Here is a 56,651-nt window from a genome sequence, read left to right as displayed (position 1 = left end):
CCCCGCATATTCCTACAGCACATATGGCATGCAGGTTGTTTCCGATATTGAACTCCCGGAACTGGCCTCTGTCGTGCCCGGCTCGGTTGCAGAACCGCGCAGCTTGCGCATTCGCCGTGCGCCGGTGGAACTGCCCGAAAACGCCAGATCTTTCCCGACCTGGTACGAGTTCGGCACTACGGAAACACGGTTCTACTGGCAAACGGTCGGGGCCTTCTCCGTCAATCTCGACGGTACGGAAATTCTCTGCGAGCCCGCGGAGAGTGTCAGCGACGACCTCATCGCGTTTCCGCTGCTTGGCCCGATCCTGTTCGAGGCGCTCCGGCGTCAGGGGCATTTCGTCCTGCATGCGAGTGCGGTCGCCCTCGGGGGGCAGGCCGTCGTTCTGATGGCGGACAAGGGCACGGGGAAGTCGACCTCCGCGGCGGCATTGCTGAATGCCGGTGGCAAGCTCCTTGCGGATGACCTCGTCGCCTTTACGCCGGACGGGGAGGTTCTGTCGGGCTTCGGACAGGTAAAGCTGTCCGACGCGGCCCTTGAGGCGCACCGGCCGCAGAAGTCCGTCGCCCGGGGCGATGTGCATGCGGCAATCGACAAGAAGCGGGTGCAGCTTCCTCGCGATGCGACGGCAGAATATGCGGCTCCCGCCGTGCGTCTCTATATTCTCGAACGCGGAGAGGACGAGATGGCTTCCACAGCCGACGTGGCCGCCAACCAGTCGCTACCCGCGATCCTGCGGTTCTCCTACGGAGTTCGCTTCGGAGAGAACCTGCTGTCGGGAGAGCCGGCCAATCGCCATTTCCGGGACGCCGTTTCGCTTGCCGGGCGGGTGAAAGTCCGCATCTTGCGCCTTCCCGCAACGCTTGACGCCATGACCACCCTCGCAGATGCCATTCGCGCCGATCTGAATACGGATCGCGCAATGACCGGAGACGAGGATTGAGCGACGTTCTCTCCGCCAGAGCGTCTCTGAGCGAGGCGCGCAACCTCTTTACGACGATGCGTCGTGCGGCGGGCAACAAGCTCTATATTGCCTTGGGCATGCTGATGCTGAGTAGCCTCAGCGAGGGCATTTCCGTCCTTCTGCTTCTGCCGATCCTGAGCCTCGTGTCCCGTTCGGAGGAAGGCGCGCCGATCATTGAGATCACTGAGCGCGAATTCATGGGAGTGACGATTCCCGCCTTCACGCTCCCGCTCGCCGTGCTGCTCTCGATGCTCGTCTGCTTTCTCATTCTGCAGGCTTTGTTCAACCGGATGCGCACAGTCTATGTCACCGACATCCAGCTGAGGTTCTCCGCGATCTTGCGGCATGGTTTGTTTTCCGCCATCGCCGAGAGCCGGTGGGATCATCTGGTTCGCCAGCGCAACGCCGATCTGGAACATGCGCTGGTCGGCGAGGTGGAGCGGGTTCGGATGGCGTCGATGTTGTTGATGTCGCTTATCCAGGGCTCTGCATCGCTTGTGCTCTACGTGGCGCTGGGGCTGATGATTTCGGTGCCGATGACGGTGTTATCCGCCGTATTTGGCGTCGTCGCCTTTCTTGCGCTCAGGCCTTACCGGAAAATGTCTGCGGAATACGGAGTGAAGCTGCAGGGGCTCCGGCGCGATCAGTTTCGTGCGGTCTCGGGTTTCCTGTCGGGGCTAAAGACGGCGAAAGCGATGAACCTCGAAGAGGCGGAGATTGCTGGGTTCGACGCGATCCTTGATATGGAGCGGACGGACACGCGCGAATTCGCGCGGCGCACCGCGACCGGCTCCGGGATTTTCCAGATCGCCCAGGCGATCGGCGCGGTGATCTTCATTTACCTGTCGCTCGTGCAGCTCGGCCTCGCGATTTCCGAGATTGTCGTCTTGCTGCTCGTGATGATGCGGCTGGCCCCGCGGTTCATGACGCTTCAGCAGCAGGCGCAGATGTTCCTGGTGAATTTACCGGGGTGGCAGCACATTCGAAATGTCCAGGGTGAGATGATCCGCCAGCGCGACGTTGCAGCGGGATTGCCGATCGCGACGCGCGCGCCGTGGCACGAGATCCGGCTGGAAAACGTATCCTATCGTCACGGCGAAGGCCTGCCGCGTGCCTTGGAGGATGTCAGCCTTACGGTTCGCGCGGGCGAGGTGACGGCGCTGATTGGGCCGTCGGGCTCTGGAAAATCGACCATCGCGGATCTGATTTGCGGCCTCATCCGGCCCGAGACCGGCAAGATCCTCATCGACGGTCAAGACCTCGATCCGATGGATATCCGGAGCTGGCGGCACCGGATTTCATACGTCACGCAGGACACCTATCTGCCACCGATGACGGTGCGCGAAGCTTTGCAGGTTGGCGCGCCGGATGCGGATCAGAAGGACATGGAGGCGGCCCTCCGCGTCGCGTCCGCGGACTTCGTCTTCTCGCTTCCCGCGCAGCTCGACACTCTGCTGGGGGAGCGTGGCGTGCTGTTGTCAGGGGGAGAACGTCAGCGGATCGCGCTGGCACGCGCTTTGCTGAGAAAGCCCGAGCTGCTGATCCTCGACGAGGCGACGAGCGCGCTCGACTGGCAAAGTCAGAACCGGATCGTGGCGAACCTTGCGAAAATCGAGACCCCGATGGCAATTCTCACGATCGCGCATCGTTATTCGATGGTCGAATTCGCGGATATGGTTTTCGCGTTGGAAGAGGGTCGGATCGTCGAAAGCGGTGCGCCTGCGATCCTGCGCACCAAGCCCGACGCAAGGTTCATGAAAATGCGTGATGCCGAACGCAGCACGAGCCGCGCGGTGTGACATTAAACGGTGCGCTGAAGCTCAGCGATTTTCCTGATTGAGGTAGGCGCCGCGCGAAACTTGCGACGTCGTATTGTCGTCCGAAGCCTCGCGACCGGCTTGCGCGCGCCCCTGATTCTTTCTCCGGGCCGTTTCCTCGCGGGTCATGATGGCGACGAGGCCGACGTACAGGATCTGACCGAGAAAGAAGATCGCAATACACAAAATCGCGACCATTCCCAAAGACATGCCATTCCAGAACCCGACCGCGCCAGCGATGATTGTGACAAGAGTCAGGACGACGAGAAATGGCATCAAGCGCATGGCTTGGCACTCCGAAACTTGGGCTGGGCTCCAGCGGTTACCTTCTCGATAATAACCGGTCAAGCATTTGAAATTCAATTGTTGCGTGTGTTGGTATTTGTGCCGCGCATTTCGGGCTTGTCCCAGCTTTTTCCCGGATCCCCGAAATACCCGTTGTAATCTTCGAAATAGGCCTCGGTGCTGGAGACATCGACGAAGTCACGCAAATCTTCCATATCCACGCGGTTCAGCACCGTTCCCAAGAGGCGCTCGCGCAACGCTGCATTGGCCGAGAGGATGCGGTTCAGCATCAACTTCGGCGTCTTGCCCCAGCTTGCCACGAGGAGCACGGTGTCGAGGTTCGGGATCATGGCACGCGCATCGACGATTGCGCCGAGCGGGGCGAGGTCGATGATCACGAAATCGAACTCGCTGCGCACCTCGGCGATCAACTCGCGCATGCCGCGCGAGGACAACAGCTCGGCGCTGTGGGTGAAGCCGTTCGGCGGAATGCATGGCAGGATATGCACACCGGTGCCTTCCACTTCACGTACCAAGTTGCGCCAAGGCGCGCGGCCGGCGAGCACTTCGACAAGTCCGTCGCCATGGCGGAAGTCGAGGCGCTGGCTGAGGCCCGGGCGCCGGATGTCGCTATCGATCAAGAGCACCCGTGCGTTGGACATGTTGAGCACGGCAGCCAGATTGAGAGACACCGTCGATTTGCCTTCCTCGGGACGTGCGGAGGTGACCCCCAGAACGATTGCCCCGGTCTCGACCGGCGCGCGGATTTCTGCGGCGAGCCGCACGCTGCGCAAGGTTTCCGCGAAGAAAGATCTGGGGTGGCGCACGGCGTAAATGGCGCTTTCACTGGTCGAATGCGACCCGTTTCTCGGTTTCGAGATATTCTCGGCGAGCCCGTCCCGCAGGTTCTGGAACACGGCGGTGCTTGTGATCGATCGGACCGGTTCCGACTGCGCCGAGGTTTCGAACTCCGGCAGATAGCCGAGGAACGGTCCACCGGTTTCGTCCTGAACGTCATCCGAGGTACGCAGGAAACGCTCCCGCCATTCCTGCCAGGCCGTGATCATCATCCCGATGATCAACCCGAGCACGATCGAGATCGCAAGCGCGCGCTTCGTGCTCGGGCCGACCGGGTTGCGCGGCACGTCCGCCTTGGTCAGGATCCGCACGTTCGAGACGGGGAAGGATTTCTGTTGTTCGATCTCCTGAAACTTCGTCAGGAAGGCCTGGTACAGCGTCGAGAGCGTGTCGGCGCGTTGCTGCAGCGCGCTGTATTGGACCTCCACGGTGCCGGAGCTCGTGTCGCTGTCGATCGCGAGGCCGAGGCTGTTCTTGAGCGCATCGACCTTCGCTTCGGCGCTTGAAAGATCGCTCTTCGCCTGTGCGCTTCCTTGCTTGAGAAGGGTGAACAGGCGTTCCGCAGCGGCCTGAACCTGCCGTTGGACGACCTTATACTGCGGGTGATCTTCGCCGAAATTGGTCTTGATCTGATTGAGCATCGCCAGCGAGTCGGTGAGCGTATCGCGGGCTTGCTGCAGGGCCGGGTCGCTCCCGCCGCCGACCCCGGTGGAGCCACCATCGACGAGAGCCTGAACCCCACCGGCAATGATCTGGTTGTAGGTATCGACGCGCGCCCGCGCGCGGGCCACATCGCTGACCGCATTGGCCATCTCGGCATTGAGCTGGACGACGGAATCCTTTGTCATCGAAACGCCGCGCGAGGAGACGAGCCCATGCTCGGCCCGGAAGGTCTCTGCATTGAGCGCGGCTTGTTGAGCCTGATTTTGCAGCTCCGTCAGCCGGTCCTGCATCCAGTTCGTCGTCCGTTCGGTCGCTTCGAAATTCGCGTTGAGGACATCGGCGATGTAGCCCTCGGCGAGCGAATTCACGATCGCGGCGCTCATGGCCGGATCGTAGGACTCGTAGCTGATAGAGATCACGGAGCTTCTGCCGACACGCCCGACATCGATGCGCGCCTGCAAGGCGCGCGCGGCGAGGTCTTGCCGCGCGGCGGTGATCTGTTCGGGCGTCAGAGTGTTTGTGCCGCTCGGTTCGGGCTTCGAGCGCAGCCAGTTGATCGGTGTGCGGATCGTATTGATCGCACCGCCGATCAGCCGGGAAAACAGCGAGCTCGGCGGCGACGTGAAGGAGGGATTGTCGAGAAGGTCGAGCTCCTTCACGACCGATTGCGAGATCCGGTCGGAGCGGATGATCAGCCGGGCATCCTCAAGCGCGGACTCGCTGAGATTGTTGCTCTCCGAAGCCCCGAGCTGTTCGATCGAACGGCTGATATTCGCGTCGAGCAGCAGCAGTGAATTGGCGAGGTAACTGCGCGGCGTGGTCGCCAGATAGATGATCCCGAGGATACCGAGGATCGCGACGGGCACGATGATCGACCACCGCCGACGACGCAGGATACGTGTGAGCTGGCCCAGCGTTACAGTCTCGGGCGGTTTCGAGATCGGCCGCTCGAGATCGTTGCTCGTATCTGCGAATTTGAATTGCGTCTGTCTCAAGAGGTCGTTCCTCGCGCGTTGCGCCTTGAGGCTGTGTTTTGCGTGGCATCGGCAGATGCGCCGCCATAGATTTCCGTTCGGCTTCCGCCGGCAAGTCGCCAGACGACGCCGATATGCAGGGCTGCGCGCATCAGATTTCGGTTGCGCGCCAGGGGGTCGGTGACGTGGCCCAGCGAAAGTCCGAGACAGGCGAGTGCTTTCGCGCCGGCGCGTCCGAGTTCGATCATTCGTGCAGCGAAGCTCTTGCCCTGCGAGACCAGAACGGCATGGGTCTGGCCCATGCGGAAGCGGCGCCGGAAAAGCCACGAAATCCGCGCGCGTTCAGCAGGCACATCCTCTTCCAGCCAAGCCTCCGGGGCGTAGGCAAGTGTCCCACCGCGGCGCTTGATCTGGTCGAAGAAGATCGTGTCTTCGCCGCCGCTGCGACCGAATTCGGGATCGAACCGCAGGCCAGAGACGGCGGGGTGTTTCAGGTCGAGCAACACGTTGCAGGTGTAGCCCGCGCGCACGCGCCCTTCGCTATCAAGCTCGGCGAGGGTGTCGTGGATATGGCCTGCGCGCATCCACTCGGGGGCCGCGTCATTGTGGTAGGCGCGCACGGGGCCGATCACCGCGGCGTTCTCTTCGGATTGGCGCGCCTCCATCAGGGCGGGGAGCCAGCCGGGCAGGGCGCGCTCGTCATCGTCGAGGAAGGCGAGGCAGTCCAAGTCTTGCGCCTCGGCCGCGTCGAGAACCGCATTGCGCGCGATCGAGATGTTATGGGCGGGCGCGTGCAGATAGTGCAGTTCGAAGGGAAGCGGCACCGAACGAGCCCGCTCTTCGGAAGAGGGTTCAAGATCGTTATCCGCGACGATGACGCAGATATCGAGATCCGGCGGGAGCGTTTCGGCAAGCGAGGCGAGGGTGTCGCGCACGATTTCGCGACGATAAGTACACAGGCCAATGCCGATCTTGTCTTTGCGCTTAGGATTGGTCACTCAGGCACCCCGCGACCGATGGTTGGCATGCTATTGCCCAAAATCTGCGCCCAGAACCCCGTGGACCAGGCCAGATGCATGATGCCCGCGATCGGGCCCGCCGTGAGATTGGCCAGTCGCTTCGTCTGGATCGCGATCGCCAGTCCAGCAACCGCACAGCCAAGAAGCCAGACGATCGCAGGTAGGGCGAAGATCGGGTGCAGCGGGGCCAGCACGACAAGAGCGAGTGCCGGTGCCAGAGCCGCGACGATCGCCTGTCGCATCGCCGGGCGTTCGCGATGCAAAGCAAGCGTGCGGGCGCGTCCCTTGCCGAACCGGAAATATTGCGACGCGAGATCACGCAGGGATTTGCGCGGGAAGTAGCGGACGAAGGTGCGCGCGGTCAGCCAGATCTTGAAGCCCGCGCGGATCAGGCGGTGATCGAGTTCCGCATCCTCGTTATGGCTGAATGTGGTGTTGTAGCCCCCGACCGACCGAAAGGCGTTCAGCCGAAACAGGGCATGATGTCCGTGAGTGACCCAACGGCCTTCCCCTGCGCCGCGATGTGCCGACCCACCATTCCCGAAACGAGAATTCTGAGCCCGCGCGATCTGGGTCTGTAGTGGGGACACCCCTTCGGCATGCATACGGACGACGACGCTGTCGGCGCCGGTGTCGATGGCCTCGTTCATCAGCGTTTCGCAGAAATCGCTCGGGTAGGCGCTGTGTGCGTCCACACGGATCAACCATTCCGCCTCGTCGTCGAAGCGCTCCACGGCGAGGTTGACCGCTGCGGCCTGCAGCCTGTCGGGGTTGTGCAGCAGGACGATTTGCGGCGTTTCCTGTGCCATTTTCTCGACTATGGCGCAGGTCCCGTCCGTCGATCCGCCGTCTGCCACTATGACGGTCGCGTCTTGGGCGCGCGCGAAGGGCAAAAGCGCCGAGATGACCGAGGCGATATGGTCGCTCTCATTCAGCGTGGGGATGACGATGAGGATGCGGCTCACGATTGCGCCTCCCGCAGATGCGTGGCGCCCTTTCGAGACGCGCGAGCTGTAGGAAGATCGGCCAACCAGGACACGAGCGCGCGGCATTCTGCGTGACCCGCCTCCCAGGTGGAGCGCGGCTTTGCAGCGACCGCTTGCCGAAACCTCTGGATATCCGCATTGCTCAGACCGCTGAGGACTTGCGCGACCGACGCGCTCGACGGTTCTGCCACCTGAACCCCGATGCCGAGAGTTTCGGTGCGTCGTGCGACCTCGGTTCCCGCCAGAACCACCGGAACCGCGCCATGCAGGCAGCCCTCATAAAGGCGGTTTGGCAGCAGCCAGTCCGAATTCTCTCCGGCCTCGTAACGGTCGATCAGCCAGGCAAGATCGACCGCGTCGTAAATCTCATCGAGATCATCGGGCGCGGAATAGGGACCGCCAAATTCGAGATCGGGATTTGCTGCGACGCGCTCATGGAAATCCGGGAGTTGATCGAGCGCCGGACGTCCGCGCATTTTGACCCGGAAATGTCCCGGTGCGTTGCGAGTGAGCGCGTCGAGCGTGTCCAGCGACCAGCGGCACCGGAGAATTCCATTCCAGCCGATCTGCAGCGGCCCCTCCAGAGGGTGCACGCGTTCGCGAAGCTTTGCCGGATCAAGCGCGAGCGGCTTGTTTTCAATCAGGCACAGATGCGGGGCGAGCCTCTCGAACGGCTGAGGGTGGCCGCGTTTGAACCCCTCTGACGAATACAGAAGCCCCGATGCGGATTTGAGCGCCGCCGCTTCAATGGCGCGGATTGCCTTGGACGCCGGACCGTTCCCCGACAACAGGCGATGCACGTCGAGCAGTTCGTAGACGAGACGTACCGCCGGTGCGCGTCGCTTGAGAACCGCGCCGAGCGCGAGCATTTCGAGATTGCGAGCGATGATGACGTCAGTCTCCTGGAGCGTCGGAAACTGCTTGTCGAGACCGGGGAGGGCCTTGAGCACCGAGAGCGCGCGCTGGGTCATTTTTCCATTGGCGGTATGCCCGAGGACGAGCGCAGGCTCCGGCAGTGGCCGCGCTGAGCGTTGGAACCCCGCAAGCGTCACCTCGGCGCCGCCAGCGCGCAACATCTGAACGCGTCGCCAGATCGCGGCATCATCGAGGTCATGAACGAGGTAGATCAAACGCATCTTGAAAGCCGTCTTCCCTGCGCTCACGCTGCCGCGCGATCAACGGCGTGGCAGTCACCGATCTGCACATGGTCCGCGTGACTGTCAGTCTGCGGGGGCGGGACATTCGCATCGGGCCCACTTCGAGTCATTCAACTTCCTCCAGATCGCCTGAAACGCGGCGCGGAGCGGACGAAAACCAACCACCGCAAAATCAGGCTTCGATCTGGGCAGTTTCCGGTCAAATGCTAAGGAGGGCAGGTTTGCCGAATTACCGCGCGGCATGCGGAAACGTCGCGCGAATATCCAAGGCGCTTAGAAACTGTGCGTAATGTGAACGAATAATCGGCGGCGCTTTCTGCACTGCAGCGAGGCTGCTTGGCGCTTTGGTAGCGATTCTATTTACGCAATGAGAGTCCTTTCGACGCGCGGTCTGAGAAAACCCGGTTGGTTGCCTATTCAGAAATGGGGTTTGCGGGAATTCGTTAGTGGGTTGTCGACAAAATGCCTGCTGAATAGGCGCTTGGCATCTTTTGCACCCTTCACTGCTGAGTGATTGTGCGTCCATGGCTGCACGAGTGGCGGGAATTGCCTGCGGGCTGGCTCGGAGCGGCGCGTCATGGAAACCCTAGGAGGACATCTGAAGTGCATAGGGCGTTGCGTGCGGGGCATGTGATCTCTGAAAAGCCACTTCGGTTTGCGGCGTGATCGCAGCGCGAAGGGGAAGGTGGACGTTGGCTGGGGCAGCTTTCACGGACAAGGTTATTCCCGTCTTCTATGACGGTTATGAGATGCGCGCCTGGGAAATGCCTCTGGGGCGGCAGCTCTCGCAGCTGCGCGGGGTTGCGCGGCGCAGCTACCGCAAGCTGAAGCGCAAGCAGCCCTATACCGGGTTCTTCACGGCGTTCCTGAACCTGACGGAAAGTCTGCGGCGAAACGGGTATGACGTTCGGATCAATGATTTCGCGCTCGCCCGTCGGTCACCGGACAGACCGATCGCCATTGCCGGCCATCAGTCCGTCTGGAGCGATGTCGATCTGCCCAATCCGACCCTGTTCGGGCCCGGCTGGGTTCCCTATCCGGACCGCGCCGAGGCGATGCTGGCTGAGCGGAACTATCAGATCGTGACGCAGCCTTCGGAATGGCCCATTCGGCTGTATACACCTCAGGTCGCCGCGAAAATGGCCCCGATGTTCGTCGGGATCGATACGGACCGCTGGCCGCTTCTGGCCGAGAACCGCAAGCAGATCGACTGTGTCATCTACAACAAGATCCGCTGGAACCACGCCGCGCGCGAGGCGGATACGATGCAGCCGCTGCGGGCCATGCTCGACCGCCGCGGCCTGAGTTCGGTCGAGCTGAAATATGGCGAGCACGAGTTGGCCGAGTATCGCAGCGCCTTGGCCAAGGGGCGTGCATTGATCTTCGTGACCGAGCACGAAACCCAAGGCCTTGCTTATCAGGAGGCGATGTCTTCCGGCGTTCCGGTCTTCGCGTGGGATGAGGGCGAACTCGTCGACCCGCTCGGTGCCAAGTTTGTCCCCGAAGGCTTGGAAGTCTCGGCCGTTCCTTATTTTGACGATCGATGCGGGCTGCGTTGGACGCGTGCGAATATGGAAGACCGGTTCGAGGACTTCTGGGCGCGGCTGCCGGAGTATCAGCCGCGCGAATACATCCTCGACGAGCTTTCCCTCGAGCGCGGCGCGCGACGCTTTCTGAACTTGTTTGAGAGGATCGCGTGATGCCGAACTGTAAACGTCAGGCGTGCCGCGGTCGGTCAGACCTCTTTTCGACGAGGAAGGTGTTCCAATGCCGTTAGCGCTCGTGCGAATGCCGACCTATCGGCGCCCCGACCTGTTGCGGCGTGCCATAGGCACGCTTCAGGCGCAGACCTTCGAGGACTGGGCCTGTGAGGTGCGCGATGACTGCCCCGATGCGAGCGGTCGTGCGATGGTCGAAGAGATTGGCGACCCGCGGGTTCACTATGTGCAGAATCGCCCGCAGAAATTCATGACGCGCAATCTCGATGACTGCTTTCTCAAGGAGAACCCCTACAAGGCCGATTACTTCTGCATGCTGGAAGACGACAACCAAGTCTTCCCGGACTACCTTGCGCGCGGACACGAGATTTGCACCCAGCAGGGGGTGAACCTCTGCATGCTGAGCCAGGTCATCGAGCATGAAAGCCGGACGCCCAACGCCCGTCTCGGCGACAAGGGCATTTTCGATGATGTCTATGACGAGCGCACCTATAGGCCCGAAGAGGTTCATCTGGCGATCTTCGGGTCGATCGGCGTGTCGAACGGTGCGCTGTTTTGGTCGCGAAATATGAAGGGCAGTCTGGCGGTGAAGGTCGATACGATCCCGACGCTGGAGGAATATCTGCGCACGGCTCTGATCTCCGAACCTGTCTATGTCTGTCGCGAACGGCTGGCCGCGTGGGCAGAGAACGAGACATCGACCACTCGCAATCTGGGCCTCGACAAAGGGTGGCTGCGTCGCGAGCTTGATCTCAAGGCGTCAATCACGCGGCTTCAACGGGCGATCTGGGGCCGAACCTCGCCAGAGGCGAAGGACGCATTTCTGGCTGGCGAGGTTCTGCGGATACCGCGTTCGGCACGGATCGAGGCGCTCCAGAAGGCGGGAATTGCGGCGAACGGGGTTCCGGGGAATTTCCAGCCAAAGGCGATCTTGAAGCGGAATGCCGTGCGCTTTGTCGGCCGCGCTCATTCCTCTGTAGATGCCACTTTGCCGAGAGTAAGTAACTGAAATTAACACGCATTAAGTGTGTGAAAGCAGAACGTTCCGCCGCGAATAGCTGACGGTCAGGCGATTCCCTCGTGTCTTGCGCAGTGGGTTTCGGCCAGCCGCCGCCGATCGCAATTCCATTAAAATCAGGAATCCAGCCCGTAAATGCGCGTTTTTTAAGCATTTTCGGGTGACTTTTTAATGCGCGCGCAACCGCGGATTGAATCGCCGCAAAAACCGCTAGCGGTTCATCAGAGCTGTGTAACCCTTTCTATATTCAATCAAACGTGGGGGTATATGTGGTGATTGAAAATTCTCGAAGCAAAAATGACGCCATCCGGTATGAGCGACCCAAATTGAAACATTTGGGGTCTCTCGAAGATCTGACGCATGGCGGCCGCGGTCGCGGACACAAGGATGACGATTATGACGGACACGGCTCGTACTGTCCGCCGGATTTAGCCTTCTCATAACGGCGTTCGGAAAGCTCCGGGTGCTGCCAGTTGCCCGGTAAAGAAGTGGAAGCCTCGCAGCGATGCGAGGCTTTCGTCTTTCCCTTCCGCGCGTGTTGCTCTTTGATGGCGCGGCAAATGACAGGAAGGGAGCGCGCGCATGGCACGTATTTACGAAGACAATTCGCTCAGCATCGGAAACACGCCGCTGGTGCGGCTCAACCGCATGACCGAGGGCGCGGGCGCGACCGTTCTGGCCAAGATCGAGGGGCGCAACCCGGCGTGGTCGGTGAAGTGCCGCGTCGGTGCGAACATGATCTGGGACGCCGAGGAGCGCGGCGTGCTCGGTCCCGGCAAGGAGATCGTCGAGCCGACCTCGGGCAACACGGGGATCGCGCTGGCTTTCGTCGCCGCCTCGCGGGGCATCCCGATCACGCTGACCATGCCCGACACGATGAGCATCGAACGGCGCAAGCTGCTGCTGGCCTATGGCGCGAAGCTCGTGCTGACCGAAGGCGCGCAGGGCATGAAGGGTGCGATCGCCAAGGCCGAGGAGATCGCCGCCTCCGATCCCGACCGCTACGTGTTGCTCCAGCAGTTCAACAACCCCGCGAACCCCGAGATTCACGAGAAGACCACGGGGCCGGAGATTTTCGAGGATACCGATGGCGTGGTCGATATCTTCGTCGCGGGCGTCGGCACGGGCGGCACGATCACCGGCGTTTCGCGCTATCTGAAAAAGGAAAAGGGTCTGCCTGTGATCTCGGTCGCGGTGGAGCCCGAGGCGAGCCCGGTTCTCACGCAGGCCCGTGCGGGCGAGGCGCTGCACCCCGGTCCGCACAAGATTCAGGGCATCGGGGCGGGCTTCGTGCCGAAGGTGCTCGACATGGATCTCGTGGACCGGATCGAGCAGGTCAGCAATGACGAGGCGATTCAGACTGCCCGGCGGCTGGCGCGCGAAGAGGGGATCCTTGCTGGGATCTCCTGCGGCGCGGCTGCGGCTGCAGCCCTGCGCCTCGCGCACGAACCGGAGAATGCGGGCAAGACCATCGTCGTCGTGCTGCCGGATTCGGGCGAGCGTTACCTGTCTTCGGCGCTGTTCGAGGGGATGTTCGACGAGGCCTGAGTGGTGGTCTTTGCCGCCTCCAGCAATGCCCCCACCAGCTTCTGCGGGCGGTAGTTCAGATCCGACGGCGTCAGTCCCATCCGCACCACGACCATATCGGCCGAGGGGATCACGGTGACGGTCTGCCCGTCATGCCCCTCGAGCCAATAGGTGTCGGCGGGCAGCCCGAACCGCGCGTCATCGCCCGCTTTCTGCTGATCGCTCGGGCCAGCCAGCCATGTCATGCCCTGCCCATAGACCCCGTCGGTCGGGGCGGGCGCATGCATCCGCTGCACGAATTCGGCGGGCAGCAATTGCCGCCCATCCCATGTGCCATCCTGTAGCAGGAACTGGCCGAAACGCGCCCAGTCCCGCGCGGTGGCGTAGAGGTAGGAACTGCCCACGAAGGTCCCGGAGGCGTCGGTCTCGAGCGTGGCCGAGCTCATCCCGAGGGGGTCGAACAGCTTGCGGCGCGGCCAGGCGAGCGCGGTGGAGGTGTCGCCCACCGCATTTTGCCAGATGCGCGACAGCAGCACGGCGGTGCCGCTGGAATAGCTGAAATGAGTGCCCGGCGGATGATCGAGCGGCTGGGAGGCTGCGAATTTCGCCATGTCCGGCTCGAGATAGAGCATCCGCGTCACATCCGAGACGTCGCCGTAATCCTCGTTGAAGCGCAGCCCGCTCGACATCGACATCAGCTGCGCGACGGTGATCTTCGCACGGTCGTCGCCCTGCCATTCGGGCAGCAGGTCGCTTTGGTCCATCCGCAGCTTGCCCGCCTCGATCGCGGTGCCGACAAGGGCCGCGGTGACGGTCTTCGTCATCGACCAGCCCAGAAGCGGCGTCGCGGCATCGAAGCCATCGCCGTAGCGCTCCGCCACCAGCTTGCCATCCTTGATGACCACCACCGCGCGCATCCCCGGCCCGGTCAGCGCATCGTCGCGCAAGACGGCTTCGAAGCGGCCTTGCCCGGTCAGGTCGGTCTGCGCACCGGTGGGCCAGAGGGCGGCGCTCGTGCTGGGGCCGGGCGCGGAGGGGGCGCTTTGATCGCGGGCGGCGGCCAGATTGCCATCGGGGAAGGTGGCGCAGCCGAGGCCCACGCGCTCCTCGGCGGTCGTCGGCGCGATGATCCCGGCGAAGGCGGCCCGGACCCGGCCTGCCTGGCGGTCGGTGCTGACCCAGAAGGCGCGCAGCAACGGATTGCCCGGCGCTTGCACATCGGTTTCGAGAACTTCGTCGGGGTCGCGGCCTTGCAGCGCTTCCGCTGAGCAGGTGATCTTCGCGCTATAGCCAGCGCCGACGCGCAGCAGCTCCGGCGGCACGATCACCGCGTAGAGCACCGCCACCACGACAAGCCCGCCGATCCCGGCAAGCACCGCTTTCCATCCCCGCATCTCGTCCTCCCTCGGGTTCCCGCCGCGCCGGACGCGCCAAGTCACCCGCCTGGTTCCGTTCGCGCTGTAGTTTTGGCAAAGCACGCGGCCTTGCCAAGAGGGCGAGGCGCGGGCTGACGGAAGGTCATCTTGGGGTGTGGCGTGTCTTTTGACACGAAATGCGCCCCTCGGTGTGGGAGCCGAGATCATGGACTGAGCGCTGCGAATGGGCTAGCGATAAGGGATGGGCGCCCGTTGCGCCCGGCTTTGAGAGTGTCATGTCGCGCGAGTCCGCACCCGATAGCCAGCACCCCTTGGACCCGACCTTGGCCGGGCTGTTGCGCCACGCGCCGGGCGCGGATGAGGGGGCGGGCGAAGACGTCTGGTTCGATGTGCTCTCGGCGGTCGACCGGACCTATGCCGATCTGGTGGATTATCAGGAGCGGCTGGAGCAGCAGAACCACGAGCTGGAGGATCTGCGCTCTTTCCTCGGGTCGATCCTCGCCTCGGTTTCGGATGCGCTGATCGTGATTTCGCGCTCGGGCGAGGTGCTGGAAACCTCGGCCTCGGTCGCAAGCCTGACTGGCGAGCCGCCCGGCGCTTGGCACGGACGCAAGCTCGCAGGCATGTTCGACGCGCGCTCGGTCGAGGCCTTGGATCGCGGGCTGGCGGAGGCTGCGAATACCCGCAAGCCGGTGACGATCGAAGCGGCGCTGAGCGGGCCGGAAGGGCCCGCGCCGCTGGAATTGTCGATCAGCCCGCGTATGGACGAACGCTCCCGCATCGCGGGCTACGTGCTGACCGGGCGGCCCTTGGGCGAATTGCGCCAGGCCTATTCCGAGCTGGAGCAGAGCCACGAAGAACTGAAATCGACGCAGGCGCAGCTGGTGCGCAACGAGAAGCTGGCCTCGCTGGGCCGTCTTCTCGCTGGCGTCGCGCATGAGCTGAACAACCCGATTTCCTTCGTCTACGCGAATACCCATGCGCTGGAACGCTATGCGGGCAAGTTCGAGGCCTATTTCGAGAAAGTGCAGGCCGGAGCGGATCGAGAGGCACTGATCGCCCTGCGCGAGGAGCTGAAGCTCGACCGTGAAATCCGCAACCTGCGCTCGGCCATCGAGGGCGCGCGCGACGGGGCCGAACGGGTGCGCGACATCGTCGAAGATCTGCGGCGGCTGAGTGCCGAAGGCTCGGGCGAGATGGTCGTCTTCGATCTGGTCGAGACCGCGCGGGTGGCGGCGAACTGGGTGCAGCGCGGCTCCAAGGCCGGGGTCGAGATCGCCTTCTCCGGCGCGGGGACGCTGCAGGTGCGCGGTCGGCAGGGACATATCCAACAGGTCGTGATGAACCTCGTGCAAAATGCGATCGACGCGCTCTCGGGGCTGGAAGAGGGCACCGGCCGGATCGAGGTCGATGCGCGCGTGATGGAGGGACGCGGGACGTTGTCGGTTGGTGACAATGGCCCCGGCGTGACCGAGGAACTGACGCAGGCCATCTTCGATCCGTTCTTCACCACCAAGGCGGTGGGGGCGGGCACGGGGCTAGGCCTCGCGATCAGCCATAAGATCATCGAGGAACATGGTGGGCGTCTGCGCCTTTGCCCGAAAGGGTCGGCGCTGGGCGGGGCCTGTTTCTCCTTCGATCTGGAACTGGGCGAGGGGGCGGAATGAAGGTTCTCTGGCTGCAAGCGGCAGGCTGCGGTGGCTGCACCATGTCGCTCCTTTGCGCGGAATCCCCGAATGTCTTCGACACGCTGGGGGGCGCGGGGATCGAGTTCCTCTGGCACCCGACCGTCAGCCTCGAGACCGGCGCGGAGGTGCGCGCGATTTTCGAGGCGGTCGAGAGCGGCGAGATCGCGCTGGACGTGCTGGCCGTCGAGGGCTCCATCGCCCGCGGGCCGCGTGGGACGGGCAAGTTCCAGATGGTGTCCGGCACCGGGCGTTCGATGCTCGACTGGGTGGTGAGCCTCGCGCCGAAAGCCCGCCATGTCGTCGCGGTGGGAACCTGCGCGACTTATGGCGGCGTGACCTCGGCGGGCGGCAACCCCTCCGATGCGGTCGGCGTGCAATATGACGGGGCGCTGCCGGGCGGGGCGCTGCCGGTGGAGTTTCGCTCGGGCTCGGGCCTGCCGGTGATCAACGTGGCGGGCTGCCCGACCCATCCCGACTGGGTGACCGAGACGCTTTTGCTGCTGAATGAAGGCGCGCTGGGGGCGGAAGATCTCGACGCTTTCGGGCGGCCTTTGTTCTATGCCAAGCATCTCGTCCATCACGGTTGCTCGAAAAACGAGTTCTACGAATACAAGGCCTCGGCGGTGGAGCTATCCGATATCGGCTGCATGATGGAGAACTTGGGCTGCATCGGCACGCAGGCCGTGGGCGATTGCAATATCCGGCCGTGGAACGGTGACGGGTCGTGCACCTCGGGCGGATACCCCTGCATCAACTGCACCGCGCCCGAATTCGAGGAACCGCGCCATTCCTTCACCGAGACGCCGAAAATCGCGGGCATCCCGGTGGGCCTTCCGACCGATATGCCCAAGGCGTGGTTCATGGCGCTCGCCTCGCTGTCAAAGGCGGCCACGCCCGAGCGGATCGCGAAGAATGCGGTTGCCGACCGGGTCGAGGTGACGCCGACGATCCGTAAGCCGAAAGGACGCAGATGACTGAGACGCCGCGCCTCGTCGTGGGCCCGTTCAACCGGGTCGAGGGCGATCTGGAAGTGCATCTCGATCTCGCCGGTGGGGCGGTGGCCGAGGCGCGGGTGAACTCGCCGCTCTATCGCGGGTTCGAGCGGATGCTGGAAGGCAAGGACCCGCGCGATGCGCTGACGATCACGCCGCGGATCTGCGGCATCTGCTCGATCAGCCAGTCGGCGGCGGCGGCACGTGCGCTGGGCGCGGCCATGGGGCTGGAGCCCACGCCGCAGGGCGCCGCCATGGCGGCGCTGATCCATGCGGTCGAGAATGTCTCGGACCATCTGTTCCATTTCAACCTGTTCTTCATGCCCGATTTCATCCGCCCCGTGTATGCGGACAGGCCGTGGTTCGACCCAGCCGTGGCGCGCTTCACCCCCGCCGAGGGCGGCGCGCAGCGCGCTGCGGTCGCGGCGCGTGCCGAGCTGATGCATATCCTCGGGCTGATGGCGGGCAAATGGCCCCATACGCTCGCAATCCAGCCCGGCGGCGTCACGCGCGCGCCGGGACCGCGCGACAAGGTGCGCATCGAGACGACGTTGCGCGCTTTCCGCCGCTATCTGGAGGAGGTTGTTTTCGGCGGGTCGCTGGAAGCCTTCTGTGCGATCGAGACGGTCGATCAGCTGATGGCATGGGAGGCGGGCGATGCGGGTCTCTTCCTGCGCATCGCGGCCGATCTGGATCTGGACCGGCTCGGGCGCGGCTCGGGCCGGTATATGAGCTTCGGAGCCTATCCGCTGGCCGAGGGCTATGGCTTTGGGCGCGGGCTGTGGGACGGAGCCTTGGACGCGGTCGATTTCGGCGCGATCACGGAAGACCTCAGCCATGCGTGGATGCTGGGGGCGCAGGCCCATCCCTGGCAGGGTGAGACACGGCCCGACGAGGCGATGCGCGAGGCGGCCTATAGCTGGTGCAAGGCGCCGCGGCTGAACGGGCAGACGGTGGAGACCGGCGCGCTCGCGCGGCAGGTCGTGGACGGGCATCCGCTGGCGCGTGCGCTGGCGGGCGGCGGCGTGCTGGCGCGCGTCGCGGGGCGGCTGTTGGAACTGGCGCGGACGCAAGCCTTCATGGAGGGGCTGGCGAAAGGCATCGACCCGGCTGCTGCGTTCATGGTGCAGGGCGATTTGCCCGAGGCAGGGCAGGGCGCGGGGCTGGTGGAGGCCGCGCGCGGCGCGCTGGGCCATTGGCTGCGCATCGAGGACGGGCGCATCGCTTCATATCAGATCATCGCGCCCACGACGTGGAATTTCAGCCCGCGCGACGCGGAGGGTGTGCCGGGCCCGCTGGAGGCCGCGCTGGTCGGCGCGCCGGTCGCGGCGGGCGAGACCACCCCGGTCTCGGTGCAGCATATCGTGCGCAGTTTCGATCCCTGCATGGTCTGCACGGTGCATTGAGTAAGTTGGGGGCGCGGTGCCTACCGTCGCCGGAGGGCGAGACACGTTGACGAAAATGGGGGCTCTGCCCCCAAACCCCCGGGATATTTGAGCCAAGAGGAAGATGCAGGGTTTCGAGATCAGGGTGCGCGGGCAGGTGCAGGGGGTGGGGTTCCGCCCCTTCATCTGGCGGCTTGCGCAGGAGCGCGGGCTTTCGGGCCATGTGCTCAACGATCCCGAGGGCGTGCTGATCCGGGTGGCGGGGACGCTGGACGGTTTGGCCGAGGCGATTTCGGATGAGGCACCGCCGCTTGCGCGGGTCGATGCGGTGGAGGTGTCGGAGTTTGTGTTCGACACCGCGCCTGAGGGGTTCGATATCGTGGCCTCGCAAGGGGCGGGGGCCGAGACGCGGGTGACGCCAGATGCGGCGACCTGCCCGGACTGTCTTGCGGAAATCCGGGGTGACGGGCGCAGGCGGCACTACGCCTTCACCAACTGCACCCATTGCGGGCCGCGTTTCACGATCCTGCACGCGCTGCCCTATGACCGGGCGCAAACGACGATGGCGCCCTTCGAGATGTGCTCGGCTTGCCGGGCGGAATATGAGAACCCGGTGGATCGACGTTTTCATGCGCAGCCGATCGCCTGTCCCGATTGCGGGCCGCGGGTGTGGCTGGAGGTGGGCGGGGAGGAGCGTCCTGCCGAAGAGGTCGGAGCGGTTTTGCAAGGCGGGGGCATCGTCGCGGTGAAGGGCTTGGGCGGGTTTCATCTCGCCTGCGATGCGAGCAATGCCGAGGCTGTGGCGCTGTTGCGGGCGCGCAAGCGCAGGCCCGCCAAGCCCTTCGCGCTGATGGGTGAGATCGAGACCATCCGCCGCTATGCCCAAGTTTCGGAAGCGGAGGCGGAATTGCTGCGCGACCCTGCGGCGCCGATTGTGCTGCTGCAAAAGGCGGGGGAGGCTTTGCCGGAGACGGTGGCGCCGGGGCAGGACAGCCTCGGCTGGATGCTGCCCTATACGCCGCTGCATCATCTGCTGCTGCGCGAATGGGCGCGGGGGGAAGAGGGGCGCCCCTTGGTGATGACCTCGGGCAATCTCTCGGGCGAGCCACAGGTGATCGGAAACGGTGAGGCTCGGGAGAAGCTAGCTGGCTTCGTCGATGCCTTCCTGATGCATGACCGCGACATTGCGCGGCGGCTCGATGACAGCGTCGTGCGGGCCGATCCGCCGATGGTGCTGCGCCGCGCGCGGGGGCAGGTGCCGGGCACCTTGCCGCTGCCCGAAGGGTTCGAGGGCGCGCCGCAGGTTGTGGGCTATGGCGGGCAGATGAAGGCCGCGATCTGCCTGATCAAGAACGGGCAGGCGCTGCTGGGCCATCATCTGGGCGAGCTGGACGAGGCGCTGACATGGGAGGCGTTCGAGCAGGCCGATGCGGATTATGCGGCGCTGTTCGATCATCGCCCCGAGGTCGTGGCGGTCGATCTGCATCCCGATTTTCGGGCCTCGCGCCACGGGGTCGAACGGGCCGCGCGCGACGGGTTGCATCTGGTCGAGGTGCAGCATCACCATGCGCATCTCGCGGCCTGCATGGCCGAGAACGGTTGGCCGCTGGAGGGCGGCAAGGTCGCGGGGATCGTGCTCGACGGGCTCGGCTTGGGGCCCGATGGAACGGTCTGGGGCGGCGAGCTGTTGCTGGGCGATTACCTTGGGTTCGCGCGGCGCGGCTGGCTTGAGCCCGCGCCGCTGATCGGCGGTGACCGGGCGCAGGCAGAACCGTGGCGCAACGCGCTGGTGCGGCTCGATGCGGCGGGGCTGGCGGGGCTGGCCGACAGCCTGTTCCCGGAAGCCCCGCGCGATCTGGCGCGTCAGGCGGCGGCGAAGGGGGTCAACGCGCCGCTGTCGTCGTCGGCGGGGCGGCTCTTCGATGCGGTGGCGGCCTGCCTCGGGATCTGCCCGATGCGGCAGAGCTATGAGGGCGAGGCCGCGATGCGGCTCGAGGCGCTGGCTGCGCACGCTTTGGCCCACTGGGAGTCGGCGGAGGCCGGGGCCTATGCGTTCTCGGATGCGGGCGATGTGCTCGAGACCGGACCGTTTTTTCAGGCGCTCGCCGCCGACCTTGCTGCAGGGGTCGCGCCCGAGACCATCGCGCTGCGGTTCCATGCGGCGCTGGCGCAGGGCTTTGCCCGCCGGGCGCGGTCGCTGATCGAAAGCGGAGACGCGAAAGCCGTGGTGCTGACCGGTGGCGTCTATCAGAACGCGCTGTTGCATCGGTTGACCTGCGCGGCGCTGGGCGATCTGCCGGTGCTGAGCCATCGCACGCTGCCGGCGAATGACGGCTCGCTGGCACTGGGGCAGGCGGTGATTGCTGCGGCGCAGTCGGAAAGAGACTGACCGGAATCCCTGAAAGCTGGTCACTGACGTACCAGTTCGGCCCCGCGCCGCACCGGGGTTTTGACCGGCAACATGTCGGAAACAAACAGGAATTCGCGCCTGCGACATCCTGTCATTATTTCGTTCTGTTCGCGGATCCGACCTGCCAATCCTGAGATCACACATGCGTATTCCCCTCGGGAGGAGGGAGAATCCGGTCATCGGGATCACAGAGGGAGGGACACTTTGCCTGCGATCGAAACCTTTTACGACGTGATGCGTCGGCAGGGGATTACCCGCCGCAGCTTCATGAAATATTGCTCGCTGACGGCGGCGGCGCTGGGTCTCGGCCCGGCCTATGTGCCCAAGATCGCCCATGCGATGGAAACCAAGCCGCGCACCCCGGTGATCTGGGTGCACGGGCTCGAATGTACCTGCTGCTCGGAAAGCTTCATCCGCTCGGCCCACCCGCTGGCCAAGGATGTCGTGCTCTCGATGATCTCGCTCGATTATGACGACACGCTGATGGCGGCGGCGGGCGCGCAGGCGGAAGCCGCGCTGCAGGACACGATCGACAAGTACAAAGGGAATTACATCCTCGCCGTGGAGGGCAATCCGCCGCTCAACGAAGACGGGATGTACTGCATCGTGGGCGGCAAGCCCTTCGTGGACCAACTCCGCCACGCTGCCGAGCACGCAAAAGCCATTATCTCCTGGGGCGCCTGCGCCTCCTATGGCTGCGTGCAGGCTGCCGCCCCGAACCCGACGCGCGCCACCCCGGTGCACAAGGTCATCACCGACAAGCCGATCATCAAGGTGCCGGGCTGCCCGCCCATCGCCGAGGTGATGACCGGCGTGATTACCTACATGCTGACCTTCGACCGGATGCCCGAGCTGGACCGTCAGGGCCGGCCGCAGATGTTCTATTCGCAGCGTATCCACGACAAGTGCTACCGCCGTCCGCATTTCGACGCCGGTCAGTTCGTCGAGACATGGGACGACGAGAACGCGCGCAAGGGCTATTGCCTCTACAAGATGGGCTGCAAGGGGCCGACCACCTACAACGCGTGCTCGACCGTGCGCTGGAATGACGGGGTCTCGTTCCCGATCCAGTCGGGTCACGGCTGTATCGGCTGTTCCGAGGACGGGTTCTGGGATCAGGGCTCCTTCTACGACCGGCTCACCAACATCAAGCAATTCGGGATCGAAGCGAATGCCGATGTGGTCGGCGGCACCACGGCGGCCGTCGTCGGCGGTGCGGTGGCAGTTCACGCTGCCGTCTCCGCACTCAAACGCGCCCAGAAGAAGAACGAGGAGGCGTAATCCATGTCGGTTCTCAACACGCCGAACGGCTACACGATGGACAATTCGGGCAAGCGGGTCGTTGTCGACCCGGTGACCCGGATCGAAGGTCACATGCGCTGCGAAGTGAATGTGGACGAAAACAACATGATCACCAACGCGGTCTCGACCGGCACGATGTGGCGCGGGCTCGAGGTGATCCTGAAGGGCCGCGATCCGCGCGACGCCTGGGCCTTCACCGAACGGATCTGCGGCGTCTGCACCGGCACCCACGCGCTGACCTCGGTCCGCGCGGTGGAAGATGCGCTGGGGATTCAGATCCCCGACAATGCGAATTCGATCCGGAACATGATGCAGCTCGCGCTGCAGATCCATGACCACATCGTGCATTTCTATCACCTGCACGCGCTCGATTGGGTCAATCCGGTCAACGCTCTGCGCGCAGACCCGAAGGCGACTTCGGAGCTGCAGCAGAAGGTCAGCCCGAGCCATCCGCTCTCCTCCCCAGGCTATTTCCGGGACGTGCAGAACCGTCTCAAGAAATTCGTCGAAAGCGGGCAGCTCGGGCTGTTCAAAAACGGCTACTGGGACAATCCAGCCTATCTGCTTCCGCCGGAAGCCGACCTGATGGCGACGACGCACTATCTGGAGGCGCTCGATCTTCAGAAGGAAATCGTCAAGGTTCACACCATCTTCGGGGGCAAGAACCCGCACCCGAACTGGCTGGTGGGCGGCGTGCCGTGCCCGATCAATATCGACGGCGTCGGCTCGGTCGGTGCGATCAACATGGAGCGGCTGAACCTCGTCTCCTCGATCATCGACAAGTGTCAGGAGTTCAACGAGAACGTCTATATCCCCGACGTGATCGCGATCGGCGGCTTCTACAAGAACTGGCTCTATGGCGGCGGTCTATCGTCGCAGGCCTGTCTCGCCTATGGCGACATTCCCGAGAACCCGAACGACTTCTCGCCCGAGCAGCTTCACCTGCCGCGTGGCGCGATCATCAACGGCAACCTCAACGAGGTGCATGACGTCGATCCGCGCGACCCCGAGCAGGTGCAGGAATTCGTCGATCACTCCTGGTACACCTATGGCGAGCCCGGCAAGGGCCTGCACCCGTGGGATGGCGTGACCGAGCCGCAATACGAGCTTGGGCCGAACGCCAAAGGCACGCGGACCAATATCATCGAGCTTGACGAGGCTGCGAAATACAGCTGGATCAAGGCCCCGCGCTGGAAGGGGCACGCGATGGAGGTCGGGCCGCTTGCGCGTTACGTCGTGGGCTACGCCAAGGGTCACGAGGACATCAAGAACCAGGTAGACGGTCTGCTGCGCAAGATGGACCTGCCGTTCAACGCGGTCTTCTCGACGCTGGGCCGGACCGCGGCGCGGGCGCTGGAATCCGAGTATTGCTCGCGTCTGCAGCGGCACTTCTTCGACAAGATGATGACCAACATCAAGAATGGCGACGAAAGCACCGCCAATGTCGAGAAGTGGGATCCGTCGAGCTGGCCGAAAGAGGCCAAGGGCGTCGGCATGACCGAGGCTCCGCGCGGCGCGCTGGGGCATTGGGTCAAGATCAAGGACGGGCGCATCGAGAACTACCAATGCGTCGTGCCCACCACCTGGAACGGTTCGCCCCGTGACACGCAGGGCAATATCGGTGCCTTCGAGGCGTCGCTGATGAACACCAAGGTGGAGCGTCCCGAAGAGCCGGTCGAAATCCTGCGCACCCTGCACAGCTTCGATCCGTGCCTTGCCTGTTCGACCCATGTGATGTCGCCCGACGGCGAAGAGCTCACCACCGTCAAGGTGCGCTGAGGGAGGAGGAAATCATGAAGAAACTCGCATTTGCTTTCAGCATGATCGCAGGTCCCGCGCTGGCCCATCCGGGCCACGCGGTGGCCCCCGGCGCGGAAGGGCACACCATCGCCCATGTCGCGATGGCGGCCGGCGCGATCGCCCTGGCCTATGTGGCCGTCGAGATTGCCCGCGCCGTCAAGCGCGTCCGCAAGGAGTAAGGGCGATGGAGGACACGATCCACACGCCAAACCCCAAGGCGACAGGGGCCTTCGAGGCCTCCCGCCTGACCGGCGACGCGACCGAGGAAGATCTCGACTCGATCCGCCGCCGGACCTCCGTCTATGTCTACGAGGCGCCTGTGCGCCTCTGGCACTGGCTCAACGCGCTGATGATCACGGTGCTGATCGTGACCGGTTTCCTGATCGGCGCGCCCCTACCGTCGATGCAGATCGGCGAGGCGACCGAGCAATTCGTCATGGGCTATATCCGCTTCGGCCATTTCGCGGCGGCGCAGGTCCTGACGGTGATCTTCTTCGGGCGCATCTACTGGGCCTTCGTGGGCAATCACCACGCCCGCCAGCTGTTCTACGTGCCGGTCTGGCGCAAGCGCTGGTGGAAAGAGCTGGGGCACGAGCTGCGCTGGTATGCCTTCCTTGAGAAGACGCCGAAGAAATATGTCGGTCACAACCCGCTGGCGCAGCTTGCGATGTTCTTCTTCATGACGCTCGGGATCACCTTCATGCTGATCACCGGTTGGGCGCTCTATGCGGAAGGTGCGGGGCAGGGCTCTTTGCCCGATACGCTGATGGGCTGGGTGCTGGGCCTCGTGCAGAACTCCCAGAGGCTGCACACGCTGCACCATCTGGGCATGTGGGCCATCGTAATCTTCATGATCGTGCACATCTACGCGGCGATCCGCGAGGACATCATGAGCCGTCAGTCGATGGTCTCCACGATGATCTCCGGCCACCGGACGTTTAAGGACGATCGTATCGAGTAACGGTTCGTGCGGTGGTAGGGCGAACGGGCGCGGGTCAATCCGCGCCCGTTCTGCATTCTGGCGTGGATTCGAGTTGTTTCCAGCGTTGCGCTGTCTGTGGAAGGTTTTATTGCGAAAAATCCTCTTAGGTGAAAATATAGTTTCCACATTGGCGAGTTTGACGGCGGCGTATTTCCCAAGAAAATTTCGTAAAAACAATGGCTAGACAGATTGTCGCAGTTCCGCGCGATTTCCGTGAAACCCGCCCCTCTGCAAAGCCTATTGTCGATTCGAGGTGAGGATGGCAACGCGCTTGCCGCCTCGGGGAGAGGGAGGAAATCATGTCGGATTTTGCGCCGGGCCGGGTGCTCGTTCTGGGTATCGGGAACGTTCTTTGGGCGGATGAGGGCTTCGGCGTGCGCTGCGTCGAGGTGATGGCCGAGACCCGCGCCGTGCCGGACAAAGTCAAGCTCTTGGATGGCGGCACGCAGGGCCTGTATCTGCTGCCGTTTCTCGAAGAGGCCGATGCGCTGATCGTCTTCGATGCGATCGATTTCGGGCTGGAGCCGGGCGAGATGCGCGTGCTGCGCGACGGCGATGTTCCCGCCTTCATGGGCGCCAAGAAAATGAGCCTGCACCAGACCGGCTTTCAGGACGTGATCGCCACGGCGCAGCTGATGAACCGCTGCCCGGCGAAGCTGACGCTGATCGGCTGCCAGCCGGTCGAGCTGGAGGATTATGGCGGAGGCCTGCGCCCCGCGGTCGCCGCTCAGATCGAGCCCGCGATCCGCGAATGCGAAGCCGAACTGGCGCGCTGGGGCATTTCGGTCGCGGCAGGCGTGACGCAGGCCGATGATCTCGCCGACGCCTCGATCCGCCGCGGCGCTTACGAAGGCGGCCGCCCGACCGAGGGCGAGGCTTGCCGGATGGGCGATCACCGCTTCTTCCCCGGCGCCGAGAAGGTCCGCGCCTGATGTGCGTCGGTATCCCGGTTCAACTGGTGGCGGTCGATGGCATCCGCGGCGAGGTTCTCGAAGAGGGGCAGCCCGGCATCATCGACCTGTCGCTGACGCCTGACGCCAAGCCCGGCGACTGGCTTCTGGCCTTTCTCGGGGCTTCTCGCGAGGTGATCACCGAGGACGAGGCGACCAAGATCGCGGCCGCGCTCGGCGGGCTGCGGGCCCTGATGCAGGGCGGCGATCTGGGCGATGCCTTCGCCGATCTCGACGCCCGCGAGCCGCAACTGCCGCCCCATCTGCAAGCCGCGCGCGATGCCGGCAAAACGACTGCCTGAGGAGAGACACATGCACGATTTCGCAATGCCCGATACGGCTCCGCCCTCGGGCGCGATGCACCCGCTGGTGACCCGCCTGATCGACGAGATGGGCTATCCGCTTCTGGCGAACATGTCCGATGTGGCCGAGTTCACCGCGCGTCCCGGGGCGCATTGCCTGTTCATTCCGGGCGACGCCAAGCGCAACCTCGAGACCCCCGACGCCGCCGTGGTGCTGCCGGAAATCCGCATGGCCTTCCAGCATGCCTTCGACTGCGCGGTGGTGGGAGATGCGATCGAGACCGAGCTGCGCCAGCAGACCCGCGCGCTGAAAGCCCCCGGTTTCCTGTTCTACCGCGAGGGCGAATATCTCGGCGCGATCGAGAAGATCCGCGACTGGGACGATTACGTCGCCCGCACCTCCCATATCCTGACTGCGAAAGGCTGAGACGATGGTTTCCAATTTCCACCTTCCGCCCATGGGCTTCGGTCCCGGCTCGCAACCCGAAGACGAGGATGCGCAGCTCGAATACATGCAGCTTCCTTCCGGTATGCGCACCTATTCGGCACATATGCCTGACATCGACGACCCGTCCAGCGTGACGCCCGCGCTCAAGACGCTGGCCGATGTGGCGAAGGCCTGCGAGGCGGCGGCGCAAGGCGGCATGGCGAGCTTCGATCTGAGCCATCTCGATGCCGAGAACCGCGCACTCATCGCAGAGACGATGGGGCAGGGCGAGGTCGCGATGAAGATCCGCGGTATCCCGGCGCTGGCGGTGCAGGAGTCGGTATTCGCGGGCGTCTGGATGATCGCAGGTTCGGGCGTCGACAAGATCGAGGTCGGTCCGGTCCCCTCGGCGGCGCTGAGCCGCGCCTTCGAGCCGTTCCGCAAAGCCGAAGGCAAGACCCATCCGCGCGGTCCGGGCGTCGTGAACGCTCCGGCGCTGATGGCCGAACTGGAGGACAAATCGGGCAGCTTCATGGGCGGCGAGCCGCATGTGGTGAACCTGACCCTGCTGCCCCATACCGAGGAAGATCTCGTCTGGCTCGATGCGGCGACGGGCGAAGGCGCGGTGACGATCCTGTCGCGTGGCTACGGCAATTGCCGCGTCACCGCGACCGCGCTGCCCCATGTCTGGCGGGTGCAGTTCTTCAACTCGATGGACACGCTGATCCTCGACACGTTCGAAGTGACCACGATGCCCGAGGTGGCGATCGCCGCGAAAGAGGATCTCGTCGACTCCGCCGAGCGGATCGTCGAAGTGCTGGAGGCGATCCGATGAGCGTCGCGGGGTTCGAGGGAAGCTACATGGGCGCCAATGACCGGATTTCCGATCAGGCGATCATGGAATGCAAGATCTGCTGGACGCCTTACGATCCGGCGGAGGGCGACGATTTCCGTCAGGTCCTGCCCGGCACGCCGTTCTCAATGCTGCCCGAGGACTGGCATTGCCCCAATTGCGACGCACCGAAAGAGCAGTTCATGGTGCAGACCGATCCGGGCGCGCCCGCGATGCTGGAGGCGCGCCGGATCGAGGAACAGGTGGCCAAGCTCACGGCCGATTTCCGTGAGGTCTGGCATTCGAAAATGCGCGACGTGCCCTTGGTGAACAAGGCGCTCTCGGTCGAGCCGGTGGGCTTCGTCTCGCACGAGGGGCGCGGACTCGGCGTGCTTGTCAGCCCGTGGTTCATGAACCTGATCATGTTGCCGCGCGAGGACGAGGACTGGTCGACGCTGGTCCCCGGCGCCAAGGAAAACATCGACTTCCCGTCCGGCACGTACGAATTCATCCATAACGTCCGCGAGATGGGCGGCGGCTACAAGGCGTGCTCGCTCTTCTCTCCGATGGGCGATTTCCAGACGCAGATGCAGGCGACCGATGTCGCCCGCGCGATCATGATGGAGCTGTTCAAGGACGAGAACCGCGCCGAGACGGATCGCAAATCCGAAATCCGCGCCGGTCGCGAGGCCGAACTTGCCGCGGTCGAGGAGGCCGAGGCTGCGCAGGCGGCGGAAGATGCGCGCGTCGAGGAGATGGCGCAACCGACCCGGCGCAAGCTGATCTCGGCCGGTCTGGCCGAGGATGCGCCGCGCGACGAGGCGGATGACGCGGAATGAACCAAACGCTCGGCATAACCATTGCGCGCGACGGCGCTCGGCTGAAGGCGGTGCTTGCGCTGCCCGCGCCGAGCCCGGTCGAGGCGATGATGCTGGGCAAGACCCCCGAAGAGGTCGCGGAACTGATGCCCCGCCTGTTCAACCTGTGCGGCATGGCGCAGGGCCTCGCGGTGCGGCTCGCGACGGGGCTGGAGACCGCCGGATGCGACCCGCGGCGCGAGATTTTGCGCGACCATCTCTCCAAGCTATGCCTGCGCTGGCCCGCGCTGATCGGTCACGACACGATGCCGCTACCCGCGGATTGGTCGAAGGGCGGCGCGGCGCTGCAGCGCTGGATCTGGGGCGGTGCGCGGCCCGCGCAGCTCGAGGACTGGCTGAGTTCCGGTGCTGGGATCAGCCCGCTTCTGGCCGCGATCGCGGAGCGCTTTGCGCCGGGCGAAGCGGTGGCCGATCTGCCCGACCTGTCGCAGCCTTTGTCGCTGGTGCCGCAGGAAAACTCCGCCGCCGGACGGGTGCGCGATGCGAATTTGATGCGGCAGGCCGAAGCTACTCATGGCCGCGGGCCGCTCTGGCGGGCGCTGGGGCGCGTGGTCGATCTGGATCGGCTGTGCGTCGATCAGCCGTCCGCGCGGCGGATCGCGCCGGGCGTGGCTTCGGTCGCGGCGGCGCGGGGCGCCTATACCTTGCAGGTCAGACTGAGCGGCGGTCGTGTGAGCGCGCTCACGCGGATCACGCCGACCGACCATCTGACCGTCCCCGGCGGGATGTTGCAGCGTAGCCTCGAGAGGCTGCCCGCAGAGAAAGCGTCTTTGGCGAGCTTGGTAGTGGACATACTCGATCCCTGCGTGCCAGTTCTGATGCGGGAGGTCGCCGATGCATGAGATGTCGATCGCCGAAGGCATCCGCGGCGTGATCGAGGATGCGGCCAAGGCCAACAGCTTTTCGCGCGTGACCACGCTGCGGCTCGAAATCGGACGCTTCGCTGGCGTCGAAAAGCACGCGCTGGAATTCGCCTTCGACGTTGTGATGCGCGGCTCGCCCGCGGAAGGCGCGGAATTGCAGATTATCGACATTCCCGGCAAGGCGCTCTGCTATGATTGCGCGGAGACTGTGGAAATCGAACATCGACTGGACCCTTGCCCGAACTGCGGCGGTGGCAAATTGCTGGCGCAGGGCGGCGAGGAGATGCGGATCAAGGATATGGAGGTGCTCTGATGTGCACGGTGTGCGGATGCGGCGGACATAGCGTGGAGGATCAGTTCCGCGCCCATCTGGAAAAGAGCGGTCATGCTGCGCCGAAAGCGGCGCCTCTGGCGGTGCTCGCGCAGGCGGCCCCGGCAGCCCCAGCACCCGCGCAGGGCCATCAGTCTCACGATCATGCCCATCACCACCACGACCACGGCGATATCCATATCGGCCTTGGGGCGGCAGGCACCGAAGTGCCGGGCATGAGCCAGGAACGTCTGATCGAGATCGAGACCGATATCCTGTCGAAAAACAACGATTTCGCCGGGAAGAACCGGGCGCGACTGGCGCAGAAGGCTATCTTCGCGACCAACCTCGTCTCCTCTCCCGGCTCGGGCAAGACCACGCTCCTGTGCCGCACGATCGAGATGCTGGGCGCCGCGCCGCTCGCGGTGATCGAGGGCGACCAGCAGACCACCAATGACGCCGACCGCATCCGCGCGACAGGGGCGAAGGCCATTCAGGTGAACACCGGCAAGGGCTGCCACCTCGACGGGCGCATGGTGGAAACCGCGCTCGACCGGCTCGCGCTGCCCGAAGGGTCGCTTCTGTTCATCGAGAATGTCGGCAACCTCGTCTGTCCCGCCGCCTTCGATCTGGGCGAGGATGCGAAGGTCGCGATCCTGTCGGTCACCGAGGGTGAGGACAAGCCTCTGAAATACCCGGACATGTTCGCCGCCGCCGGTCTTGCGATCCTCAACAAGACCGATCTCGCGCCCTATTGCGATGTCGATCTCGATCTCTACGAGGCCAATATCAAGCGCGTGAACCCGGATATCGAGGTGCTGCGCGTCTCGGCCCGCACGGGCGAGGGGATGCAGGCTTGGCTCGATTGGCTGCGCGCCGGTCTCGACCGGAAGGCCGCGTCATGACCGGCTCGACCCCGGCCATCCTCCTCGTCGATGACGAGCCCCATTCGCTTCAGGCGATGAAAATGGCGCTCGAGGACGAGTTCGAGATCCTCACCGCGCCGGGGGCTGAAGAGGCGATGGCGGTGCTCGAAGAGGAATGGGTACAGGTGATCTTCTGCGATCAGCGCATGCCCGGCCGCTCGGGGGTCGATTTCCTCACCGAAGTGCGCGAGCGCTGGCCGGAAACCGTGCGCATCGTCATCACCGGCTATACCGACAGCGCGTCGATGGTGGCCGCGATCAACGATGCGGGCATTCACCAGTTTATCGCCAAGCCCTGGCATCCCGAGCAGCTTCTGGCGGTGGCGCGCAATGCGGCGCGGATGTTCCAGCTGTCGCGCGAGAACGAGCGGCTGACGCTGGAAATGCGGTTCCTCAACTCGACCACCGAGACGCGGGTCGAGAAGCGGCGGCGGTCCTTGCGCGAGGGGATGGGGTTCGAGACGATCCTGCGCTCGCCCAATTCCGCGATGAACGCGGCGGTCACTCTCGCGCGGCAATATGCCAGCTTCGACGTGCCGGTGCTGATGACGGGCGAGCCGGGCACGGGCAAGACGCAGATGGCCCGCGCGATGCATTACGGCTCGCTGCGCTCGGAGAAGCCGTTCTACGAACTGAACATTTCCGGGATGCCGGAAGATCTCGCGATGGTCGAGCTCTTCGGCGCCAAGCGTGGCGTGCTGCCCGGTGGCGTGGCCAAGATCGGGCTTGCGCAGAAGGCCGATCGCGGCACGCTCTATCTGGCGGGGATCGAGGGCGCGAGCCCAGCATTGCAGCTCGCGCTGCATCGGATGCTGCGCGACGGGACCGTGACGCCGGTGGGCGGGCAGGAGGCGGTCTCGACCAATCTACGGCTGATCGCGGGCGCTGCGGGCGACCTGCGCGCAGGCGTCGCCGAGGGGCGGTTCCGCACCGATCTTTACTATGCGCTCAGCCTTGGCGAGATCGCGATCCCGCCGCTGCGCGCGCGGCGCGGCGATGTTGCGATGCTCGCGCAGGCGATCCTTTCGGAGGTCGCGACGAGCCACGGTAAACCGGTCATGGGTTTCGAGGCGGCCGCGCTGGAATTTCTGGAGAATTACGACTGGCCGGGCAATCTGCGGGAACTGACCAACGAGGTCACGCGGATGCTGATCTTCGCGCAGGACAATGTGTTGGGGGCCGAGCTGATCTCGCGTCACATCCTGCAGGCCGCCCCCTCGGATGAGGGCGCCGATCGTGCCGCCGAGGATGTGATGACCGCCGAAGGAACGCTGAAGGACCGGATCGAGCTGATGGAGATGCGCATCCTGCGCGAGACGCTCACCCGCAACCGCTGGAACAAGAGCCGGGCTGCGGCCGAACTGGGCCTGTCGCGCGTGGGCTTGCGGGCGAAACTGGATCGTTACGGCATCGCCGATCCGTCGGTGGCCGCTGAGGAGGAGAGTGACTGATGTGTTTGGGTATTCCGGGCCAGATCGTGGCGATCACCGATGAGACGCGCCAGATGGCGATGGCCGAAGTGTCGGGCGTGCGCCGCGAAGTGAACGTGGCCTGCGTGGCCGAGGGCGCTCTAGAAGGCCTCGTGGGGCAATGGGCCCTGATCCATGTCGGCTTCGCGATGAGCCTGATCGACGAGGACGAGGCCGAAAAGACGCTGATCGCGCTGCGCGATCTTGGCGAGGCGCAGGAGGCGCTGGAACAAATGGCCGCGGGCGACGCCGCGCTGGCAGGGGAGTGAGGCAGATGAAATTCGCATCCGAATTCCGCGATCCGAAAGCCGCCAAGGTGCTGCTGGCCGAGATCGCGAAGGTGGCCGATCAGATCGGCGCGACGAAGGACAAGCCCGTCCACATCATGGAAGTCTGCGGCGGGCATACCCATTCGATCTTCCGCTACGGGCTCGACAAACTGGTCCATGAGGGCATCGAGTTCATCCACGGCCCCGGCTGCCCGGTCTGCGTGCTGCCGCGTGCGCGTGTCGATGAATGCATCGAGATCGCCGAGCGCCCGGGCGTGATCTTCACCACTTTTGGCGATGCGATGCGCGTGCCGGGTACGAAGAAATCGCTTCTGCAGGCGAAGGCCGATGGCGCGGATATCCGCATGGTCTATTCGCCGCTCGACGCGCTGGAACTGGCGCGGCGCAATCCCGAACGCGAGGTGGTGTTCTTCGGGTTGGGGTTCGAGACTACGACCCCCTCCACGGCGCTTGCGATCCAGCAGGCCGCGCGCGAAGGCTTGGGCAATTTCAGCGTGTTCTGCAACCACATCACCGTGCCCGAGCCGATCAAGGCGCTGCTCGACGATCCGCATATGTGCCTCGACGGGTTCATCGGGCCCGGCCATGTCTCGATGGTGATCGGTATCCATCCTTACGATTTCATCGCGCAGGATTACGGCAAGCCGATCGCGGTGGCCGGGTTCGAACCGCTCGATCTGTTGCAATCGGTCCTGATGGTGCTGCGCCAGATCGCCGAAGGTCGCGCCGAGGTCGAGAACCAATATGCCCGCGTCGTGCCCGAGCATGGCAATCCGGTCAGCCTTGCTGCAATCGACGATGTATACGAGACGCGGCCGTCCTTCGAGTGGCGCGGTCTGGGCGAGATCGACAAGTCGGGGCTGCGCATCCGTGCGCAATACGAAGCCTATGACGCCGAGGAGAAGTTCGGCATTGGCTATGCCACCGGTCGGCGCGAGGTCGAAGAGGCCGAGGGTTGCGCCTGCGGGCAGGTGATGACGGGGCGGATGAAGCCGGTGGACTGTCCGCAATTCGGGCGCGGCTGCACGCCGGAAATGCCGCTTGGCGCACTGATGGTCAGCTCCGAAGGGGCCTGTGCGGCCTATTGGCAATATGGCGGCGCGCGCGCTGTCGAGCCGGCGGAGTAAGGGGGCGCTGCCCCCGTCGCCGGAGGGCGAGAAAAGGTTAGGGAAGAAGGGGCTCCGCCCCCGCGGCTTTGCCGCTCCCCCGGGATATTTGGACCAAGGCGAAGGTAGGTAGAATGGCTTTGCGCGACGAGCGGGTGACGCTGGCCCATGGCGGCGGCGGCAAGGCGATGCGGGATCTGATCGAGGAGGTGTTCACTTCGGTCTTCGCGCCGCCCGGCATGGAAGATCAGGCGCGTTTGCAGGCCGAGGCGCTGGCCGAGCCCGGCGCGCGGCTGGCCTTTACGACCGATAGCTATGTCGTCACGCCGATCGAGTTTCCGGGCGGCGATATCGGCAAGATCGCGGTTTGCGGCACGGTGAACGATCTGGCTGTGGGCGGCGCGACACCGCTCTGGCTCTCGGCGGCCTTTATCATCGAGGAAGGCACCGAGATCGCGCTTCTGCGCCGGATCGTGGCGACGATGGCGCGCGAGGCGGAGGCGGCGGGCGTGAAGATCGTCACCGGCGATACCAAGGTGGTCGGGCGCGGGGCCTGTGACGGGGTGTTCGTCACCACGGCGGGCGTCGGCGTGATCCCCGGTGGAGTCGAGATGGCCGCAGGGCGGGTCGCGCCCGGCGATGTGGCGATCGTGAACGGGGTCCTGGGCGATCACGGCGCGACGATCCTTGCCGCGCGCGGCGATCTGGCGCTGTCGAGCGCGATCGAGAGCGATTGCGCCGCTCTGGGGCATCTGATGGCGGATGTGCTGGCGGTGGCGCCGGGTGCGAAGGCCGCGCGCGACTTGACGCGGGGCGGACTGGCCTCGGCGCTCAACGAGATTGCGGAAGCGGCGGGCTGCGGGATCGAGATCGCCGAGGACGCGTTGCCGCTGCGCACTGAGGTCGTCGGGATGTGCGAGATCCTCGGGCTCGATCCACTGTATCTGGCCAATGAGGGGCGGCTCGTGGTCTTCGTGCCCGAGGTCGAGGCCGAGGCGGCGCTGGCCGCGATGCGCGCGCGCCCCGAAGGGACCGGCGCGGTGATCGTGGGCCGTGCGGTCGAGGGGCATAAGCAGGTGCGGATGATGACGGCGTTTGGCGGTCAGCGCATCGTCGATATGCTGGTGGGCGAGCAACTGCCGCGCATCTGCTAGAGTTCCTTTAGCAGGGCGCGCAGCGTGTCTGCGGCGGTGCTTAGCGCCCGTTCGTCGAAGGCGGCATAGCCCATGAGCAGGCCCTGCGGCGGGGCGGGCAGGCGGGCGTGGGACGATAGCGCCCGCAGCGTGAGGCCCACCGCTTTGGCGCGCTCGGATATCGCACGGTCGCCCAGAGGGGCGAGGGCCGGGCCGAGGCCTGCGCAGAGATGCATTCCCGACGGATCGGGCTGAAGCTGAAGATAGTCCTCCAGTCCCGTCAGTTCGTTCAGCAGGTGACGCTGTCGCTTGGCGTAATGGCGCCGCATCCGCCGCAGATGGGTCGCGAATTCGCCGCTCGCCATGAAGCTCGCCAGCGCCGGTTGCGGAACCATCGAGACCCGCGATCCGGTCGTCGCAATCGCGTCGCGCATCGGGGTCACCAGCCGCTCGGGCAACACCAGATAGCCGATCCGCAGCGCCGGGCTGAGCAGTTTCGAGAAGCTGCCCATATATATCACGCGCTGCAACCCATCGAGCCCCGCCAGCGCCGGCAGCGGCTGGCCGCGGTAGCGGAACTCGCTGTCGTAATCGTCCTCGACGATCAACGCATCGCGCTCGCGTGCCCAGTCAAGCAGCGTCAGCCTGCGCGTCAGCGGCATCGCGATCCCGGTCGGGAAATGGCGCGAGGGGGTGATGGTGACCGCGCGGGTCTCGGGCGGCAGATCGGCGGGGTCGAGCCCCTCGGCGTCGATGCGCACCGGGCGCTCGGTGATCCCGCTTGCGGCCAGCACATGGCCCATCGTCGCCCAGCCTGGGTCTTCGGTCGCCATCAGCGCGCCGGGGGGCAGCGCCGCCCGCGCGATCAGGTCGAACCCGTCCCACGCACCGCCGGTGATCACCACCTGTTCGGTCGCGCAGTCGAGGCCGCGCCATGCCGCGAGGTGGTCGCGGATCGCCTGCCGCAAAGGGGGCCAGCCGAACGGGTCGGGCCGGTCCAGAAGCGGGGGATCGGGGTTGCGCCACGCCCGTTCGAGATGGCGCGCCCAAAGCCTGTGCGGGAACAGCGCCTGATCGGGCAGGCCGGGCTGAAAGGGCAGCCACGTCTGTGCCGTGTGCGGCTCCGAATGTGGCGCGTCGCGTGGCGCGGGCGGTGCGAGATGGGGCAGGTCCTCGGCCACATAGGTGCCGCCGCCGGGGCGCGTGCTCAGGTAGCCCTCGGCGATCAGCTGATCATAGGCGGTGGTCACCGTCATGCGCGAGACCGACAGTTCCTCGGCCAGAGCGCGGCTTGGCGGCAGGCGCTCTCCGGCTGCGGCGGGATCGGCGCGCAGCATCTCGCGCAGCGCTTGCGTCAGCTGCGCGTGCAGCGGCACGCCGGAGTGCCGATCAAGCGACAGGCCGAAAAGAGAGGCGTTCAGATTGGACTGGTGCATTTTGGCGAAACTGGACATGTTTTCCTATCCAATAGGGCGGTATCGCTGCCGGAACAAGAGAGACCCGCTTTGAGTGAGATCCCCATGACCGAGCCCCTTCCCGTGACCGACCGTTCCCGTTTGCGCCGTCTACATGAGCGCGGCCATTTCGACCGCGCGACGATCAACGCGATCCTCGATGCGCAGCCGATGTGCCATGTGGGCTATGTCCGCGACGGCAAGCCTTATGTGACGCCGACCATGCAATGGCGCGAGGGCAATCACGTCTATTGGCACGGCTCTTCCGCGAGCCGGGCTTTGCGCAGCGAGACGCAGGCCGAGGTTTGCCTGACGGTGTCGATCCTCGACGGGTTGGTGCTGGCGCGCTCGGGGATGCATCATTCGCTGAATACGCGGTCGGTTATGCTCTACGGGACCGCGTTCAAGGTGGAAGACCCGGCGGAGAAGCTGCAGAAGCTTGGGAATTTCGTGAACCATCTCTATCCGGGGCGCTACGAGATGCTGCGCCCGGATCACGAACAGGATCTGAAAGCGACGACCGTGCTGGGGATGGAGATCGCCGAGGGCGCCGCGAAGATCCGCACGGGCGGGCCGAGCGATGACGAAGAAGATTACGCATTGCCGATCTGGGCCGGGGTGATCCCGATCCGTATGGAGGTGGGCGACCCGATCCCCGATCCGCGCAACCTCGACGGCGTCGAGATGCCCGCGCATGTACGCAATTTCCGCTATGGCGGTTAATTGGCCTGCGCGATCTGGTCCAATTCCCCAAGGCGCATCTCGTAGAAGTAGGTGAGGCAATCGATCAGGCTGCGGAATTGCAGCGGATCGTTCGTGTCGATGCCGCCCGGACGACAGGCGCGGTCGCGAATCTTGAGCCAATGCCGCTGGCTCTGCTTCGTGCCCTCTGCGTCCTTGGCGACGGCTTGCCCGTAGAGCTTGCCCAGCACGCCGTCGAGCTGGCCGAGCGGGCGGATCAGGCAGATCACCTCCGCTGCCGGATCGAGCTTGCCAGTGCAGTCGAAGCTGGGGCCGGTCGTGTCCGGGAATTGGGCGAGGATCGGCGCGACGCCTTCGGAGGGCTCGATGGCAGGGAAATTGTTCCAGACGCCGTCGGGGCCAAGTATGGTGTAATCGTTGATCGGGTAGGGGGTGTCGTAGTCTAGAATTTCGCGCCGCCGGTATTCGGGGAAGTATGGGGAATGAATGGCGGGCGAGAAGCTCTGAACGTACCAACGCCCCTCCGATTTCCTGAAAGCGGTGCAATCCATCCGCCCTATACCGGGCACAGACCCTTCGAAGTAGAATACGTCTTCCCCGGCTGGCGGCAGTAGAAGTTGTGCAAAGCCCACGAGTTCCTTGCTGACGCGCGGGAGTGGCCCTTCAGAGGTCTGTCTGTCTTTTGGCGCGAATGGACCGGTTTCTGGGTAATTCGCGAGTCCGCCGATTGCCGACTTCAGCGGCTGTGCGAACCAATATTTCTCAGTGTTCTCGAACACGACATAGCTGCAGGCTTCAAATGCACCGCTCAGCCCGATCTGCGCCGGGAAGGGTGCGCGATCCGCGATCAGTGTCGTCTTGGTGGCCTTCAATGCCGCGACAGTATTCAGAAGCAGATACTGTTCCGCCAACGGACGCGTATCGTTTTGACGATATTTCTTTCCGATCATCGCGAAAACGAAATCCGGGGCGAGCTCCCAAGTGCTCATCCGCTTGGTGATCTCGTTGATCGCATCTTGGGCCTGAGCGTAAAATTGATTTGCGATGAGCTTGCTGAGTTCTTTCGAGAACGGGGTGCCGTCTGGCACCTGAATTGCGCTCGTAATGCTGGAAAATGGGGCGTGAAAGCCGACGATTGCGTCGGAGTGGATATGCCGTATCGGCATTTCCTTCGCGCCGCGGGCCATGCGGACGGCGCCACCCAGAAACGCGATCGCGCAGGCAGAAAGGCACTGGTCTCCTTTCCCCACATAGGTTTCAAATCCCACGATCTGATCCGAGAGCTTCAGCCCCGCATAGAAATCGCCGCCGCCGCTATTAAGCGACACCACGACATTTTTCTGGTTCGCGCCAAGCGATGTAGTCTGGTCGAAAATCTCGCTCGCGCGCTCCGCTACGATCTCGCCGAACTTTTCGGCATCTCCCGGTTCGATCTCCCCCTCGATCCGAATGTGCAGGTAATCCTTGAAGTCGAACCTGTCGCCCGCGTGAATGGCGTCGCCGAAAGCCTCTTCCCCGAAAGGAAGCACGAATTCGTCGGTAATGGGCGGTGCCCAGTAGATGTCGGCTGCCTGGGCAGTCGGCGCGAAAGCGAGAGTGCCCAGCAGGACGAGGGCGGGGATCAGTCGTCGCATCGGGCCTCCACGAAGTGCTGCAGGCCGGTCCCGAGCCCGGAAGTACCGAAGGTTTCGCGCACTTGGGTGAGCGGGCCTTGGTAGAGGTCGGCGAAATTCGCGGCGTAGCCGCAGAAGTAGTCCGTCGCGATCTGCGCGTCGCAGCGTTTCGTCGCGATGCATAGTTCCACCTGATCGAAGAAATTCGCCATTTCCGATACCGCCGCGAATTGCTCCTGGCGCTTTACGGGGGGGCGTTTCTGGAAGAGCAGGTCAAGAAATTTTTGCCGCTGCGCGGGAGGGATGCCGCCTTTGATCGCTGTGACTTTGGCTAGGGCGTCCGAGTTCTGCCACCAGAACTGCGCAAGTTCGCGGCGGGCGCTTCCTGCATATTCGAGGTCGGAAAACCTAGCCACCATCTCGAGCGAGAGATCGGCCTTCCGGTCCTCGCGCCACTGGAAGATTTGCCAGCCGGTGAAGCCGAGGGCGATGATCGTGGCGATCCAGGAGCCCATCTCGATCTTATCCCGGATGCTCATGGCCGTGTTGGACGCGGCTTCGGGCGGGGCGGTATCCGCTTCAGGCGCGTCTCTGGGCACATTGGGGGCGTCTGCGGTGGCGGGCGGCGTTTGCCCCGCGCTCACTGCGGGCATCCCGAGAAATCAAGCTCGGCCACCGGAATTTCGGTCGTCTCGTCGAGCTTCGCGACCTGCTTGCGCGCGACGCTGTCGAAACTGTCGCGCAGGCATTCGAGCTGCGCACGTGTCAACACGAGCACTGCAGCTTTGGGATTGGCGGGGATGACCGCGCCGGATTGCAACCGCGGCAACCCTTCGGAGTCGATGGCGGAATTGCGGCTCGTTCCCTGTGCGATCTCCGCTGCAGTGGGGTCGAAAACCCCGTCTTTGCAGAAGCCCACGAAGAGGATTGACGGGAATGCCCGTTGCTCGAGGTAGTCGGTTGCATGATCGCGCAGGCACTCGGCCTGATCCCATCGCAGGGCGGGACCTTCACCGGAGCTTTGGGCATAAGCGGCGCCAGTCGATGCGAGGGCGATCCCTGCGACGGCAAGGATCGGAAAGGCAGAAAACTGATACGACGCAACGAACATGACAATGATCCGAACTGAGTTGAACCATTTCAACAGGCTAGCAAATCGGAGGGATTCGGCAAAGCGCCGCCGGGGGCGAGGCGAAACATGCTCGGGCGTTGCGCGGAGCTGTCGGTTTTTGTTCGGTTTTGGTCGAAGCGCGCAAAAATGCGCTTCACAAAATCGTGAGCAATGGATCGGCCTAACTTCGAGGAGCTTCGAAATTCCTATGAAAAATAGGGATTGAGGAGGCGCGGCTCCGCATCGGATCACGCGACCGAGCGTCAAAGCGAAAACGAAATCACTCTCTTGTTTTGTTCCTGTTACATCCGCACACTACGCCGCGTAGCGCGGAGGCTTCGCTTGGGGCCTCAGATCCATCCAACAATGAATCCCGCTACATATGGGAGGAAGACATGAAGAATTTTGCACTCGGTGCGGCGCTTGCGTCGGCCTCGCTCATTGCGCCCTTCACGGCCAATGCAGCGACGGAAATCCAGTTCTGGCACGCCTTTACCGGCCGTCTCGGCGAGCTCGTCGATCAGCAGGTCAAGGACTTCAATGCCAGCCAGGACCAGTATGAGGTCGTGGCGACCAACAAGGGTAACTACTCGGAAACGCTGAACGCCGGGATCGCCGCGTTCCGCGCCGGTGAGCAGCCCGACATCCTGATGGTGTTCGAGGTCGGCACGGCGACGATGATGGCCGCCAAGGGCGCGATCAAGCCGGTCTATCAGGTGATGGAAGACGCGGGCGTCGACTTCAATCCCGACGATTATATCGGCGCGGTGAAGGGCTACTACACCACCACCGACGGCAAGATGCTGTCGCTGCCCTTCAACTCCTCGACGCCAGTTCTCTGGGTCAACCGCGACATGCTCGACGAGGCAGGCGTGGCCAAGGATGCGCCGCTGACCACCTGGGAAGATGTCGGCAAGGTGCTCGACCAGCTGAAGGCTTCGGGCGTCGATTGCCCGATGACCACCGCGTGGCAGAGCTGGATCCAGCTCGAGAACCTCTCGGCCTATCACAACGTGCCGTTCGCCAGCCAAGAGAACGGCTTCGCCGGTCTCGACGCCAAGCTGGAATTCAACGGCCCCGTTCAGGTCAAGCATATCCAGACGCTGGGTGACTGGGCCAAGAAGGGCGAGTTCATCTACAAGGGCCGCCGCAACGAAGGTGGTGCGGACTTCCGCGCCGGCACCTGCGCGCTCTTCACCGAGAGCTCGGCCGGTTACGCGGGCATCAAGTCCGAAGCCAAGTTCAACTTCGAGGTTCACCCGCTGCCCTATTGGGGCGACGTGGACGGTGCGCCGCAGAACACCATCATCGGGGGCGCTTCGCTCTGGGTGATGTCGGGCAAGGATGACAGCCATTACAAGGGTGTCGCCGAGTTCCTGAGCTATCTCTCCTCGCCGGAAGTGCAGGCGAAGTGGCACCAGGATACCGGCTATCTGCCGATCACCAAGGCTGCGGCTGATCTGACCCGCGAGCAGGGCTTCTATGACGCGAACCCCGGCACCGATGTGGCTGTGAAGCAGATGACCGCGAATGCGCCGACCGAGAACTCGAAGGGCATCCGTCTGGGCAACTTCGACCAGATCCGCGGCATCATCGACGAGGAACTGGAAGCTGTCTGGGCCGGTGACAAGACCGCTCAGGACGCGCTCGACAACGCGGTGGAGCGTGGCAACCAGCTGCTGCGCCGCTTCGAGCAAGCCAACCGCTAACCCAAATCCGGCCGCGGGCGGGGGAAACCTGCCCGCGGCTATTTCTATTCGAAGGCCCCGATCCCGATATGGAAAAACGCGTAACCTTCAAGGGCTGGCTCTTGCCGATGCTGCTGCTTGCGCCGCAGTTGATCGTCTCGGGCGTGTTCTTCTTCTACCCGGCGGGCGAGGCGGTGTGGCAATCGCTGTTCATCCCCGATCCGTTCGGCCTGTCGATGCAATATGTGGGCCTCGGAAATTTCGAATATCTCTTCAACGACCCCTATTACCGCGCGTCCTTCGTGACGACGGCGGTGTTCTCGACCCTCGTGACACTGGTCTCGATGATCCCGGCACTGTTCCTCGCGGTGCTGGCGGATCGGCTGGTGAAAGGGGCGGGGACCTATCGCACGCTCTTGATCTGGCCCTATGCGGTCGCACCCGCGGTGGCCGGTGTGCTGTGGCTGTTCATGTTCAACACGCGGATCGGTGTGGTCGCCTTCTATCTCAACCAGATGGGCTACGACTGGAACCATGTGCTCAACGAGCATGAGGCGATGGGGCTCGTCGTCGTGGCGTCGGCCTGGGGCCGGATCAGCTACAACTTCCTGTTCTATTTCGCGGCGCTGCAAGCGGTGCCGAAATCGGTGATCGAGGCGGCGGCGATCGACGGGGCGCGGTTCTGGCGGCGCTTCTTCACGATCGTGCTGCCGCTCCTGTCGCCCACAACCTTCTTCCTGCTGGTCGTCAACATCGTCTACGCCTTCTTCGAGACCTTCGGCGTGATCCACACGATCACCTCCGGCGGGCCGCAACAGGCCACTACGATCCTCGTCTACAAGGTCTATGCCGACGGGTTCGTCGGTCAGGACCTCGGCAGCTCCGCCGCGCAATCCGTGGTGCTGCTCGTGGTCGTGGGCTTCCTGACGGTGCTGCAATTCAAATTCGTCGAAAAGCGGGTGCATTACTGATGGCTGACATGCACAACGAACCGCCCCCGGGCATGGTGGAAAAGCGCGGCTCCGGTCTGTGGCTGACCCATGTGCTGATGATCGCGGGCGTGCTGGTGATCTTCTTCCCGATCTGGCTGGCCTTCGTGGCCTCGACCCATACCCAGCAAGAGATTGCGCAGGCGCCGATGCCGGTGATGCCGGGCTCGCACCTGATCCAGAACTATTCGGATGCGCTGTTCTCCGGGGTGAATGTTCCGGTCGCGACGATGCTGGTGAACTCGCTGGTGATGGCGCTGGGGATCGCGCTCGGCAAGATCGCGATCTCGCTCTTGTCGGCCTTCGCGATCGTCTATTTCCGCTTTCCGGGGCGGCGCTTCTTCTTCTGGATGATCTTCATCACGCTGATGCTGCCGGTCGAGGTGCGGATCGTGCCGACCTATGAGGTGGTCGCGGGCTTCGGGATGCTCAACAGCTATTCCGGCCTGATCCTGCCGCTGATCGCGTCGGCCACGGCGACCTTCCTGTTCCGGCAGTTCTTCCTAACGGTGCCGGACGAGCTGGCCGAGGCCGCCCGCGTCGATGGCGCGCGCCCGATGCGCTTCTTCTTCGATATCCTGCTGCCGATGAGCCGCACGAATATCGCGGCGCTCTTCGTGATCCTCTTCATCTACGGCTGGAACCAGTATCTCTGGCCGCTTCTCATAACCACCAATCCCGAGATGAACACCATCGTCATGGGGCTCAAGCAGATGTTCCCGTCGGGCGACGACATCGCCGATTGGCCGGTCATCATGGCGACCTCGATCCTCGCGATGATCCCGCCGGTGATCGTGGTGATCTCGATGCAGAAACTCTTCATTCGCGGCCTCGTGGACAGCGAGAAATAAGGGCAGACAATGGCGACCGTTGAACTCGAAAATATCAAGAAACGTTTCGGCAAGACCGAGGTTCTGCACGGGGTCTCGATCGACATCCAGGATGGCGAATTCATCGTCATCGTCGGTCCTTCCGGCTGCGGGAAATCGACGCTTCTGCGCATGGTCGCGGGGCTGGAGAGCATCTCCGAGGGCGAAATCCGCATCGGCGAGGCCCGCGTGAACGAGCGCGAGCCCATGGACCGCGACATCGCGATGGTGTTCCAGAACTACGCGCTCTACCCGCATATGTCGGTGCGCCAGAATATGGGCTACGGCCTGAAGATCGCGGGCATGGCGAAATCCGAGATCAAGCGACGCGTCGATGAGGCTGCGAAGCTGTTGCAGCTGTCGGACTATCTCGAGCGCAAGCCGCGCGAATTGTCGGGCGGGCAGCGTCAGCGGGTCGCGATGGGCCGCGCCATCGTGCGCGAGCCCTCGGTCTTCCTGTTCGACGAGCCGCTGTCGAACCTCGACGCCAAGCTGCGGGTGCAGATGCGCGTCGAAATCCGCGAGCTGCAGCGCAAGCTCGGTGTGACCGCGCTCTACGTGACCCACGATCAGGTCGAGGCGATGACCATGGCTGACCGGATGATCGTGATGAACGGCGGCGTGGCCGAGCAGATCGGCACGCCGCTCGAAGTCTATGAGCGCCCCGTGACGATCTTCGCAGCGCAGTTCATCGGCAGCCCGTCGATGAATGTCATCGATGCCGAGGTGCGCGCCGGACAGGTGATGCTGGGCCATGTCACGCTCGGCCCGACCGATCTGCCCGATCGCCCCGTCAGCCTCGGGATCCGGCCCGAACACCTGCATCCCGATGACAACGGGCCGCTTACGCTGAATGTCACCCTGTCCGAGCCGCTGGGCGCGAACACGCTCCTGCACGGCACGCTGGAAGGGCGCGGCGAGGCGATGACCGCGGCACTGCCGGGCGTGCATATGGAGAAGCAAGCGGTGGGGCAGGTGCGGCTCTCGGTGAACGCCGAGGACCTGCATCTCTTCGATCCGAAAACCGGTCAGCGGCTGAATTAAGCCGCGCCGATCCGGTGGCTGATCGCTTGCGCGGCCTGAGTCACCGCTTGCCCGAGCGCGGGCAGGCGGCTATCGGGAATTCGCTGCACGGGGCCGGAGACCGAAATCCCCGCCACCGCGTCGCCATGCGCGTCGAAGATCGGCGCGGCGATGCAGCGCATCCCGAGCGTTCGTTCTTCATCGTCGACCGCGTAGCCCTGCGCTGTGACCCGCGCCAGTTCGGCACGCAAGGCTTCCGCATCGCCGATCGTGCGGTCATTGAACCGCGTGAAGTCATACTCCGCGAGGAGGTGGTCGAGCCGGTCCGGGGCATAGGTGCTCAGAAGCGCCTTGCCGATGCCCGACGCGTGCAGCGGCGAGACCGTGCCCGGCGGGAAGAACGCCCGGATCGGATCATGCGTCTCCACCTGCCCGGTGAACAGAACCTGTCCCGCGCGCTCGACGCCCAGATTTGACGTCTCCCCGGTCGCGCGCATCAGATCCTGCATCAGCGGCCGGGCACGCTCGAAGACATTGGTGCGCCTCAGGAAGGCCGAGCCGATGCGGAAGGCCGCCGGGCCGATATGCCAGTCCTGCGCCTCGGGCTCCACGAAATCGCGGGCATGCAGCGTGGCCAGAACCCGGTGCATCGTCGCCGGAGACTGGTCCAGCTCGCGCGCGATGGCGCTCAGCGACAGCCCGCCATGCCGCGCCAGCAGGTCCAGCACGTCGAGCGCCCGGTCCAGCGCGAGGATCGTGCCCTGCGCGGGGTCCGTGTTGAAGCCTTTCGGGCGGCCCTTCCGGCGGGGCATGGTCATCGGGCGCACCTCTGAGCGGCGAAAGAAATATCTTACGCAGTATAAAGCAAAATCTAATTTCACTGTGTGAAAAAAACAAAGCCCTGAATTTCCTACAAATTCTCGACTGACGCAGTGCAGACGCCCACGATCCGTAAAAATTTCAGGGTTTACTGCGCCATGGTAGAAACGCTTCCGACACATGGAGGAGGCGTCATGATCCATCTCAATCCCGTTTTCATTCCGGGCCCGACCAACATCCCCGAGGCGCTGCGCAAGGCCGTCGATATCCCGACGATGGATCATCGCAGCCCCGGTTTCGCCGATATCATCCACCCGGCGCTGGACGGTGTGAAGAAGGTGCTCAAGACGACCAAGGGCGAGGCCTTCGTCTTCCCCGCGACCGGCACCGGCGGCTGGGAGACCGCGATCACCAACACGCTCTCGCCCGGCGACAAGGTTCTGGCCTGCCGCAACGGGATGTTCAGCCATAAATGGATCGACATGTGCCAGCGTTACGGGCTGGAGGTCGAGGTGGTCAGCGTCGCGTGGGGTGAGGGCATCCCGGTCGAGCGCTTCGCGGACATCCTCGGCGCCGACACGGGCCACCAGATCAAGGCGGTGCTCGCCACCCATAACGAGACCGCGACCGGCGTGACCTCGGATGTCGCGGGGATCCGGCGCGCGATGGATGCGGCGGGGCACCCGGCGCTGTTTTTCGTGGATGGCGTCAGCTCGATCGGGTCGATGGAGTTCCGGATGGATGACTGGGGCGTCGATGTTGCGGTCACTGGCAGTCAGAAGGGCTTCATGCTGCCGCCGGGCCTCGCCATCACCGGCTTTTCGCAAAAGGCGCTGGAGGCGGTCGAGGGCGCGAAGCTGCCGCGCTGCTTCTTCGACATTCGCGACATGCGTACGGGCTATGCGGCCAACGGCTATCCCTACACGCCGCCGGTGGGGATGCTGAACGGGCTGAAAGCGTCCTGCGACATGTTGCTGGAAGAGGGGCTGGGCAATGTCTTCGCCCGTCACGCCCGGATCGCGGAGGGCGTGCGCCGCGCGGTGGCGGCGTGGGGCATGGAGCTTTGCGCGGTCTCGCCCGATCTCTATTCCAACAGCGTCAGCGCGGTGCGTGCGCCGGACGGGTTCGACGCGGGCCGGATCGTGGCGCAGGCGCTGAATACCTATGGCGTGGCCTTCGGGGGCGGGCTGGGCGATGTCGCGGGCAAGGTGTTCCGCATCGGGCATCTGGGCCTGATGACCGATGTGATGGCGCTCTCGGGGCTGGCCACGGCCGAGATGGCGATGGTCGATCTCGGCCTGCCGGTGGAGCTGGGCAGCGGGGTTGCCGCAGCCCAGGCGCATTACCGCGAGACCGCCGCCACCCCTGTGCGACAAGCCGCCGCGTAAGAGCGGTCAGGATCGGGCGCTGGCGAGCCTTCCCAGCATCGTCAGCGCCTGATCCATCTGCTCGAGCGAGACGAATTCGTCGGCCTTGTGGGCCTGCTCGATCGAGCCGGGCCCGCAGATCACGGCATCCATCCCGAGCGACTGGAACAGCCCGGCCTCTGTGTTGAAGGCGACGCAGCCTGCGTGGTTCTGGCCGGTCAGCGCGAAGACCAGATCGCGCGCGGCATTGTCGTCCATCGGCTCGAGCCCCACGACCTCGCCGATGGTCTCGGTAGCGATCCCGGCCTCAGGGGCGATTGCGCGCATCTCGGGCAGCAGCGTGTCTTCGACGTAGCTCGCGATCTCGCCTTTGACGAACTCCATATCGGCGGCGTTGATCGGGCGCATCTCCCAAGCCAGTTCGGCGCGGGGCGCGATCACGTTATGCGAGATGCCGCCTTTCAGCGCGCCCACGTTGAGCGTCGTCTGTGGCGGGTCGAAGCGCGAACCTTCGGGGCAGCGTTTGATCAGTTCGGCGCGCAGCTCGAACAGCCGGTTGATGTAGCGCACCGCATATTCGACCGCGTTCACGCCCTTCTCGGGGGCGGAGCTGTGCCCCGGCAGGCCCTCGAAGCGCACGGTATATTCGCAGCAGCCCTTGTTGCCGTCGAAAACCTGCATCGAGGTCGGCTCGCCGATGATGCAAAGCCCGGGTTTGACCGGGCGTTTCGCGAGCAGCTTCACCAGTTCCTGCGCGCCGAGACAGCCGACCTCCTCGTCATGGGTGAAGGCGAAATGGATCGGGCGGGATTTCGCGGCCTCGGCCAAGAGGTCGAGCGAGCCGAGACAGGCCGCAATGAACCCTTTCATGTCACAAGCACCGCGCCCGTAGAGCTTGCCGTCGCGCTCGGTCATGGTGAAGGGATCGCTGCTCCAATCCTGATCGGTGACCGGCACCACATCCGAATGGCCCGACAGCACGAGCCCGCCGTCGCGCGGCGCGCCCAGTGTCGCGAAGAGGTTCGCCTTGTGGCCGCTTTCGTCGACCATCACTTCCACCGCCGCGCCGACGGTTTCCAGCCGGTCCGCGATGTAATGGATGATCGGCAGGTTGCTGTCGGTCGAAATCGTCGGGTAGGCGATCAGGTCCGAGAGGATCGCGCGGGTGGTGTCGATCCGCATGGGGTCAGTCCTTGATGAACAGTTTGCGCTCGACGTTGCACAGGGGCATGGCGGGGCCGTCCTCGGTGATCACGATGGTCTCCGTCGTCTCCATTCCCCAATGATCCATCCAGAGACCGGGCATGAAGTGGAAGGTCATGCCGGGTTCAAGGATCGTCTCGTCGGTGTCGCGGATCGAGACGGTGTGCTCGCCCCAATCCGGCGGGTAGGAGCAGCCCACCGCGTAGCCCGCGCGGTTGGGGCGTTCGATGCCGACCTTGGCCAGCTCGACATTCAACGCGCGCGCGATGTCGCAGGCGCGGTTGCCGGCGCGGGCGACCTCGATCCCGGCGTTCAGCCCCTCGGTCAGCGCCTCGGACGCGTCGATCATGTGTTGCGGCGGCTTGCCGAGAAACACGGTGCGGCAGAGCGGCGCGTGATAGCGGCGGTAGCAGCCGGATTGTTCGACAAAGGTCGCCTCGCCCGCCTTCAGCGCTTCGCCGTTCCATGTCAGGTGCGGCGCGGAGGCGTCGGGGCCCGAGGGCAGCATAGGCACGATGGCCGGGTAATCGCCCCAGCTGTCTTCCTCGCCCTGCACGGCGGTACGATAGAGCTCGCCCACCAGATCGTGTTTGCGCAGCCCCGGCTCTGCCAGTTCCATCGCGCGTTCGATCACCAGTTCGGAAATCCGCGCGGCGCGGCGCATGAAGCGAAGCTCCTCGTCGGATTTGATCAGGCGCTGCCAGTTCACCAGCACCGAGGCGTCGAGAAGCGTGGCCTCGGGCAGCCCTTCATAAAGGACCGCATGGGCCTTCGCGGTGTAGAAATAGGTCTCCATCTCGACGCCGATCCGGGCCTTGCCGTAGCCCATGATCCGCAGGTGCGAGGCGAGGTCTTCCATCGGGTGCATGATGTCGGATTGCACCATCGCGTCGTTGTAATGGAGGATGTTTTCCTCCTCCATCCAAACGGTGCGGCGCGCACCGTTGGCATCCATGAAGCGGCCCCACCAATAGGGCGCGCCTTCCATCGGCAGGATCACCCCCTGATGGGTGTAGAAAGACCAGCCGTCATAGCCCGTCAGCCAGAACTGGTTCGAGGGGTTGGTGATGAAGAGAATGTCGATCTCGCGTTGCGCCATCGCAGCACGCACGAGCGCGATCCGGCGGGAATATTCGAGTTCGCTGAAGTGCACGTTTTCGATCGGCATTCGGGCTTCTTTCTGCTGGCGATATTTCGGGCAGGTTGGGGCGCGCCCCCGAGCGAGGTCAAGGCCAAAACGAAAACGTGCGCCCCCCGGGAGGGCCGCACGTTCGCGTGACTTGGGGCAGCGGATGTAACCGCTTACGGAATGAGCCGCTCGATGATCAGATCGGCCGCTTCCTCGGGGCTGATCGCGGTGGTGTCGATCCGCATCTCGGCATTCTCGGGCGCCTCGTAGGGCGAGTCGATGCCGGTGAAGTTCTTCAGCTGACCGGCGCGTGCCTTGGCATAAAGCCCTTTCACGTCGCGGGCCTCGGCCACTTCCAGCGGCGTATCCACGAAGACTTCGAGGAATTCGCCCGGCTGCATCATCGCGCGGACCATGTCGCGCTCGGAGCGGAAGGGCGAGATGAAGGCCGTGACCACGATCAGGCCTGCATCGGTCATCAGCTTCGCGACCTCGCCGACGCGGCGGATGTTCTCCACGCGGTCGGCCTCGGTGAAGCCCAGATCCTTGTTGAGGCCGTGGCGGACGTTGTCGCCATCGAGCAGGAAGGTGTGGCGGTTCATCCGCGCCAGCTTCTTCTCGACGATATTGGCGATCGTCGATTTGCCCGAGCCTGAGAGGCCCGTCAGCCAGACCACGGCGGGTTTCTGGTGCTTCATGTTGGCATGATGCTCGCGCCCGATATCGGTCGCCTGCCAGTGGATGTTCTGAGCCCGGCGCAGCGCGAAGTTGATCATCCCCGCAGCCGCCGTCTGGTTGGTCATCTTGTCGATCAGGATGAACCCGCCCAGATCGCGGTTCTCGCCATAGGGCGCGAAGGGGATCTCGCGGTCGGTGGTGATATTGGCCACGCCGATCGCGTTCAGGTCCAGCGTCTTCGTCGCCAGATGCTCCTGCGTGTTGACGTTCACCTCGTATTTCGGCTCGTGGACGGTAGCCGAAACCGTCTGCGTGCCGATTTTCAGCCAATAGGCGCGGCCCGGCACCAGTTCGGTCTCGTCCATCCAGACGAGCGTGGATTCGAACTGATCCGCGACTTCCAGCGGCTCTTTCGCGGCGACGATGACCTGACCGCGCGAACAGTCGATCTCGTCGGCGAGCGTGATCGTCGTGGATTCGCCTGCCACCGCCATGTCGCGGTCGCCCTCCAAGCTGACGATCCGCGCGACTTTCGAGGTCTTGCCCGAGGGCAGCACGCGCACCTCGTCGCCCGGTTTCACGGTGCCCGAGGCCACCAGCCCCGAGAAGCCGCGGAAATCGAGGTTCGGACGGTTCACCCATTGCACGGGCATCCGGAAGGGGCGCTCCTGATCGGAGGTCACGTCCACTTCGACCGCTTCGAGATAGGGCAGCAGCGAGGGGCCTTTGTACCAAGGGGTGTTCTCGCTCGGGCCGGTGATGTTGTCGCCCTTGAAGCCCGAGATCGGGATCGGGGTGAAGCCTTCGATGCCGATGCTGTCGGCGAAGGTTTTGTAATCGGCCACGATCTCGTCGAAGGTCGCCTGATCGTAATCGACGAGGTCCATCTTGTTCACGGCCAGCACAATATGGCGGATGCCCAGCTGGTGGACGAGATAGGAGTGGCGCCGCGTCTGAGTCAGCACACCTTTGCGCGCGTCGATCAGGATCACGGCCAGATCGGCGGTCGAAGCGCCGGTCACCATGTTGCGGGTATACTGCTCGTGGCCGGGCGTGTCCGCGACGATGAACTTACGCTTCTCGGTCGCGAAGAAGCGGTAGGCCACGTCGATGGTGATGCCCTGTTCGCGCTCGGCGGCGAGACCGTCGACCAGCAGCGCGAAGTCGATCTCCTGGCCTTGGGTGCCGACGCGCTTGCTATCGGCCTCGAGGGCTGCCAGCTGATCCTCGAAGATCATCTTACTGTCATAGAGCAGCCGCCCGATCAGCGTCGATTTCCCGTCATCGACCGAGCCGCAGGTGATGAAGCGCAGCATGGTCTTGTGTTGATGCGCCTCGAGATAGGCGTCGATATCCTGCGCAATCAGCGCGTCGGTCTTGTAGATCGGATCGTTGGTCGTCATGTCGGCTCACCTGATAGGGTGGAAATGAAGGCGCGCGTGCGGCTCGGGAGAGGAAGGCTCAGAAGTAGCCTTCCTGTTTTTTCTTCTCCATCGAGGCGCTCTGATCGTGGTCGATCGCGCGGCCCTGACGCTCGGAGGTGGTGGTCAGCAGCATTTCCTGAATGACTTCCGGAAGGGTCTGCGCCTCGCTCTCGACGGCGCCGGTCAGCGGGTAGCAGCCCAGCGTGCGGAAGCGCACCGAGCGCATCTTCGGCTCCTCGCCATCACGCAGCGGGAAGCGGTCGTCATCGACCATCAGGATCAGCCCGTCGCGTTCCACCGTCGGGCGCGGGGCCGAGAAATAGAGCGGCACGATCTCGATCCCTTCGAGGTGGATATATTGCCAGATGTCCAGCTCGGTCCAGTTCGAGATCGGAAAGACGCGGACGCTCTCGCCCTTGGCCTTCTTGGCGTTGTAGAGGCGCCAAAGCTCGGGGCGCTGGTTCTTCGGGTCCCAGCGGTGATTGGCCGAGCGGAACGAGAAGACGCGTTCCTTCGCGCGGGATTTCTCCTCGTCGCGGCGCGCGCCGCCGAAGGCCACGTCGAAGCCGTGCTTGTCCAGCGCCTGTTTCAGACCTTCGGTCTTCCACATGTCGGTATGCAGCGAGCCGTGATCGAACGGGTTGATCCCCTTGGCCTTCGCCTCGGGGTTCTGGTGCACGATCAGCTCCATACCCGCATCCTTCGCGGCCTTGTCGCGCAGGTTGTACATCGCCTGGAATTTCCACGTCGTGTCGACATGCATCAGCGGGAAGGGCGGCGGCGACGGGTAGAAGGCTTTTTTCGCGAGATGCAGCATCACCGCGCTGTCCTTGCCGACGGAATAGAGCATGACCGGATTATCGGCTTCGGCCACGACTTCGCGCAGGATGTGAATGCTCTCGGCTTCGAGCCGCTGCAGGTGAGTCAGGGTCTTGTTCATGAGGGAGGTCTCTGTCTGAACGCGGTTTTCCAAGATATAGGCCTCGGGTTTTGCTGGATAACCCCCCAAATGGGGGGTAAAGACGGCTTATGTTGGGTCAGTCTGAAAACACACTGTTGATCAACGCGCTCTTCGCGGCGGCGAGTGAGGCGGGAAAGGCGGGCTGGGTGCGCTTTCTCGAGCGGCTTTGTGAGGCTGCCCATGCCGAGGGCGCGGCGGTGCAGATTCTCGCGAACGAGGGGGAGGGCGCGGGCTGGCAGGTTGGCAGGATTGCTTTGCCCGATGCTGCGCGCCTGCACCCTATGCGCCTTGACCGGGTTTATTCGCAGATCGACCTGCCGGGCGATATCGAATGGCCCGGACCGCTCCGCGCGCTGAAAGTTGCGGCGGGGGCGGCGGGTCAAACTGTGTTGATGATCGCGCGTCCGCATCGGGATTTCCGCGCGGCCGAGGCGCTGGCGCTCTCGACACTCGCGCCGCATCTGGGGCAGGCAATGATGATCCGCGAGGCGCTCGGTGGCGAGCGAGCCCGTGCTGCGCGTGATACTGAGGCTGCCGAAGCGCTCGGCGCTGGCTGGGTGGTGCTGACGCCTGCGGGCACGGTGCTCGCATTCGATCCGCGCGTGGCGGCGGAGTTCGACGCGCAAGGCTGGTTGCGGCTGCGCATGGGCGCACGCCCGGAATTCGCCGATCCCGACGCTGCGCTGCGCTTTCGTCAGAACCTTGCGGCACTCGGAGAGGGGCGGGAGGTCGTCCGGCCGATTCCACTGGGACCTGAGGGCCGGGGTGTTCTCCGTCTTGCGCCGGGACAATGGCGGGGCAGTCCCGCACTGATCGGTCATCTGCGCGACATGCCAAGGGCTGAGGCTTTGCCGGTCACGCGGATCGCAGGGGCGCTCGATCTCAACCGCTCCGAGGCGCGGCTCGCGGCGCTTCTGTGCGACGGGGCGAGCCTGCGCGACGCGGCCGAGCGGCTGGGCTGGACGCTGGAGACCGCGCGCTCGACCTCGAAGCAGATCTACGCCCGCGCGGGTGTCAGCGGCCAGACGGGGCTGTTGCGCAAGATGTTCGGCTCGTCGCTCTGGCTGGGTTAACCGCGTGCAAAGAAGACTGCGGCCATCACCAGCCCGACCGCGATGATGAAGCCGCGAAGCAGCGCCATATTCGTGATCCGCTTCGACAGATGCGCGCCGAGATAGCCGCCGATTGCGCTCGCGATTCCCAGCACCAGTACCGCCTGCCAGTCGATCAACCCGGCCACCGCATAGGTCACAACCGAGACCAGCGACAGCACCGCCGAGACGAGGTTCTTCAACCCGTTCATAGCGTGCAGATCGGTGAAGCCGATCAGGCCGAGCGCGGCGAGCAGCATGATCCCGAGGCCGCCGTTGAAATAGCCGCCGTAGATCGTCACGGCCATCAGCAGAGCGAAGGCGGACGCGGCGCCCATCGTGCGGCCCGAGCGTTGCAGCGCCTTCAGCAGCAACGGCCCGAAAGCGAAGGCCGCCGTCGCCAGCAGCAACAGCCACGGGACCACGCCTGCGAACAGTTTCTCGGGGGTGACCAACAGCAGCAGCGCACCGAGGAAACCGCCCGCGACGGCCGCGATCAGGATCGTGCGCAGCGCCATCGGGCCCTTGTGGCGCAGCTCATGGCGGAAGGCCCATGCGCTCGACAGGTAGCCGGGCAGGGCCGCCAGCGTCGCGGTCGCATTCGCGGTGATCGGCGGCACGCCGGTCCAGACCAGCGCGGGGAAGGACAGGAACGTCCCGCCGCCCGCGACCGCATTCAAAGCGCCCGCCGCGAGACCGGCGAGCGCGAGGATCAGAAAAGACAGCATTTTTTTCCGTAATCAGCCGAGGTCAGGTGCGACCGGAACGACGATCCGCCCGCGGATCTTTCCTTCGAGGAATTTCGGCGCGGTTGCAATCACGTCTTCTAGTGCGACCTCAGTCTCCATCGCGGCGAGCTTGTCCATGTCGAGATCGGCGGCCAGACGGCGCCATGCCTCGACGCGGTCCTCGAGCGGGCACATCACGCTGTCGACGCCAGCAAGGGTCACGCCGCGCAGGATGAAAGGGGCCACGGATGTCGGCAGGTTCATCGAGCCCGCCAGACCGCAAGCCGCGACGGTGCCGCGATAGGTCATCATCGACAGGACATTGGCGAGGACTTCGCCGCCGACCACGTCGACAGCCCCGGCCCAGCGTTCCTTGTTCAGCGGGCGCGGTTTGCCCGAGACATCCTCGCGCGGAACGATCGAGGAAGCGCCGAGGCCCTTGAGGTAGTCTTCCTCTTCGGGGCGTCCGGTGACGGCGGCCACGGTATAACCGAGCTTGCCCAGAAGCGCGGTCGCCACGCTGCCCACGCCGCCGGTCGCGCCGGTCACGACGACCTCGCCGCTCTCGGGCGTCACGCCATGCGCCTCAAGCGCCATCACGCAAAGCATCGCCGTGTAACCCGCCGTGCCGATCGCCATCGCCTGACGCAAGGAGATTCCGTCGGGCAGTTTCACCAACCAGTCGCCTTTCAAATGGGCGCGCTCTGCCAACCCGCCCCAGTGCTTTTCGCCCACGCCCCATCCGTTGAGCACGACTCGGTCGCCCTTGGCGAAATCGGGATGCTTGCTGTTGGCGACGATGCCCGAGCAGTCGATGCCCGGCACCATCGGGAAGCTGCGCACCACGGGGCCCGCGCCGGTGATCGCCAGCGCGTCCTTGTAGTTCAGCGTCGAGTAGGCGACGTCGACGGCAACCTGGCCCTCGGCCAGATCGGGCAGGTCGATCTCCTTGAGCGCGGCGCTCTGGGTTTCTTCGGGTTTCTCGATCAGAATGGCTTTGACCATGGGGTATCCTTTCAGCTTCGGGCGAGCCGCAGGAAGCCGTCGGTGAAACGGCGCAGCGGCTCGGGGTTGCGTTGAAGTTTGGTGCGCAGGACAGCGCCTTCCCAACCGGCCCAGAACAGCTCTGCGAGGGCGTCGGGGTCATGATCGGGGCCGATCTCGCCCGCCGCTTGCGCAGCGCGAAGGCAAGTCGAGGTGAGGCTTTGCCAGCGCTCGAACACCGCGATTAGGCGGGTGCGGAACTCCTCGGGCAGGCTGCCCATCTCCTGACCGAGATTGCCGATCAGGCAGCCGCGGCGAAACTCGAACCGCGCCATGCCCGCCTCGGCCTCTTCGGTGAAGGCAGTGAGCCGGGCGAGGGGGGTAAGGTCCGCGCGGCTGAAGGCGCGGCGGAGCTTGTCTTCGAAATAGGCGCCATAGGCGTCGATCAGTGCCGCGCCGAAGGCCGCTTTCGTCGGGAAGTAATGGTAGAAGCTGCCCTTGGTGACACCGGCGGCGGCGGTGATCTCGTCGAGGGCGACGCTCGCGTATCCGCGCTCGGTCAACTGTGCGAGCCCCGCCTGGATCAGCGCCTTGCGGGCGTCCTGATCCTCCGGTTTGCGGCGCGGGCGGCCACGGCGCGAGGGGGCTGGCGTAGTGGTCATGCGGAATTAATATACCATGTGGTATGATAAATCAATCGCCGCGATTTCGCCTCGGCGGTTCGGTCTTTGCTGATCTCCGGCAGCGCTCTGAGCAGTAGCGCACGCTCTCCCAATCCCGGGCCCATTTCTTGCGCCACGCGAAGGGGCGGCGACAGTTGGCGCAGAGCTTCATCGGCAGATCGGATTTGCGGCGCATCTTCATGCAGGGCGATACGCGGTCGGGGCGTCGCCGGATGACCCGCGCAAAAGAAACGGGGCCGCCGCCGCGACCCCTTTCTCGTCCCTCTTCCCTGCGATCAGATCGCCGAGCTATGCCCGGCTTTCGACAGATCATAGGCATCGAAATGGCGCGCGATCATCCGGGTCAGGGGGCGGGCCTTGACCGGAATGCGCAGCCCCTCCGCACTCACCTGAACCATGTCGCCGAAATGCTCGGCGCAGGTGGCGAACAGCGCGGACAACTCCTCCGGATCGGCGCCGAAGTCCTGCACCAGTTCCGCTGCGCTCACTTCGAAATCGCACATCAGCGCCTCGATCAGCCGCGCGCGCATCTTGTCATCCGCGGTGAAGCGGTGCCCGCGCGAGGTCGAGAACCGATCCGCCCGGATCGCCGCGGTATGGGCCGAGGTGGCGGGCGCGTTCTGCGCATAGCCTTGCGGGAAGCGCGAGATCGACGAGGCGCCGAGCCCGACCAGCGCTTCGGCTTGATCGTCGGTATATCCCTGGAAATTGCGCCGCAGCTTGCCTGCCCTCTGCGCGATCGAGAGACCGTCGGTCGGCAGGGCGAAATGGTCGATGCCAATCTCGTCATAGCCGTCGGCCACGAACAATTCGCGCGCCACCTCGAAGAGCTTCAGGCGCTCCTGCGGGGTGGGCAGGTGGTCCGACGGGATCATCGTCTGGCGCCGCGCCATCCACGGCACATGCGCGTAGCCGTAAAGCGCCACGCGGTCGGGGCCGAGAGACAGCAGCTTCTGCACCGAATCCGCGATCTTTGTCGGCGTCTGGTGCGGCAGCCCGTAGAGAATATCGGCGTTGAGGCTTGCGACATCGCGTTCGCGAATCATGTCGACCGCGGCCTTGGTGATCTCGTAGCTCTGGTCGCGCCCGATAACGCCTTGGATTTGCGGGTCGAAATCCTGCACCCCGATCGAGGCGCGGTTCATTCCCGATTCCACCAGCGCGTCGATGCGCTCGGCGTCGATCTCATTCGGGTCGATCTCGACCGAGAATTCCGCACCTTCGCCCATCGGCACCGCATCGAATACCGCATCGGCGAGGCGGCGCATCATCTCGGCGGGCATCAGCGTCGGCGTGCCGCCGCCCCAATGCAGCCGCGACAGCGTGACGCCGGGGGCCAAGCGTTCCTTGAAAAGACGCAGTTCGGCCAGCAGCGTCTCGGCATAGGCGCGCACCGGTTCTTCGCTTTGCGTGCCTTGCGTACGGCAGGCGCAGAACCAGCACAGCCGTCGGCAAAACGGCACGTGCATATAAAGGGAGATCGACGCACCTTCGGGGATCGCTTCGATCCAGTGCGCGAATTCCATCGGCCCGACATCGCCCGCGAAATGGGGGGCGGTGGGGTAGCTAGTGTAGCGGGGCACCCGTGCGTCGAAGAGCCCGAGCCGGGTCAGTTGCGATTCCTGTTCCATAGGCGTATCTTTAGATGTAAGACGCGCAACAGAATTTGACCCAGATCAAGCAATATCCACATGGCACATGATGACGTTCAGCCTGCTTCGCTCGCCT

Annotated in this window: 52 protein-coding genes (2 of these 52 cut by a window edge); 33 read left to right on the top strand and 19 right to left on the bottom strand. The window is 64.3% G+C overall.

Features of this window, described 5'->3' with window-relative positions:
- On the top strand, window positions 1-943 hold the 3' portion of the coding sequence (locus BMI85_RS06110) for a hypothetical protein (protein ID WP_078600188.1). The gene continues 44 nt to the left of window position 1, outside the view; only the last 943 of its 987 coding nucleotides appear in the window; the start codon falls outside the window, past its left edge; its stop codon occupies window positions 941-943.
- Window positions 940-2,763, top strand: a complete 1,824-nt coding sequence (locus tag BMI85_RS06105) for an ABC transporter ATP-binding protein (RefSeq protein ID WP_078600186.1) — start codon at window positions 940-942, stop codon at window positions 2,761-2,763. Before BMI85_RS06110 ends, BMI85_RS06105 begins: the two co-directional genes overlap by 4 nt.
- Window positions 2,764-2,784: 21 nt before the next feature.
- Here the strand turns inward: BMI85_RS06105 and BMI85_RS06100 are convergent, their stop codons facing one another.
- The 5 genes from BMI85_RS06100 to BMI85_RS06080 all read right to left on the bottom strand — a co-directional run bounded on the left by BMI85_RS06100 (window position 2,785) and on the right by BMI85_RS06080 (window position 8,537).
- Window positions 2,785-3,066: a hypothetical protein gene (locus BMI85_RS06100; protein ID WP_078520455.1), complete on the bottom strand. Its 282-nt coding sequence runs from the start codon at window positions 3,064-3,066 to the stop codon at window positions 2,785-2,787.
- Between the two features lie 74 nt (window positions 3,067-3,140).
- Entirely contained in the window at window positions 3,141-5,582 is a 2,442-nt protein-coding gene (locus BMI85_RS06095) for a GNVR domain-containing protein (protein WP_168174743.1), read from the bottom strand.
- The gene (locus BMI85_RS06090; RefSeq protein WP_078601082.1) at window positions 5,579-6,559 is read right to left on the bottom strand and encodes a glycosyltransferase; all 981 of its coding nucleotides are present in this window, start codon (window positions 6,557-6,559) and stop codon (window positions 5,579-5,581) included. Before BMI85_RS06090 ends, BMI85_RS06095 begins: the two co-directional genes overlap by 4 nt.
- Window positions 6,556-7,545, bottom strand: a complete 990-nt coding sequence (locus BMI85_RS06085) for a glycosyltransferase family 2 protein (protein ID WP_246832497.1) — start codon at window positions 7,543-7,545, stop codon at window positions 6,556-6,558. The genes BMI85_RS06090 and BMI85_RS06085 overlap by 4 nt, the downstream gene beginning before the upstream one ends.
- The gene (locus tag BMI85_RS06080; RefSeq protein WP_246832496.1) at window positions 7,542-8,537 is read right to left on the bottom strand and encodes a glycosyl transferase; all 996 of its coding nucleotides are present in this window, start codon (window positions 8,535-8,537) and stop codon (window positions 7,542-7,544) included. The genes BMI85_RS06085 and BMI85_RS06080 overlap by 4 nt, the downstream gene beginning before the upstream one ends.
- Before the next feature lie 848 nt (window positions 8,538-9,385).
- Between BMI85_RS06080 and BMI85_RS06075 the strand changes: the two genes are divergently transcribed.
- The 3 genes from BMI85_RS06075 to cysK all read left to right on the top strand — a co-directional run bounded on the left by BMI85_RS06075 (window position 9,386) and on the right by cysK (window position 13,007).
- Window positions 9,386-10,423: a glycosyltransferase gene (locus tag BMI85_RS06075; protein WP_143595008.1), complete on the top strand. Its 1,038-nt coding sequence runs from the start codon at window positions 9,386-9,388 to the stop codon at window positions 10,421-10,423.
- Between the two features lie 67 nt (window positions 10,424-10,490).
- Window positions 10,491-11,450, top strand: a complete 960-nt coding sequence (locus BMI85_RS06070) for a glycosyltransferase family 2 protein (protein WP_078600178.1) — start codon at window positions 10,491-10,493, stop codon at window positions 11,448-11,450.
- A 591-nt stretch (window positions 11,451-12,041) separates the two neighbouring features.
- Window positions 12,042-13,007: a cysteine synthase A gene (cysK, locus tag BMI85_RS06065; RefSeq protein ID WP_078600176.1), complete on the top strand. Its 966-nt coding sequence runs from the start codon at window positions 12,042-12,044 to the stop codon at window positions 13,005-13,007.
- Here cysK and BMI85_RS06060 read toward each other — a convergent pair.
- Window positions 12,962-14,380, bottom strand: a complete 1,419-nt coding sequence (locus tag BMI85_RS06060; RefSeq protein ID WP_078600174.1) for a serine hydrolase — start codon at window positions 14,378-14,380, stop codon at window positions 12,962-12,964. The two genes, cysK and BMI85_RS06060, sit on opposite strands and share 46 nt — an antisense overlap.
- Before the next feature lie 257 nt (window positions 14,381-14,637).
- Here BMI85_RS06060 and BMI85_RS06055 point away from each other — a divergent pair, with 257 nt between their 5' ends.
- The 20 genes from BMI85_RS06055 (at window position 14,638) to hypE (ending at window position 34,428) form a co-directional block, all read left to right on the top strand.
- Window positions 14,638-16,029 (top strand): ATP-binding protein, encoded by a 1,392-nt coding sequence (locus BMI85_RS06055; RefSeq protein WP_078600172.1) that lies wholly within the window; start codon window positions 14,638-14,640, stop codon window positions 16,027-16,029.
- Window positions 16,026-17,024, top strand: coding sequence for a HupU protein (locus BMI85_RS06050; RefSeq protein ID WP_078600169.1), 999 nt, complete (start codon window positions 16,026-16,028; stop codon window positions 17,022-17,024). Before BMI85_RS06055 ends, BMI85_RS06050 begins: the two co-directional genes overlap by 4 nt.
- A complete protein-coding gene (locus BMI85_RS06045) occupies window positions 17,021-18,448 on the top strand; it encodes a nickel-dependent hydrogenase large subunit (RefSeq protein WP_078600167.1) in 1,428 nt (475 codons plus the stop codon). Before BMI85_RS06050 ends, BMI85_RS06045 begins: the two co-directional genes overlap by 4 nt.
- 103 nt (window positions 18,449-18,551) lie before the next feature.
- On the top strand, window positions 18,552-20,816 hold the full coding sequence (gene hypF, locus BMI85_RS06040; RefSeq protein ID WP_078600165.1) for a carbamoyltransferase HypF: 2,265 nt from the start codon (window positions 18,552-18,554) through the stop codon (window positions 20,814-20,816).
- Between the two features lie 225 nt (window positions 20,817-21,041).
- Window positions 21,042-22,118, top strand: coding sequence for a hydrogenase small subunit (locus BMI85_RS06035; protein WP_078600163.1), 1,077 nt, complete (start codon window positions 21,042-21,044; stop codon window positions 22,116-22,118).
- A 3-nt stretch (window positions 22,119-22,121) separates the two neighbouring features.
- Window positions 22,122-23,918, top strand: coding sequence for a nickel-dependent hydrogenase large subunit (locus tag BMI85_RS06030; protein WP_038145393.1), 1,797 nt, complete (start codon window positions 22,122-22,124; stop codon window positions 23,916-23,918).
- Between the two features lie 14 nt (window positions 23,919-23,932).
- On the top strand, window positions 23,933-24,118 hold the full coding sequence (locus BMI85_RS06025; protein WP_038145392.1) for a hypothetical protein: 186 nt from the start codon (window positions 23,933-23,935) through the stop codon (window positions 24,116-24,118).
- A gap of 5 nt (window positions 24,119-24,123) precedes the next feature.
- Complete coding sequence (cybH, locus tag BMI85_RS06020; RefSeq protein WP_078600161.1) at window positions 24,124-24,900, top strand: Ni/Fe-hydrogenase, b-type cytochrome subunit; 777 nt, start codon at window positions 24,124-24,126, stop codon at window positions 24,898-24,900.
- A gap of 320 nt (window positions 24,901-25,220) precedes the next feature.
- The gene (locus BMI85_RS06015; RefSeq protein ID WP_078600159.1) at window positions 25,221-25,853 is read left to right on the top strand and encodes a HyaD/HybD family hydrogenase maturation endopeptidase; all 633 of its coding nucleotides are present in this window, start codon (window positions 25,221-25,223) and stop codon (window positions 25,851-25,853) included.
- The gene (locus tag BMI85_RS06010) at window positions 25,853-26,173 is read left to right on the top strand and encodes a HypC/HybG/HupF family hydrogenase formation chaperone (protein ID WP_038145386.1); all 321 of its coding nucleotides are present in this window, start codon (window positions 25,853-25,855) and stop codon (window positions 26,171-26,173) included. The genes BMI85_RS06015 and BMI85_RS06010 overlap by 1 nt, the downstream gene beginning before the upstream one ends.
- A 10-nt stretch (window positions 26,174-26,183) precedes the next feature.
- Window positions 26,184-26,600: a hydrogenase accessory protein gene (locus tag BMI85_RS06005; RefSeq protein WP_078520438.1), complete on the top strand. Its 417-nt coding sequence runs from the start codon at window positions 26,184-26,186 to the stop codon at window positions 26,598-26,600.
- A gap of 4 nt (window positions 26,601-26,604) precedes the next feature.
- Window positions 26,605-27,435, top strand: coding sequence for a hydrogenase expression/formation protein (locus BMI85_RS06000; protein WP_078542009.1), 831 nt, complete (start codon window positions 26,605-26,607; stop codon window positions 27,433-27,435).
- Window positions 27,432-28,271, top strand: coding sequence for a [NiFe]-hydrogenase assembly chaperone HybE (hybE, locus tag BMI85_RS05995; protein WP_038145384.1), 840 nt, complete (start codon window positions 27,432-27,434; stop codon window positions 28,269-28,271). Before BMI85_RS06000 ends, hybE begins: the two co-directional genes overlap by 4 nt.
- Window positions 28,268-29,152 (top strand): hypothetical protein, encoded by an 885-nt coding sequence (locus BMI85_RS05990; RefSeq protein ID WP_078600157.1) that lies wholly within the window; start codon window positions 28,268-28,270, stop codon window positions 29,150-29,152. Before hybE ends, BMI85_RS05990 begins: the two co-directional genes overlap by 4 nt.
- The gene (hypA, locus tag BMI85_RS05985; protein ID WP_078520435.1) at window positions 29,145-29,486 is read left to right on the top strand and encodes a hydrogenase maturation nickel metallochaperone HypA; all 342 of its coding nucleotides are present in this window, start codon (window positions 29,145-29,147) and stop codon (window positions 29,484-29,486) included. The genes BMI85_RS05990 and hypA overlap by 8 nt, the downstream gene beginning before the upstream one ends.
- Window positions 29,486-30,388, top strand: a complete 903-nt coding sequence (gene hypB / locus BMI85_RS05980) for a hydrogenase nickel incorporation protein HypB (protein ID WP_210402318.1) — start codon at window positions 29,486-29,488, stop codon at window positions 30,386-30,388. Before hypA ends, hypB begins: the two co-directional genes overlap by 1 nt.
- Window positions 30,385-31,860: a sigma-54 dependent transcriptional regulator gene (locus BMI85_RS05975; protein ID WP_078600155.1), complete on the top strand. Its 1,476-nt coding sequence runs from the start codon at window positions 30,385-30,387 to the stop codon at window positions 31,858-31,860. The genes hypB and BMI85_RS05975 overlap by 4 nt, the downstream gene beginning before the upstream one ends.
- Window positions 31,860-32,147: a HypC/HybG/HupF family hydrogenase formation chaperone gene (hypC, locus tag BMI85_RS05970; RefSeq protein WP_078520432.1), complete on the top strand. Its 288-nt coding sequence runs from the start codon at window positions 31,860-31,862 to the stop codon at window positions 32,145-32,147. The genes BMI85_RS05975 and hypC overlap by 1 nt, the downstream gene beginning before the upstream one ends.
- 5 nt (window positions 32,148-32,152) lie before the next feature.
- Entirely contained in the window at window positions 32,153-33,295 is a 1,143-nt protein-coding gene (hypD, locus tag BMI85_RS05965) for a hydrogenase formation protein HypD (RefSeq protein WP_078600153.1), read from the top strand.
- A gap of 113 nt (window positions 33,296-33,408) precedes the next feature.
- Window positions 33,409-34,428: a hydrogenase expression/formation protein HypE gene (gene hypE, locus BMI85_RS05960; protein WP_078600151.1), complete on the top strand. Its 1,020-nt coding sequence runs from the start codon at window positions 33,409-33,411 to the stop codon at window positions 34,426-34,428.
- Here the strand turns inward: hypE and BMI85_RS05955 are convergent.
- Window positions 34,425-35,861, bottom strand: a complete 1,437-nt coding sequence (locus BMI85_RS05955; RefSeq protein ID WP_078600150.1) for a PLP-dependent aminotransferase family protein — start codon at window positions 35,859-35,861, stop codon at window positions 34,425-34,427. The genes hypE and BMI85_RS05955 overlap by 4 nt on opposite strands.
- Window positions 35,862-35,927: 66 nt before the next feature.
- On the opposite strand from BMI85_RS05955, the gene BMI85_RS05950 reads away from it, so the two are divergent.
- The gene (locus BMI85_RS05950; protein WP_078600149.1) at window positions 35,928-36,584 is read left to right on the top strand and encodes a pyridoxamine 5'-phosphate oxidase family protein; all 657 of its coding nucleotides are present in this window, start codon (window positions 35,928-35,930) and stop codon (window positions 36,582-36,584) included.
- Here the strand turns inward: BMI85_RS05950 and BMI85_RS05945 are convergent.
- Both BMI85_RS05945 and BMI85_RS05935 read right to left on the bottom strand, forming a co-directional pair.
- Entirely contained in the window at window positions 36,581-38,359 is a 1,779-nt protein-coding gene (locus BMI85_RS05945) for a hypothetical protein (RefSeq protein WP_210402317.1), read from the bottom strand. The genes BMI85_RS05950 and BMI85_RS05945 overlap by 4 nt on opposite strands.
- 457 nt (window positions 38,360-38,816) lie before the next feature.
- Entirely contained in the window at window positions 38,817-39,320 is a 504-nt protein-coding gene (locus BMI85_RS05935; RefSeq protein ID WP_210402316.1) for a hypothetical protein, read from the bottom strand.
- A gap of 362 nt (window positions 39,321-39,682) precedes the next feature.
- Between BMI85_RS05935 and ugpB the strand changes: the two genes are divergently transcribed.
- From ugpB to ugpC, 4 genes are all read left to right on the top strand, one after another.
- Window positions 39,683-40,996 carry a sn-glycerol-3-phosphate ABC transporter substrate-binding protein UgpB gene (ugpB, locus tag BMI85_RS05930; RefSeq protein ID WP_078569990.1) on the top strand — a complete coding sequence of 438 codons (1,314 nt, stop codon included), beginning with the start codon at window positions 39,683-39,685 and terminating at the stop codon, window positions 40,994-40,996.
- A 68-nt stretch (window positions 40,997-41,064) separates the two neighbouring features.
- Window positions 41,065-41,946, top strand: coding sequence for a sn-glycerol-3-phosphate ABC transporter permease UgpA (gene ugpA, locus BMI85_RS05925; RefSeq protein WP_078520423.1), 882 nt, complete (start codon window positions 41,065-41,067; stop codon window positions 41,944-41,946).
- A gap of 32 nt (window positions 41,947-41,978) precedes the next feature.
- Window positions 41,979-42,815, top strand: a complete 837-nt coding sequence (gene ugpE, locus BMI85_RS05920; RefSeq protein WP_078601076.1) for a sn-glycerol-3-phosphate ABC transporter permease UgpE — start codon at window positions 41,979-41,981, stop codon at window positions 42,813-42,815.
- Between the two features lie 9 nt (window positions 42,816-42,824).
- On the top strand, window positions 42,825-43,877 hold the full coding sequence (gene ugpC, locus BMI85_RS05915; RefSeq protein WP_078600141.1) for a sn-glycerol-3-phosphate ABC transporter ATP-binding protein UgpC: 1,053 nt from the start codon (window positions 42,825-42,827) through the stop codon (window positions 43,875-43,877).
- Here the strand turns inward: ugpC and bhcR are convergent.
- Window positions 43,874-44,674, bottom strand: coding sequence for an HTH-type transcriptional regulator BhcR (gene bhcR / locus BMI85_RS05910; protein ID WP_078600139.1), 801 nt, complete (start codon window positions 44,672-44,674; stop codon window positions 43,874-43,876). The genes ugpC and bhcR overlap by 4 nt on opposite strands.
- A gap of 195 nt (window positions 44,675-44,869) precedes the next feature.
- Here bhcR and bhcA point away from each other — a divergent pair, with 195 nt between their 5' ends.
- Window positions 44,870-46,063: an L-aspartate--glyoxylate aminotransferase BhcA gene (bhcA, locus tag BMI85_RS05905; protein WP_078600137.1), complete on the top strand. Its 1,194-nt coding sequence runs from the start codon at window positions 44,870-44,872 to the stop codon at window positions 46,061-46,063.
- Between the two features lie 6 nt (window positions 46,064-46,069).
- Here bhcA and argE read toward each other — a convergent pair whose 3' ends face one another.
- The 4 genes from argE to cysD all read right to left on the bottom strand — a co-directional run bounded on the left by argE (window position 46,070) and on the right by cysD (window position 51,449).
- On the bottom strand, window positions 46,070-47,224 hold the full coding sequence (gene argE / locus BMI85_RS05900) for an acetylornithine deacetylase (RefSeq protein WP_078548297.1): 1,155 nt from the start codon (window positions 47,222-47,224) through the stop codon (window positions 46,070-46,072).
- A 4-nt stretch (window positions 47,225-47,228) separates the two neighbouring features.
- Window positions 47,229-48,413 (bottom strand): M24 family metallopeptidase, encoded by a 1,185-nt coding sequence (locus tag BMI85_RS05895; protein ID WP_078541991.1) that lies wholly within the window; start codon window positions 48,411-48,413, stop codon window positions 47,229-47,231.
- A 134-nt stretch (window positions 48,414-48,547) separates the two neighbouring features.
- The gene (gene cysN / locus BMI85_RS05890; RefSeq protein WP_078600135.1) at window positions 48,548-50,455 is read right to left on the bottom strand and encodes a sulfate adenylyltransferase subunit CysN; all 1,908 of its coding nucleotides are present in this window, start codon (window positions 50,453-50,455) and stop codon (window positions 48,548-48,550) included.
- A 58-nt stretch (window positions 50,456-50,513) separates the two neighbouring features.
- Window positions 50,514-51,449, bottom strand: a complete 936-nt coding sequence (gene cysD / locus BMI85_RS05885; protein WP_256365665.1) for a sulfate adenylyltransferase subunit CysD — start codon at window positions 51,447-51,449, stop codon at window positions 50,514-50,516.
- A gap of 83 nt (window positions 51,450-51,532) precedes the next feature.
- On the opposite strand from cysD, the gene BMI85_RS05880 reads away from it, so the two are divergent.
- Entirely contained in the window at window positions 51,533-52,510 is a 978-nt protein-coding gene (locus BMI85_RS05880; protein WP_078600133.1) for a hypothetical protein, read from the top strand.
- Here BMI85_RS05880 and BMI85_RS05875 read toward each other — a convergent pair.
- The 5 genes from BMI85_RS05875 to hemN form a co-directional block, all read right to left on the bottom strand.
- The gene (locus BMI85_RS05875) at window positions 52,507-53,256 is read right to left on the bottom strand and encodes a sulfite exporter TauE/SafE family protein (RefSeq protein WP_078600131.1); all 750 of its coding nucleotides are present in this window, start codon (window positions 53,254-53,256) and stop codon (window positions 52,507-52,509) included. The two genes, BMI85_RS05880 and BMI85_RS05875, sit on opposite strands and share 4 nt — an antisense overlap.
- Window positions 53,257-53,268: 12 nt before the next feature.
- Window positions 53,269-54,261, bottom strand: a complete 993-nt coding sequence (locus BMI85_RS05870; RefSeq protein WP_078600129.1) for an MDR family oxidoreductase — start codon at window positions 54,259-54,261, stop codon at window positions 53,269-53,271.
- Between the two features lie 11 nt (window positions 54,262-54,272).
- The gene (locus BMI85_RS05865; RefSeq protein ID WP_078600127.1) at window positions 54,273-54,902 is read right to left on the bottom strand and encodes a TetR/AcrR family transcriptional regulator; all 630 of its coding nucleotides are present in this window, start codon (window positions 54,900-54,902) and stop codon (window positions 54,273-54,275) included.
- A gap of 31 nt (window positions 54,903-54,933) precedes the next feature.
- Window positions 54,934-55,098, bottom strand: coding sequence for a DUF2256 domain-containing protein (locus tag BMI85_RS05860; RefSeq protein ID WP_078601074.1), 165 nt, complete (start codon window positions 55,096-55,098; stop codon window positions 54,934-54,936).
- 100 nt (window positions 55,099-55,198) lie between these two features.
- Window positions 55,199-56,554, bottom strand: a complete 1,356-nt coding sequence (gene hemN / locus BMI85_RS05855; RefSeq protein ID WP_078548278.1) for an oxygen-independent coproporphyrinogen III oxidase — start codon at window positions 56,552-56,554, stop codon at window positions 55,199-55,201.
- A gap of 60 nt (window positions 56,555-56,614) precedes the next feature.
- Between hemN and BMI85_RS05850 the strand changes: the two genes are divergently transcribed.
- Window positions 56,615-56,651 carry the 5' end (the start) of a transcriptional regulator FnrL gene (locus tag BMI85_RS05850; protein ID WP_078541984.1) on the top strand. It continues 710 nt past the right edge of the window, so the window shows 37 of its 747 coding nt (coding positions 1-37); the start codon lies at window positions 56,615-56,617; its stop codon lies beyond the right edge, outside the window.

The organism is Thioclava sp. DLFJ4-1 (assembly GCF_002020145.1).
GTDB lineage: Bacteria > Pseudomonadota > Alphaproteobacteria > Rhodobacterales > Rhodobacteraceae > Thioclava > Thioclava sediminum.
This window is presented reverse-complemented; position numbering and strand designations above follow the sequence as displayed.

What these genes read in the sequence shown, in the direction of transcription:
- BMI85_RS06100 (WP_078520455.1), bottom strand. Translation starts at nt 3,066, where the DNA reads ATGCGCTTGATGCCATTTCTCGTCGTCCTGACTCTTGTCACAATCATC.
- BMI85_RS06080 (WP_246832496.1), bottom strand. Translation starts at nt 8,537, where the DNA reads ATGACCCAGCGCGCGCTCTCGGTGCTCAAGGCCCTCCCCGGTCTCGAC.
- BMI85_RS06070 (WP_078600178.1), top strand. Translation starts at nt 10,491, where the DNA reads ATGCCGTTAGCGCTCGTGCGAATGCCGACCTATCGGCGCCCCGACCTG.
- cysK (WP_078600176.1), top strand. Translation starts at nt 12,042, where the DNA reads ATGGCACGTATTTACGAAGACAATTCGCTCAGCATCGGAAACACGCCG.
- BMI85_RS06060 (WP_078600174.1), bottom strand. Translation starts at nt 14,380, where the DNA reads ATGCGGGGATGGAAAGCGGTGCTTGCCGGGATCGGCGGGCTTGTCGTG.
- BMI85_RS06055 (WP_078600172.1), top strand. Translation starts at nt 14,638, where the DNA reads ATGTCGCGCGAGTCCGCACCCGATAGCCAGCACCCCTTGGACCCGACC.
- BMI85_RS06050 (WP_078600169.1), top strand. Translation starts at nt 16,026, where the DNA reads ATGAAGGTTCTCTGGCTGCAAGCGGCAGGCTGCGGTGGCTGCACCATG.
- BMI85_RS06045 (WP_078600167.1), top strand. Translation starts at nt 17,021, where the DNA reads ATGACTGAGACGCCGCGCCTCGTCGTGGGCCCGTTCAACCGGGTCGAG.
- hypF (WP_078600165.1), top strand. Translation starts at nt 18,552, where the DNA reads ATGCAGGGTTTCGAGATCAGGGTGCGCGGGCAGGTGCAGGGGGTGGGG.
- BMI85_RS06030 (WP_038145393.1), top strand. Translation starts at nt 22,122, where the DNA reads ATGTCGGTTCTCAACACGCCGAACGGCTACACGATGGACAATTCGGGC.
- BMI85_RS06025 (WP_038145392.1), top strand. Translation starts at nt 23,933, where the DNA reads ATGAAGAAACTCGCATTTGCTTTCAGCATGATCGCAGGTCCCGCGCTG.
- cybH (WP_078600161.1), top strand. Translation starts at nt 24,124, where the DNA reads ATGGAGGACACGATCCACACGCCAAACCCCAAGGCGACAGGGGCCTTC.
- BMI85_RS06015 (WP_078600159.1), top strand. Translation starts at nt 25,221, where the DNA reads ATGTCGGATTTTGCGCCGGGCCGGGTGCTCGTTCTGGGTATCGGGAAC.
- BMI85_RS06010 (WP_038145386.1), top strand. Translation starts at nt 25,853, where the DNA reads ATGTGCGTCGGTATCCCGGTTCAACTGGTGGCGGTCGATGGCATCCGC.
- BMI85_RS06005 (WP_078520438.1), top strand. Translation starts at nt 26,184, where the DNA reads ATGCACGATTTCGCAATGCCCGATACGGCTCCGCCCTCGGGCGCGATG.
- BMI85_RS06000 (WP_078542009.1), top strand. Translation starts at nt 26,605, where the DNA reads ATGGTTTCCAATTTCCACCTTCCGCCCATGGGCTTCGGTCCCGGCTCG.
- hybE (WP_038145384.1), top strand. Translation starts at nt 27,432, where the DNA reads ATGAGCGTCGCGGGGTTCGAGGGAAGCTACATGGGCGCCAATGACCGG.
- BMI85_RS05990 (WP_078600157.1), top strand. Translation starts at nt 28,268, where the DNA reads ATGAACCAAACGCTCGGCATAACCATTGCGCGCGACGGCGCTCGGCTG.
- hypA (WP_078520435.1), top strand. Translation starts at nt 29,145, where the DNA reads ATGCATGAGATGTCGATCGCCGAAGGCATCCGCGGCGTGATCGAGGAT.
- hypB (WP_210402318.1), top strand. Translation starts at nt 29,486, where the DNA reads ATGTGCACGGTGTGCGGATGCGGCGGACATAGCGTGGAGGATCAGTTC.
- BMI85_RS05975 (WP_078600155.1), top strand. Translation starts at nt 30,385, where the DNA reads ATGACCGGCTCGACCCCGGCCATCCTCCTCGTCGATGACGAGCCCCAT.
- hypC (WP_078520432.1), top strand. Translation starts at nt 31,860, where the DNA reads ATGTGTTTGGGTATTCCGGGCCAGATCGTGGCGATCACCGATGAGACG.
- hypD (WP_078600153.1), top strand. Translation starts at nt 32,153, where the DNA reads ATGAAATTCGCATCCGAATTCCGCGATCCGAAAGCCGCCAAGGTGCTG.
- hypE (WP_078600151.1), top strand. Translation starts at nt 33,409, where the DNA reads ATGGCTTTGCGCGACGAGCGGGTGACGCTGGCCCATGGCGGCGGCGGC.
- BMI85_RS05955 (WP_078600150.1), bottom strand. Translation starts at nt 35,861, where the DNA reads ATGTCCAGTTTCGCCAAAATGCACCAGTCCAATCTGAACGCCTCTCTT.
- BMI85_RS05950 (WP_078600149.1), top strand. Translation starts at nt 35,928, where the DNA reads ATGACCGAGCCCCTTCCCGTGACCGACCGTTCCCGTTTGCGCCGTCTA.
- BMI85_RS05945 (WP_210402317.1), bottom strand. Translation starts at nt 38,359, where the DNA reads ATGCATCGCGACGAAACGCTGCGACGCGCAGATCGCGACGGACTACTT.
- ugpB (WP_078569990.1), top strand. Translation starts at nt 39,683, where the DNA reads ATGAAGAATTTTGCACTCGGTGCGGCGCTTGCGTCGGCCTCGCTCATT.
- ugpA (WP_078520423.1), top strand. Translation starts at nt 41,065, where the DNA reads ATGGAAAAACGCGTAACCTTCAAGGGCTGGCTCTTGCCGATGCTGCTG.
- ugpE (WP_078601076.1), top strand. Translation starts at nt 41,979, where the DNA reads ATGGTGGAAAAGCGCGGCTCCGGTCTGTGGCTGACCCATGTGCTGATG.
- ugpC (WP_078600141.1), top strand. Translation starts at nt 42,825, where the DNA reads ATGGCGACCGTTGAACTCGAAAATATCAAGAAACGTTTCGGCAAGACC.
- bhcR (WP_078600139.1), bottom strand. Translation starts at nt 44,674, where the DNA reads ATGACCATGCCCCGCCGGAAGGGCCGCCCGAAAGGCTTCAACACGGAC.
- bhcA (WP_078600137.1), top strand. Translation starts at nt 44,870, where the DNA reads ATGATCCATCTCAATCCCGTTTTCATTCCGGGCCCGACCAACATCCCC.
- argE (WP_078548297.1), bottom strand. Translation starts at nt 47,224, where the DNA reads ATGCGGATCGACACCACCCGCGCGATCCTCTCGGACCTGATCGCCTAC.
- BMI85_RS05895 (WP_078541991.1), bottom strand. Translation starts at nt 48,413, where the DNA reads ATGCCGATCGAAAACGTGCACTTCAGCGAACTCGAATATTCCCGCCGG.
- cysN (WP_078600135.1), bottom strand. Translation starts at nt 50,455, where the DNA reads ATGACGACCAACGATCCGATCTACAAGACCGACGCGCTGATTGCGCAG.
- BMI85_RS05875 (WP_078600131.1), bottom strand. Translation starts at nt 53,256, where the DNA reads ATGCTGTCTTTTCTGATCCTCGCGCTCGCCGGTCTCGCGGCGGGCGCT.
- BMI85_RS05870 (WP_078600129.1), bottom strand. Translation starts at nt 54,261, where the DNA reads ATGGTCAAAGCCATTCTGATCGAGAAACCCGAAGAAACCCAGAGCGCC.
- BMI85_RS05865 (WP_078600127.1), bottom strand. Translation starts at nt 54,902, where the DNA reads ATGACCACTACGCCAGCCCCCTCGCGCCGTGGCCGCCCGCGCCGCAAA.
- BMI85_RS05860 (WP_078601074.1), bottom strand. Translation starts at nt 55,098, where the DNA reads ATGCGCCGCAAATCCGATCTGCCGATGAAGCTCTGCGCCAACTGTCGC.
- hemN (WP_078548278.1), bottom strand. Translation starts at nt 56,554, where the DNA reads ATGGAACAGGAATCGCAACTGACCCGGCTCGGGCTCTTCGACGCACGG.